The following is a 57,155-nucleotide window of genomic DNA, read 5'->3' as shown; positions in this document are numbered from 1 at the left end:
TCAAAGATGCGGATCTGCCTTCCGCCCAGCAGAAGCTGGACATTTTGCAGGAGACCATCGCCTCGCTGACCGAAACCGGCTATCAGTTTATCGGGATGGATCACTTTGCCCGCCCTGACGACGAACTGGCGATTGCTCAGCGCGAAGGTGTTCTCCATCGTAACTTCCAGGGATACACCACCCAGGGAGATACCGATCTGTTCGGAATGGGTGTCTCCGCTATCAGCATGATTGGCGACTGCTACGCCCAGAACCAAAAAGAGCTGAAGCTGTATTACCAGCAGGTTGATGAAACGGGCAACGCGCTGTGGCGCGGCATTGCGTTAACGCGCGACGACTGCATCCGTCGTGATGTGATTAAGGCGCTTATCTGCAACTTCCGTCTCGAATTCCGCGAGGTGGAGTCGCAATGGGATCTGCAATTCAGCGATTACTTTGCCGAAGACCTGAAGTTTCTTGCGCCGCTGGCGAAAGACGGGCTGGTGGATGTGTCGGAGAGCGCGGTGGTCGTCACGCCGAAGGGGCGTCTGTTGATTCGTAATATCTGCATGTGCTTCGATGCCTATCTGCGCCAGAAAGCGCGTTTACAGCAGTTCTCGCGCGTGATTTAAGTTGCAATGCCGGATGGCGCTTCGCTTACCAGGCCTACAACTCGCAACTATGTAGGCCGGGTAAGGCGAAGCCGCCACCCGGCTTTTCATCGACAGCTCGTTAGCTAAACAGCCCAACCAGTGCCGCACACAATACCGCCGCAACGGCAGTTTGTGGCGTGTGGCTTTCTGCTGCACCGCTCGAAAGCAAGGTCACTAATGATTCCAGCATGATGCTCCCCCCAGTTTCCGGGCACGATCATACAAAACTCATCGGAACAGTAAAGCGCAAAATAACGGCACTTTGCGCTCAATTAGTAACCTTTACACAGCGGAGTAAGATCACTCCATTCCCAGCTCTTTCAGCTTGCGCGTGAGGGTGTTTCGACCCCATCCCAACAGGCGAGCCGCTTCCTGTTTGTGGCCCTGGGTATGACGAAGCGCGGTGGTCAACAGCGTGCGCTCCATTTCAGGCTGTGCTTCAGAGAGCAAGTTTTGATGACCGGAACGCAGCGCGCGATCTGCCCACTGCGCCAGCAGCGTCGCCCAGCTGTCCGGCAACGTATGTCCTGCGGTGCTCTCGGGCACGGTGGCTTCAAACAGTTCTGCCGGTAAATCCTGAATCAGCACTTCCTGGCCGGCGGCCATCACCGTCAGCCAGCGACAGGTGTTTTCCAGCTGACGCACGTTGCCCGGCCACGCCAGACGGGTGAGGGCGGCATCCGTTTCCGGATGAAGCTGCTTGGCTTCCACGCCCAGCTCGCGGGCCGCCACCTGCAGGAAATGGCGCGCCAGACGCGGGATATCTTCCCGACGCTCGCGCAGCGGCGGCAGGTGGACGCGGATCACGTTCAGACGATGGAATAAATCCTCACGGAATTTCCCCTCCTGTACGCGCAGCTCCAGGTTCTGGTGCGTCGCGGCGATAATGCGTACGTCCACCTTCACCGGCGCATACCCGCCCACGCGGTAAAACTGTCCATCTGCCAGCACGCGCAACAGTCGGGTCTGTACATCCAGCGGCATATCGCCGATTTCATCCAGGAAAAGCGTGCCGCCGTCAGCCTGTTCAAAGCGTCCCTGACGAATGGTATTGGCTCCGGTAAATGCCCCTTTTTCGTGGCCGAAGAGTTCAGACTCAATTAAATCCTTAGGGATCGCTGCCATGTTCAGGGCGATAAAGGGGGCTTTCGCCCGCGGGCTGTGGCGATGCAGGGCGTGTGCGACCAACTCTTTACCGGTCCCTGATTCACCGTTAATCAAGACGCTGATAGACGAACGCGACAGACGCCCGATGATGCGAAACACGTCCTGCATGGCCGGCGCTTCACCGATGATGTCCGTCGTTGGTCCAAAGTCGGGGGCATTGCGGGGCTGCTGTTGCTCCTGATAGTGGCTGATAGCGCGCTCAACCAGCGCAACGGCTTCGTCGATATCAAACGGTTTTGGCAGGTAATCAAACGCCCCCTGCTGGTATGCGCTGACGGCGGCATCCAGGTCGGAGTGGGCGGTCATTATGATGACCGGAAGCATGGGGTGGCGCTGTTTGATCTGCTTTAAGAGCGCCAGTCCGTCCATTCCCGGCATGCGAATATCCGAGAGCAGCACGTCCGGCGTTTTGGTGGTAAGCGCATCGAGCACCTCGCTGCCGCTCTCAAACGTCGTGCAGCTTAATCCCGCTCCCGTGAGCGCGCGTTCAAGCACCCAACGGATGGAGCTATCGTCATCGACTACCCAGACTATCCCTCGTTGCATAAACGTCACCTTTATTTTTTAATCGGCAGGAAAACCGAAAACTCGGTATGTCCCGGCCAACTGGTAAATTCAATTTTGCCGGAGTGTTGATCAATCAAATTACGGGCTATGGATAACCCCAGCCCGGTGCCGCCTTCGCGACCGCTGACCATCGGGTAGAACAGGGTGTCCTGGAGATGCGGCGGGATCCCCGGCCCGTTATCTTCCACATCAATACGTGCCGCCAGACGATAACGCACACCGTGCAGCGTCAGCTGGAACGCGGTGCGGGTACGCAGAATAATTTCGCCCCCCTCCGGGCCCAGCGCCTGCAACGCGTTACGCACAATGTTCAACAGCACCTGTTCAATCTGGTCCGGATCGTGCGCCAGCTCCGGCAGGCTTGGGTCGTAATCACGCACCAGCGTGACGTTATCCGGCAGCTCCATAGAGACGAGTTTCACCACTCGCTCCGCAACTTTGTGAATGCTTTCTGAAACGTGCATCCCCGGCTGCTGTGGCCCGAGCAGACGATCGACCAGGTTACGCAGACGGTCCGCCTGCTCAATAATGACGTTGGTATACTCCGCCAGGGCAGGGTCTGGCAGCGCTTTGGTCAGGAGCTGTGCCGCACCGCGTAAGCCGCCCAGCGGGTTTTTAATCTCATGAGCCAGCCCGCGCACCAGGTCGCGCGCCGCAATCTGCTGCGCATGCTGAAGCTGTTCCTGGCTGAGACGACGCTGGTTATCCATCGGCGCCATTTCCAGCAGAATCATGCCATCTGGCAGACGCTGTGCGGTGAGGGACAAAATATGCGAGCGTCCGTCAATCACCAGCGTCACTTCGTTATCGGTGAAGCCCTGACCCGCCTGCAAACTCTCCTGCATCAGGCCAATATTCAGCGAGAAATAGCTCAGCAGTTCTGGCAGCGGCGTGCCAAACAGTTTACGGGCGCTTTGGGCGAGCAGCTGCTGCGCCGCCGGGTTGGCGTAATGCACCGCCAGCTCGTCGTCGACCAGCAAAATACTGTTAATTAAAGAATTGAGGATCTGCCCAGCATCGGGCAGCGTGCCAGTTGCCATTCAGCAGTCTCCTGGAGTCGTTGCACTATTTTAGTGCAGTATAGCGTTTTAGAGGTAAAAAGCGCGTGAGATCAGGTTGTTGGTGGAGAAAAAAGCCCATCCGAAGATGGGCTAAAGTTTCCACGGCAACGACTCCCGACGCGTATGCGCCGGGTAAAACAAATCAATTAAACGCTGTAGTACAGTTCGAACTCAACCGGGTGCGGCGTCATGCGAACGCGGTCGTTTTCTTCGGTACGCAGCGCGATGTAAGCGTCGATAGCTTCATCGGTGAACACGCCGCCAGCGGTCAGGAACTCGCGGTCTGCGTCCAGCGCCTGGAGGGCTTCTTCCAGAGAGCCGGCAACCTGTGGGATCTCTTTCGCTTCTTCTGGCGGCAGGTCGTACAGGTTTTTGTCCATGGCTTCGCCCGGGTGGATCTTGTTCTTGATACCGTCCAGACCGGCCATCAGTAGTGCTGCGAAGCAAAGGTATGGGTTAGCCGCCGGGTCCGGGAAGCGCACTTCGATACGACGCGCTTTCGGAGATGCCACCACCGGGATACGGATAGAAGCAGAACGGTTACGGGCAGAGTACGCCAGCATTACTGGTGCTTCGTAGCCAGGGACCAGACGCTTGTAGGAGTTAGTGGTTGGGTTCGCCAGGGCGTTGATCGCTTTAGCGTGTTTGATAACACCACCGATGTAGTGCAGCGCCTGCTCGGACAGACCCGCGTACTTGTCGCCAGAGAACAGGTTAGTACCGTTCCTGGACAGGGACATGTGGCAGTGCATGCCGGAACCGTTGTCGCCAAACATGGGTTTTGGCATGAAGGTCGCGGTTTTACCGAAACGGTGCGCAACATTGTGCACAACGTATTTGTAGATCTGAATCTCGTCCGCTTTTTTGGTCATGGTGTTGAAGCGGGTGGCGATTTCGTTCTGGCCAGCCGTTGCCACTTCATGGTGGTGCGCTTCAACAACCAGGCCCATCTCTTCCATGATCAGACACATGGTAGAACGGATGTCCTGTGAAGAATCGACCGGAGGAACCGGGAAGTAACCGCCTTTCACGCCCGGACGGTGACCTTTGTTACCACCTTCGTACTTGGTGGAAGAGTTCCATGCGCCTTCGATGTCATCGATAGCGACGTGGGAACCAGAAATGGAAGCACCAAAACGGATGTCGTCGAACAGGAAGAACTCTGGCTCTGGCCCGAACAGAACGGTGTCTGCAATACCGGTAGAACGCAGGTACTCTTCAGCGCGTTTTGCGATGGAGCGTGGGTCACGGTCATAGCCTTGCAGCGTGCCAGGTTCCAGGATATCGCAGCGGATGATCAGCGTAGGTTCTTCGTAGAACGGGTCAATGAGCGCAGTGGTTGCATCTGGCATCAGAACCATGTCGGATTCGTTAATGCCTTTCCAGCCGCCAATGGAGGAGCCGTCAAACATTTTGCCTTCTTCAAAGAATTCGGCGTTCACCTGATGAGCAGGGATCGTGACGTGCTGTTCTTTACCTTTGGTATCGGTGAAGCGCAGATCAACAAACTTCACTTCATGTTCGTTCAGCATCGTCAAAACGTGTTCAGCGGACATACTTAACTCTCCAGATTGGTCATTGTCGTCGTGGTAACGAGGTCTTCAAATCGGCTGGGCTGCCATATTTTTACTGTATTTCTGTAAAGCGAAATCTGTGCCAACTTTTAAAACACCCCAAAAAGGCGTTATCATGCGCACCATAGTGCAGAAGGGCTGCACCACATTGGATTCGTTGCACCATTATAGTGCTTCAGTGTGAACATTGAGCACCATATTGGTGCAATTTACGTTAAAGTGCCCTTTTACCGCTCCGTGAAAGCGATCACAAAGCATCTCTGCAATACTTGTTTGCGGGGGATGTTTGTGATCCTGTTTTGTAGTGCGATTAATCCGTGTACAATAACGCGCTATTTCTAAATGCCTGAGGCAAAGTTGTGATCGAAAAATTGCGTAATATCGCCATCATCGCGCACGTCGACCATGGTAAAACTACCCTGGTTGACAAGCTGCTACAGCAGTCCGGTACGTTTGATGCTCGTGCCGAAACTCAAGAGCGTGTGATGGACTCCAACGATTTGGAGAAAGAGCGTGGGATTACCATCCTCGCCAAAAACACCGCTATCAAATGGAATGACTACCGTATCAACATCGTTGATACCCCAGGGCACGCCGACTTCGGTGGTGAAGTTGAGCGCGTGATGTCCATGGTGGATTCCGTGCTGCTGGTGGTTGACGCATTTGATGGCCCTATGCCGCAAACGCGCTTCGTGACCAAAAAAGCATTTGCCCACGGCCTGAAACCTATCGTTGTGATCAACAAGGTTGACCGTCCTGGCGCGCGTCCTGACTGGGTTGTTGACCAGGTCTTCGACCTGTTCGTTAACCTCGACGCGACCGACGAACAGCTGGACTTCCCTATCGTTTATGCGTCTGCGCTGAACGGTATCGCCGGTCTGGATCACGAAGACATGGCGGAAGACATGACTCCGCTGTACCAGACGATTGTTGACCGCGTTCCTGCGCCAAACGTTGACCTGGAAGGCACCCTGCAAATGCAGATCTCCCAGCTCGACTACAACAACTATGTTGGCGTAATCGGCATTGGTCGTATCAAGCGCGGTAAAGTGAAGCCTAACCAGCAGGTCACTATCATCGATAGCGAAGGCAAAACCCGTAACGGTAAAGTCGGTAAAGTTCTGACTCACCTGGGTCTTGAGCGTATCGAGAGCGACATCGCTGAAGCGGGCGACATCATCGCTATTACCGGTCTGGGTGAACTGAACATCTCCGACACCATCTGCGATCCGCAGAACGTCGAAGCGCTGCCAGCCCTGTCCGTTGATGAACCAACCGTATCCATGTTCTTCAACGTCAACACCTCTCCGTTCTGTGGTAAAGAAGGTAAGTTCGTTACCTCTCGTCAGATCCTTGACCGCCTGAACAAAGAGCTGGTGCATAACGTTGCGCTGCGCGTTGAAGAAACCGAAGACGCTGATGCATTCCGCGTTTCCGGTCGTGGTGAGCTGCACCTGTCTGTTCTGATTGAGAACATGCGTCGTGAAGGTTTCGAGATGGCGGTATCCCGTCCGAAAGTTATCTTCCGCGAAATCGATGGCCGTAAACAAGAGCCATTCGAAAACGTAACGCTGGACGTTGAAGAGCAGCACCAGGGTTCTGTCATGCAGGCACTGGGTGAGCGTAAAGGCGACCTGAAAAACATGAATCCAGATGGCAAAGGCCGCGTACGTCTCGACTACGTGATCCCAAGCCGTGGCCTGATCGGCTTCCGTTCTGAGTTCATGACCATGACCTCCGGTACCGGCCTGCTGTACTCCACCTTCAGCCACTATGACGACATCCGTCCGGGCGAAGTGGGCCAGCGTAACAACGGCGTACTGATCTCCAACGGTCAGGGTAAAGCGGTTGCGTTTGCGCTGTTCGGTCTGCAGGATCGCGGTAAGCTGTTCCTGGGTCACGGTGCTGAAGTTTACGAAGGCCAGATCATCGGTATTCACAGCCGTTCTAACGACCTGACGGTAAACTGCCTGACCGGTAAGAAACTGACCAACATGCGTGCGTCCGGTACTGACGAAGCAACGGTTCTGGTTCCACCGATCAAGATGACGCTGGAGCAGGCTCTGGAATTCATCGATGATGACGAACTGGTAGAAGTGACGCCTCAGTCAATTCGTATCCGTAAACGTCACCTGACCGAGAACGATCGTAAACGTGCTATGCGCGGTGCGAAAGAAGAGTAATTCGGTTATGCCGTAGGCCGGGTAAAGCGCAAGCGCCACCTGGCAACGAAAAGCCGCTGAGCGATCAGCGGCTTTTTTATTAGAACGAATAACGTAACCCTAAACGGATCCGGTACTGCTCGCGGTTGTAATCATTCCATCGGTCCAGCCACTGTAGCTCAAGATACGGCAGCCAGTTTCTGTCGATTTTATAGCTGAACTTGTTGGTAATTTCCCAGTGATGATCTTTGCCATTTTTGCTGTGGTAATCATTCACCCGCTGGAAAAAGTGCGGCTCAAAGGTGTAGAAAAACGCATCCGTCATTTTGAAATTCCAGTAGTTGGCGAATTCGTGCGTGTCGTTTTTATCCATCTGTCCGTTATAGTCCGGCGTATCGTAATTGTTATGGTTATAGCGATAGCGGAACGTCAGATTGAACCAGTCCGTAAATTTATAGTTAGTATCTAAATAGAGTGCTCCACCCGATCCTGCGCTGCTGTCATTGATCAAGCCGCCGGGCTGGAAGGTGAGTTTGTCGGTCGGTTTGAAGAGCGGATACCAACCCTCGATTTCGTTATAGCTGTGCTTCAGTTCGTCCCATTTCCCCACGTTATAAGCGTTGGTGAACATCAGCCCCGCGCCCATATCGAAGTTATAGCCCGCACGCAGGATCACCTCGTGCAGCTCAGAGGCCGTATTGTACGCTTCGCGCGTTTCGACATAGGCCCCGGCAAAAACCGGGCAGGACACAGACGACACGATCAGTACGGTGATGATTCTATTCATAATTTGTCCATGTATCAGGTACAGAAAGGCCTCCCTCCTGATTAACAGGAAGGACATATTGGCCGGATTTATAGTTATAAAGTGACTGCTGACGCTTTATTGTTGGTGGTTATCTCAGGGGTATTTGCTGTCTGTTTTTAATGAGATGGTCACTCCCTCCTTCCCGGTACTATGCTGAGGACAGGCTTTCATTCGGAGAACCATCATGGAAAACATTGCGCTTATTGGTATCGATCTGGGTAAGAACTCTTTCCATATTCATTGTCAGGATCATCGTGGGAAGGCCGTTTACCGTAAAAAATTCACCCGACCAAAGCTAATCGAATTTCTGGCGACATGCCCGGCAACAACCATCGCGATGGAAGCCTGTGGCGGTTCTCACTTTATGGCACGCAAGCTGGCAGAGTTAGGGCATTTTCCAAAGCTGATATCACCGCAATTTGTCCGCCCATTCGTTAAAAGCAACAAAAATGACTTCGTTGATGCTGAAGCTATCTGTGAAGCAGCATCACGTCCATCTATGCGTTTCGTGCAGCCCAGAACCGAATCTCAGCAGGCAATGCGAGCTCTGCATCGTGTCCGTGAATCCCTGGTTCAGGATAAGGTGAAAACAACTAATCAGATGCATGCTTTTCTGCTGGAATTTGGTATCAGCGTTCCGCGAGGTGCTGCCGTTATTAGTCGACTGAGTACCCTTCTTGAGGACAGTAGTTTGCCTCTTTATCTCAGCCAGTTACTGCTGAAATTACAACAGCATTATCACTATCTTGTTGAGCAGATTAAAGATCTGGAATCTCAGTTGAAACGAAAGTTGGACGAAGATGAGGTTGGACAGCGCTTGCTGAGTATTCCCTGCGTTGGAACGCTGACTGCCAGTACTATTTCAACTGAGATTGGCGACGGGAAGCAGTACGCCAGCAGCCGTGACTTTGCGGCGGCAACAGGGCTGGTACCCCGACAGTACAGCACGGGAGGTCGGACGACATTGTTAGGGATTAGCAAGCGGGGCAACAAAAAGATCCGAACTTTGTTGGTTCAGTGTGCCAGGGTATTCATACAAAAACTGGAACACCAGTCTGGCAAGTTGGCCGACTGGGTCAGGGAGTTGTTGTGTCGGAAAAGCAACTTTGTCGTCACCTGTGCTCTGGCAAACAAGCTGGCCAGAATAGCCTGGGCACTGACGGCGCGACAGCAAACTTACGAAGCATAAAGGCAGAAATACACCAGTTTAAACAATCATTCATCTGGTTTTGCGAATACTGATATTGATGATACTAACGGCCCACCGGCCTGTTGAGGAACCTGTAAAACGGAAAGGCTCATTGAAGCCGTATATTTTCTGGAGGTTCATCAGGCGCGGAACTCATCGAGGCGCGGGAATAAAATCCCATTCAGACGCCGGATAGATTCAAGCAAGCCAACTTGTCGTCAAAATCGGTGTTGCAAAAACGGGAGTGACCATAGATTCCGTTTTCCAATCTCCTCGATAATAAAGGCGAAGCGCGCTTCGTTGAGTTTATAAAACAGCCCCATGGTCACGGCAGCAACGATCGCCAGGCCGCACGGCCAGAGGAAAATCAGCTGACGCAAACCCAGCAGCGTTCCCGCGCTCTGCACGGCATGGGGAACGTAGCCAATCTGGGTCAGCATGATGCCGGGCAGAAAACCGGCGAGCGCAGCGGAGATTTTGCGCGAGAAGGTATAGCCGGTATACACCGACCCTTCGGCGCGAATCCCGGTTTTCCACTCGCCGTAATCAACCGTATCCGGCACCAGCGCCCAGTTCAGGCTGTTCACAAACGCCGTGCCGAAGAAGGCCATGCAGGAAAAGAGCACAAACAGCAGGGAGCTGGTCCCCCAGAGGAAATTCAGCACGTCGCCCACCGCCCACAGCGCCAGCCCGCCCAGATAGACCGGTTTCTTGCCAAAGCGCTTTACCGCACCGGGCACCAGAAACACGCCAATCAGAATGCAGCCCATGCTGAAAAAGCCCATCCACGACAGGAGATGCAGATCGTTCAGCACGTACTGGGTGTAGTAGACCTGAATCGCCAGCTTGATGTTAAACGCGGCGAGGGTACAGAGGTTGGCGATGCACAGCACCAGCAGCGGCGGATTGCGGAAAATCGCGCAGAATGATTTCAGAATGCCGGGCTTATGGTGATCGGGCGTAAGCTCGACGTAGCGCTCTTTAACCCCGCTGTAGCACCACCACATGCAGAACAGCCCCCCGGTGACGAACACCAGCGCGGCCACCAGATAGCCGAGTGAGGGCTGGCTGACGAACAGCGCCTGAATCGGCATAAAGCCGACGGTGCAGAGCAACAGTCCTACCGTTGCGCCGCCCTGACGCCACGCCGCAAGCTGCGCGCGCTCGTTCGGGTTTTTGGTGATGGCCGGAACCATTGCACCGTAGGCGCAGTTCATCAGGCTGTAGCAGAGGCCAAACATCATGAAGAGCACGGTGGCGAGGGCCGTTTTCACCGTCAGGCTAAAGTCGTTGGCCATAAACTGCGCCGTGGCCACCAGCGCCACCGGGACGGAGGCGTAGAGAATGAATGGCCGGAATTTCCCCCGCGCGCCGATATTACGCCGGGAGTCCAGCAGCACCCCGGTCAGCATGTCGGTAAACGCGGTAAAGAACTTGGCGACCAGAAAAATGATGCCGCCGTAGAACGCGGGCATGCCCAGCTCGTCCGTGTAAAACTTCAGCAGATACAGCGTGCCAATACACAGCATCAGGTTCGAGCCAAAATCGCCCATCCCGTAGGCGCACTTCTCTCGCAGGCTCAATTTCAGGGTTAACGGATCAGTATTGTGTGTCATGGTCGATCCTCAAAGCGCCCCGCAGGGCGCTCAATCACGTCATTTATGCCGTACGTTTGCGCAGCTCAATTTCTTCCACGATGCGCACATACATCTTCTCGTTGAGGTTGTAGAAGCAGCCCATCGCCACGATGGTGATGACCGCCAGCAGGCTCGGGTAGATAAATATCAGCTGCCGCAGCCCTTCAACCGTGCCGGCGGATTGCACCACGTTGGGCACATAGCCAATCTGCGTAAGCATGATCCCCGGGAAGAAGCCCGCCAGCGCCTGCGATACCTTGCGGAAGAAGGTAAAGCCGGTATAGACCGTCCCCTCGGAGCGTACGCCGGTGCGCCACTCGCCGTACTCCACGGTATCGGAGACCAGCGCCCAGTTCAGGCTGTTCACGAACGCGGAACCGAAAAACGCCAGGCAGGAGAACGCCACAAAGCTCACCGAGCCGCCGCCGAAGAAGTAGTTAAGCAGATCGCCTGCCACCCAAATTGCCAGCCCGCTGATATAGACCTTTTTCTTACCAAAGCGCCGCACCGCGCCAGGCATCATAAAGACGCCGATAAAAATACAGCCCATGCTGAAGAAGCCCATGTACGACAGCAGGATCGGGTCGTTCAGCACGTACTGCGTGTAGTAGACCTGAATGGCGAGTTTGACGTTAAAGGCACCCAGCGTGCACAGGTTAGCGATGCACAGGATAAACAGCGGACGGTTCCCGGCGATGGCGCGAAACGACTGCAACAGCCCCGGTTTCTGCGCCGGGTTAGCAGGCTGCGTCTCGACGTAACGCTCGGTTACGCCCTTATAGCACCACCACATAAAGAACAACCCGAACAGCGAGAAGAGGGTGGCGGCAAAGATGTAGCCAAGCTGGTCATTGCCCTCAATGAGGTTCATCACCGGTACAAAGCCCACCGTACAGAGCAGCAGGCCGAGCGTGGCGCCGCCCTGACGCCAGGCCGCCAGCGAGGCTCGCTCGTCCGGGTTTTTGGTAATGGCGGGCACCATCGCGCCGTAAGAGCAGTTCATCATGCTGAAGAACAGGCCGTACAGCATGAACAGCACCGTTGCCATCACCGTTTTGCCGGTCATCTCAAACGGTGTGCCGACGAAGTTGGCAATCGCCAGCAGCGTCACAGGGAAGGCTGCATACAGCACGAACGGGCGGAATTTCCCTTTCGGGCCAATCTTGCGCCGGGAGTCGAGCATGATCCCGGTGCCCATATCGGTGAAGGCGGTAAAAAACTTCGCAATCAGGAAGATAATCCCCCCGTAGGTACCGGGCAGTCCCAGCACGTCGGTGTAGAACTTCAGCAGATACAGCGTGCCGATATCCAGCAGGATGTTAGAGCCGAGATCGCCCATCCCGTAGGCGAGTTTTTCTTTAAACGGCAGGCGCAGGGTTGCCGGGTCAGAAGTATGTTGACTCATTATTGTTCTCCGTCTGCCCGCAGGTTTCCCCGCGGGCGAGCCTTATCAGATATGACGTAAGGTGCTAAACAGATCTGCCCATTCGCTTTGCTGGCGATAGAAGACCGGCGGTTTGCCGAGCGGGGCATCAACGTTCACGTCACCGCCCTGGCAGGTTTCCCCCGTCCAAGCATTGACCCAGCTGTCCTGCGGCAGATAGAGCGACCAGTCGCGGCGTCCCTCTTCATGAACCGGGGCCACCAGCAGATCGCGGCCAAACAGGTACTGGTATTTCAGCGTGTAGGCGCGCGCGTCGTCCTCGTAGTGCAGGAACAGCGGACGCATCACCGGCAGGCCGCTTTTCGCGTTCTGCGCAACCGCAGCTTTGATGTACGGCTTCAGAGTGGTGAACACGGTGGTCATGCGCGCGAAGTGCGCGATGGTTTCGGCGTCGCCGTCGAACTGCCAGTTGTCGCCAGGGCGATTGCCCTCGTGGGTACGCATCATCGGCGTAAAGGCGCTGAAATCGCACCAGCGCAGCAGCAGCTCTTTGCTGCGCTTCATCTCGAACAGCGTCGTATAGCCGCCAATGTCGCTGTGGTGCAGCCCGTGCCCGGTCATCGCCAGAGACAGCGCCGCCGGTACGACGGACGCCAGACCGTCGTCCAGGCTCCAGTCGACGTTCTGATCCCCCGCCCACATCATCACCGAGTGCTTCTGGCTGCCGGTGTAGCCCGCGCGCATGAAGAACAGGATCTCCCCGAGCTTGCCGGTCTCCTCCAGTGCTTCGTAGTTACATTTCGCCCACAGGGCAGGCCAGGCGTTATGCATGATCTCCGCGCTAACGCCGTTGTGCAGGAAGGTATCGGTCGGCAGATATTCCCCGAAATCGGCCATCCAGCCGCCGCAGCCCAGTTCGATCAGGTTCTTTTTGATGACCTCTTTGTACCAGCCGTAGGCTGCCGGGTTGGTCAGGTCGATAACGCCTGCGTAGAACTCGCCGAACTCAACGTGGTAATCCTCGCCGTTGGCGTTTTTGGTCAGATAGCCGCGTTTCGCCGCCTCTTCGCAGAGATCTTTATCGCTGGCGACGTACGGGTTGATATAGGAGAGGAACTGCACGCCTTCCTGTTTCCACTGCGCAATCCGCTCATCAAGCTGCGGATAGAGCGCGCTGTTCCACTTCCAGTTCCACATCACGCGTTTGCCGAAGGAGGTCATCCGGATGCCGGACCAGTCCTGCGCCCAGATGCCGTTCACCTTCACGCCGCCCTCGCGCATGGCGTCGAGCTTCTGCTGACACACCTCGGTGCCACCCTGAATACCCAGCGTCACGCCGTCGTAAACCCAGTCCGGCAGTTCAGGCTGACGCCCCAGCAGGCCGGTCAGTTTTTCCAGCAGATCGACGTAGGTTTCTGCGCATTCGAAGCGCAGCGTGGCGTTATCTTCCCAGAACGCCAGCTCGTGGAAGTCCGGCGCGCTGAAGTCGAAGTTCATATAACAGCTGTTATCCACGTGGCAGTAGTACTTCTGGGTGCTCACGAAGGTAGGCTGCGGGAAGAAGGTCCAGTAGTAATCGCCGCCCGCGTTCTCTTTGCAGTCGGCCTGCCAGGTGACGTAGGTCTGCTTATTGCGGCCCACGCCCTGCTCGCTGGTCCACAGCGGAAACGGCTTGCCGCGCAGATCGAAATACGAGAACTGCTCTCCGCAGCCGTAGATATGATCGTCAGGCTGAGCTGCCAGCCGCAGCCAGATGCGGTTATGGCTGGCGGCGTCATTTTTCAGCTTCAGCTCCAGACGGCCTTCACCATCCACGCCCACCAATAACGTCGCGCTCACCGCGTCGCCGCGGGTAAAGCGGATTGCCCAGCCCGTGCTTTGCTGCGTAACGGTCGCGTTCGTCAGGGCAATCTTTTCGTTGAGCTTGTCTTTGATGCTGAAGTTGCCGCGAAACATCTCGATATCCGCCTCACCTGCGCCGATCCACAGGCAAGGGGCATCCGCAGAGTGGGATAAAATCAGACGGTCCTGCCAGCGCAGGGTAAAACCACTTTCGTTATTTTTCAGGTCAATATTGTGTAGGGTACGCATAAAAACTCCGTCTTTATTATTTGGCCAGGCTATCCAGTAATCCGGCGGCTACGGCAGGCGCTAAGCCCGGCGCCAGCGGCAGGCGGGGGATCACCAGGCAGTGCAGCAGATGGTAAATATCCTGCTTGCCGTCCCAGACTTTGGTGGTCACTTCGTTATTGGTGTCCAGCTCCTGCCACCATGAACCGTTTTCGTAATCCATCAGGTACTTGATGCAGTAATCCCACCACTTCTGATACCAGGCTTCGTACTGCGCCTCACCGGTGACGGTGTAGAGCGCGTAAGCCGTACCCATCGCTTCGACGATTGGCCAGCGCACGCGTTCGCGGACGATTGGCTTGCCGTCCCAGCCTACGGAGTAGACAAATCCATCGGCCCCGTCGGGTGCCCAGGCGTCGCGGATAGTGGCGTGGAACAGGCCTTTCGCATCTTCCAGCAGCCATTCCGGCGGGGTTTCACAGCGCGCTTCCAGGGCGGCGCGCAGGTGCAGCATCAGGCGACCCCACTCAATCCAGTGCCCCGGCGTGCCGCCGTAGGCGCGGAAGCGGTGGGCGGGGTTATCGATGTTGTAGTCGCGGATCGGGTTCCAGTTGGTGTCGAAATGCTCGTTAACGCGGTACTCCCCTTTGCGCGCCACGTCGTGAATAATCACCGAGGCGATGCGCAGGGCGCGGTCGAGCCATTTGCGGTCGTGGGTCACGTCATAAACGATCAGGAAGGCTTCCACGGCGTGCATGTTGGCGTTACCGCCGCGGTAATCTTCCGTTTTGCTGAAGGCTTCATCCCAGGACTCCAGGCACATCTGCTCCTGTTCGCTCCAGAAGTAGCGCTCAATCACCTCGATGGCGTCGTCCAGCAACTTGCGTGCCTGCGGATGGCCGGTGGTGACGGCGCTCGCCGCGCCCAGCAGGACGAAGAAATGCTGATAGCCCTGCTTGGACGCATCAATCACGCCTTCATCGTTTACGCAGGCGTACCAGCCGCCGTGCTGCTTGTCGCGCAGCGGACCGTTCAGGGCATTAATGCCGTGCTCAACCAGGGCGTACGCACCAGGACGTCCCATGTTCGCCGCCACCGCGTAAACGTGCAGCATGCGGGCGGTGATCCACAGATGGGTGCCCATATCGCTACGCACCTGCCCGTTATTGCCCAGCCAGCCAAAGCCGGTCGGTACGGCGGCGTTTTTACCGAAATCGAGAATGCGGTCGGTCTCTTGTTCGAGCCAGCGGTTATGGCTCAGGGTATTAAACCATTTCATGTTCGGATCCTTTCTTAACGGCGAGCCATCATTTCGTCGACGATCTCACCCAGACGCTGAAGTTTTGGTACGGAAATATCACGCAGCATCAACTCGGTGTCCGGCAGGCCAATCACAGAGGACCAGACGGCGCGACCGGCTAAAAAGCCCAATGCCCCCGCCTGCATCGCCACGCTCACCGCGCGCGGGAATAACTTATCGTCAACGCCGGACGAGAGGATCACCCACGGCATGGCGATGTTCTCGTTCAGCTTCTGCGAGGCCGCCAGCAGCTCCTGCTGCGTGCCCTTACCAAACAGCGGCATTTCCACTTTGTAGAGGTCGGCACCGCAGTCGCCCAGCTCTTTGGCCGCATCGATAATCGCCTGCTCGCGGTCAAACGCGGCGCCGCGGCGCGGTGGACGCACAACCGGCTCGATAATGCTCAACAGACCGTTATCGTGGCACAGCGTATTGAACGCTTTCACCATCTCCAGGCGCTGCTGCGGATCTTCATCGCTGCGCCACAGCACCAGCAGCTTCAGCGCCTTGCCGCCGTCGCGTTTGACCGCCTGCGCGTCAATGCTCTTGTCGATCACCACGCTGTCGACCGGAATACCGTTCCCCGGAATAAACTCGTCGGCTGCCACAATCATCGCGCAGCTTTTGGCCACGGCCCGCTGCTCGACAATCTGGCGATAGCAGAACTGCTGGTCGACGAGAATGGCAGAGGCGTACGGCGACAGAATTTTTGCCGCGTTGACTTTAAAATCCGTCAGGTGCTGGTCGGTTACCGGTACCGGCGCGCCTGCCGCCGCAAACATCAGGCGCATCGCTTCGCGCTGATCCACGGCCAGCATCGCAAAACCGCCGGAAGGTCGGGTGATATCTTTCAGGGTGTACATCGTCATTCCTCAGTCCTTTCGTATCAGTGTGATTTTTTCAGCCCGGCAGATGCGCGAACCTGTTCAAGAATGGCTGTCCAGTCTTCGCGCCCGCGCCCGGCGGCGCGTGCCTGGTTGTAAACTTCGCGGGAAGCCGCGCCCAGCGGCATTGGGACATGCAGCTGGTTGGCCACGTCGAGGGCGATCCCCAGATCCTTATGCGCAAGGTCGATCATGAAGGCGGGTGAAAGATCCCCTTTCAGCACCTTGTTCGGCCATGACGTGGTGAAGTGGCCTTTGCCCGCAGGTGTGCCGCTCATCACCTTGAGCGCCACGTCAAAGGAGAGGCCAAGCGCTTCGCACAGTACGGCGGCCTCGGCGGAAAGGGCGTTCAGGGCGATGCTCATGTAGTTATTGATGAGCTTGACGCGGATGCCCATTCCCGGCCCGCCGGCGTTAATCAGTTCATTACCCATCGCCATTAAGACGGGGGTGGCACGCTCAACCTGCTCTGCCGTGCCGCCTGCCAGCAGGAGTAGCGTACCGGCGATGGCATGATCAGAGGTGCGCCCGACGGGCACGTCCATCAGGCTGAAGCCTTGCTCAGCCATGTCGCGGATCAGCGCGTCGGTTTGCAGCGGGTGAATGGTGGACATATCAATGACCAGCGCGTCGCGGGATAATCCTTCGCACACGCCGTGCTCGCCGAACAGCACGCTGCGCACCTGGTCGCCGTTTGGCAGCATAGTGATCACGAATTCGGCATCCGTTGCTGCCTGTGCGGGCGTTGCCGCCGCCCGGGCGCCGCTCTCTACCAGCGCCTGAACCGCCTGCGGGTTCACATCAAAAACGTTAAGCTGGTGGCCCTGTTTCAACAGATTCTTCGCCATGGGCGCGCCCATCTGTCCTAAGCCGATAAATGCGATTGCTGACATGCCTCTCTCCTGTCACATCGTGTCAATTTTTGCGCGTTTGTGGTGTCTGTTTTTGATCGTATTTGTAATTTATAGTCAAAAAATTGACACGGGTCACTTTTTAAACATTTGGTGAAATTAAAATGAAGGCATCAGAAATCGCAGAAGGAATCACCATGACTCGCATCGTTTGTGTCGGCATTACCGTGCTGGATCGCATCTGGTATCTCGAGGATTTACCAAAAGAAGGTGGGAAATATGTCGCAAAAGACTACACGGAAGTGGGCGGCGGCCCGGCGGCAACGGCTGCAGTGGCAGCCGCGAAACTGGGCGCGGAAGTGGATTTTATTGGTCGGGTGGGGGACGACGATACCGGCAGACGGTTGCTTGCGGAGCTGGAATCCCTGGGGGTGAACACCCGCTATACGCGCGTAGTTAAGGGGGCCCGATCGTCGCAATCGGCGGTGCTGGTGGACGCAGGTGGGGAAAGAGTGATTGCCAACTACCCCAGCCCCGATCTGCCCGCCGAGGCAGGCTGGCTGCATGAAATCGACTTCTCTCAGTGGGACATTGTCTTAGCCGACGTGCGCTGGCATGACGGGGCAAAACAGGCATTTACCCTGGCCCGTCAGCAGGGCGTTCCGACGTTGCTGGATGCGGATGTTACCCCGCAGGATATCGCGGAGCTGATCGCCTTAAGCGATCACGCAGCCTTCTCTGCGCCGGGACTGCGGCGTTTAACGCAGTTGGATGAAACAGAAGACGCATTAAAAAAAGCACAAATGCTCACAAATGGACATGTGTATGTCACGCAGGGGCGAGACGGCTGTTTCTGGCTGGAAAACGGCGCGCTATGTCATCAGCCTGGTTTTGAAGTGAACGTCATTGATACCACCGGCGCGGGCGACGTGTTCCACGGTGCGCTGGCGGTCAGCCTGGGGCAGAAATTGCCCGCCGCAGACGCCGTGCGTTTTGCCAGCGCCGTCGCAGCACTGAAATGCACAAAGCCCGGCGGGCGCGCGGGTATACCCGACTGTGATCAAACCCGCTCTTTTTTGTCACTTTTTGTATAAAATGCGGGGCGTGATGGTTTTCAGAGGACAGCCCATGAGCCTTACCGAACTGACCGGCAACCCGCGTCACGATCAGCTGCTGACGCTGATTGCCGATCGGGGCTATATGAACATTGATGAACTGGCGCAGCTGCTGGATGTGTCGACGCAAACCGTGCGCCGGGATATCCGCAAGCTTAGCGAGCAGGGGCTGATCACCCGTCATCACGGCGGTGCGGGCAGGGCATCCAGCGTGGTCAATACGGCGTTCGAACAGCGTGAAGTTTCGCTTACCGAAGAGAAACGGGCGATTGCCGAAGCGATTGCGGACTATATCCCGGATGGCTCGACCATCTTTATCACTATCGGGACGACCGTGGAGCACGTTGCCCGGGCACTGCTTAACCATAATCATCTGCGCATTATCACCAACAGCCTGCGGGTGGCGCACATTCTTTATAAGAATCCGCGTTTTGAGGTGATGGTACCTGGCGGTACGCTGCGCCCGCATAACGGCGGCATTATCGGGCCTGCGGCAACGGCGTTTGTGTCTGGCTTCCGGGCGGACTACCTCGTGACCAGCGTGGGGGCGATAGAGCACGACGGCGCGATGATGGAATTTGACGTTAACGAAGCCAGCGTGGTGAAAACCATGATTGCCCACTCCCGTCACATTTTACTGGCGGCCGATCATACGAAATACCACGCCTCCGCGGCGGTTGAAATTGGCAACGTGGCGCAGGCGACGGCGCTGTTCACCGATGAGCTGCCCGGCCCGGCGCTGCAAAGTCACCTAAAATCCAGCAAGGTTGAGGTTGTCGAAGTGAATTCCGGAGAAGAGCAGCAGGCTGGCTGATCGTCTTATGGCCCGATATTGCGATTCGGGCCTTTCCTTTCTCTAAGCTGAATCTGGCGCATAGCTAAACTTTCTCTTTCCCGCTACAGTTACTTTTCCACGGCGAAAGGAGATAAACATGCTTTATATCTTTGACTTAGGAAATGTAATCGTCGATATCGATTTTAACCGGGTGCTGGGCGCATGGAGCGATTTTAGCCGTGTTCCGCTGGCGACGTTAAAGCAGAATTTCGCGATGGGTGAGACTTTCCATTTGCACGAGCGCGGTGAGATCAGCGACGAAGCGTTCGCAGAGCGTTTCTGTCAGGAAATGGGTCTCTCGTTAAGCTACGAGCAATTTTCCCACGGCTGGCAGGCCATATTTGTCGCGATCCGCCCCGAAGTGATCGACATCATGCACAAGCTGCGCGAGCAGGGGCATCGCGTTGTCGTGCTGTCTAATACCAACCGCCTGCATACCACCTTCTGGCCGGATGAATACCCGGAAATTCACGCGGCGGCAGATAAAGTGTATCTCTCCCAGGAGATGGGGATGCGTAAACCTGAGGCGCGCATCTATCAGGCGGTATTGCAGGAAGAAGGATTCACGGCAGCGGATGCGGTCTTTTTTGACGACAACGCCGATAATATAGAAGGGGCTAATCAGTTAGGTATCACCTCCATTCTGGTGACCGGAAAAGAGACGATACCGAACTACTTTGCGAAGCAGTTATGCTAAAAACCGTTCATCAAAAAGCCAATCACCACACGCGCCCGCTGAGGGCGTGGCTGAAACTCCTCTGGCATCGCATTGATGAGGACAACATGACCACGCTGGCGGGCAATCTCGCTTACGTGTCCTTGCTCTCGCTGGTTCCGCTGGTGGCGGTAATTTTTGCGCTTTTTTCGGCGTTTCCGATGTTTGCCGATGTGAGCATGCAGCTTCGCCATTTTGTTTTCGCAAACTTTATTCCTGCCACCGGCGATGTGATCCAGAACTACATTGAACAGTTTGTCGCTAACTCCAGCAAGATGACGGCGGTGGGGGCGTGTGGGCTTATTGTTACCGCGCTGCTGCTGATGTACTCCATCGACAGTGCGCTCAACACTATCTGGCGGAGCAAAAAAGTCCGCCCAAAGGTCTATTCCTTTGCCGTCTACTGGATGATTTTAACCCTCGGCCCCTTGCTGGCGGGGGCGAGCCTGGCGATCAGCTCCTACCTTCTTTCGCTGCGCTGGGCGAGCGATTTAAACAGCGTGATCGATAACGTGCTGCGCATCTTCCCGCTGATTTTATCGTGGCTTTCGTTCTGGCTGCTTTATAGCGTGGTGCCAACTACGCGCGTACCCAACCGTGATGCCGTGGTGGGTGCGCTGGTCGCGGCGTTGCTCTTTGAGTTGGGCAAGAAAGGATTCGCGCTTTATATCACCATGTTCCCCTCTTATCAGCTGATTTACGGCGTACTGGCGGTGATCCCCATTTTGTTTGTCTGGGTCTACTGGACGTGGTGCATCGTCTTGCTTGGCGCCGAAATAACTGTCACTCTCGGGGTCTACCGCGAACTTAAAAAAGCAGCAGAAGCTGAAAAACAACAAGAAGCAGACCAACCATGATTGCATTGATTCAGCGCGTAACCCGTGCCAGCGTCACCGTGGCGGATGAGGTGACGGGTGAAATCGGCCCAGGACTTTTGGTGCTCCTGGGTGTCGAAAAGGATGACGACGAACAAAAAGCCAACCGCTTGTGTGAGCGCGTGCTGGGCTACCGCATTTTCAGCGATGCGGAAGGCAAGATGAACCTGAACGTTCAGCAGGCGGGCGGCAGCGTGCTGGTGGTGTCCCAGTTTACGCTGGCTGCGGATACCGAACGCGGCATGCGGCCGAGTTTTTCGAAGGGCGCGGCACCGGATCGCGCAGAAGCCCTTTACGAGTACTTTGTTGAGCGCTGTCGCCAACAGGACATGAATACACAAACCGGACGATTCGCTGCGGATATGCAGGTTTCGCTGGTGAACGATGGCCCCGTCACATTCTGGCTCCAGGTATGAGCCAACTGGCGGCCTGGCCGCGGGTAACAAGAGAGAGTACAGCTATGTATCACCTTCGAGTACCGCAAACGGAAGAAGAGTTAGAGGTTTATTACCATTTCCGCTGGGAAATGCTGCGCAAGCCACTGCATCAACCGAAAGGGTCTGAACGCGACGCCTGGGACGCGATGGCGCACCACCAGATGGTGGTTGATGAAGAGGGCAACCTCGTTGCCGTGGGGCGTCTGTATATCAATGCCGACAACGAAGCTTCAATCCGCTTTATGGCCGTTCACCCCTCCGTGCAGGACAAAGGCCTTGGAACGCTGATGGCCATGACGCTGGAATCCGTCGCCCGTCAGGAAGGGGTCAAGCGCGTCACCTGTAGCGCCCGTGAAGATGCCGTTGAGTTCTTTGCCAAGCTTGGTTTCGTGAATCAGGGGGAAATCACCGCCCCGCAAACTACGCCGATTCGTCACTTTTTGATGATCAAACCCATCGCCACCCTGGACGATATTCTCCATCGTGCCGACTGGTGCGGGCAGCTCCAGCAGGCGTGGTATCAGCACATTCCGCTCAGTGAAAAAATGGGCGTGCGTATTCAGCAATATACCGGGCAAAAATTTATTACCACCATGCCGGAAACCGGAAACCAGAACCCACACCATACCCTGTTTGCCGGTAGCCTGTTTTCACTCGCCACGCTCACCGGCTGGGGACTGATCTGGCTGATGCTGCGCGAACGTCATCTCGGCGGCACCATTATTCTGGCCGATGCCCATATCCGCTACAGCGCGCCGATCAGCGGCAAGCCGAGCGCGGTAGCTGACCTGGGCGCACTGGGCGGCGATCTCGACCGTCTGGCGCGTGGGCGTAAAGCACGCGTACAAATGCAGGTTGAGCTGTTCGGCGATGAAACGCCGGGCGCGGTGTTTGAAGGCACCTATATCGTTCTGCCTGCGAAGCCGTATGGCGCGTATGAAGAGGGCGGGAACGAGGAGGAGTAGTATCCTTCTCACTCTCGCCCTGCATGGTTAATGCGCCAGGCAATATCTCGCATAACGTCTCGCGCTGACTGGCTAATTCCACCCAACTGGAAGAAGCCGTGAATTACACCCCGCCATCGTTGAGCGGTACACTTCACGCCTTGCTCCGTGAGGCGCTGATAAAGCGCCTCGCCTTCGTCTCGTAACGGATCATACTCAGCGGTAACAATATGGACCTTCGGCAGACCGCTAAAGTCGTTGCGCCACAGTGGTCTGACTTCAGGATGCTGACGCAAGATACATTTCATAGCCGCTCAAAAGGGTATCGCGAGTAATTACGTAGTCCATGCCATTGAGGGTATAGCTTTCAAAACTGGCCGTAGCGTCGAGCATGGGGTAGATAAGAATGAGCTGTGCGGGATCCCAGAGACCTTTGGCCTTAAGCCGCAATGACGTTACCAGCGCAAGATGCCCTCCCGCACTGTCTCCACAAAGTGTAATCCGGTTTTTATCCACACCTAATTGTTCTGCATTTTGCCAGACAAGATCTGCCGCTCTCTCTGCATCGTCATGCGCAGCGGGGAAGGTATGCTCGGGTGCGAGTCTGTACTGAACCGCAATGACCCGACAGTTACCGTAAAACGCCAGTTGGCGAAGCTGATTATCATGGGTTTCAAACCCACCGCTGACAAAACAACCGCCATGATAGTAGAGGGCACAAGGTAACGTTTCAGGGGCATTGACAGGCGAAAATAGCCGAAAGGTCATCTCCTCAAGAACAAGCGTTTCAACCTGGACACGAGTTTCTGTCTCCCCGGCCAGAGCTGTGCTGGCAACATACCCGGCTCTCCGTTCATCTATATTCTGCTTTCGCGAGGAAGGCCGCCCTGCTGCAATAAAATCTTGTACAAGCTTATCAATTCCCTTTTCCAGCGCCATGGTTACGTCCTCAAGCTGTATTTATATACAGTTTTATAGCCTGGTTTACTAAAGATGAAAACAGAGGAATTTGAAGATATAAATGTCCTGGAAAGCGGCTCGCAAAATTAGTGACTGCCTTAACAATGTTCTTTAACCATGTCTTAATTATGGATATATTGCCTGAAAATTAACCGTAGATGATATACTAAGGTGATATATGAGTCTTTTGGCGGACCTTACTATGGGCAGAATACTGATCGATTTGTCTGATGACGTGATTCAACGACTGGATAACCTGAAGCAGTTGCGCAACCGGCCGCGCGCCGAACTGCTGCGGGAAGCCATAGAACTGTATCTCGACCAGCAGAATTCATCGGTTATCCGCGAAGCGCTTGGCCTGTGGGGAAATCAGCAGGAAGATGGGCTTGAGTACGAACGCAAGCTGCGTGAGGAGTGGTAATGATGGAGCACATGGCTGTGTTTGACACCAATATCCTCATCGATCTTTTTAATAACCACGTTGAGGCTGCGGATGCGATCGATCGCACAGCTTCGCATCGTGCCATTAGCCTCATCACATGGATGGAAGTAATGGTGGGCGCTCGCAGGCACGGTCAAGAAGCAAAAACGGCAGCCGTGATGGGGGCCTTTGAAAGTATTGATATAACAAGGGAAATTGCTGAAAGAAGCGTATTACTTCGCGAACAGCACGGGATGAAGCTTCCTGACGCCATTATTCTGGCTACTGCTCAGAGCAGAAGCTGTCCGTTAATTTCGCGCAATACGAAAGACTTTTCGGGTATTGCTGGGGTCGTTTCACCTTACCACCTGTAGGCCGGGCAAGCGTGCGCCGCCCGGCATTCTCACAGGAGATTACTCCCCTTCCCCCGGGAACAGGAACGGGTTGATCGAGCTACGGGCAAAGCCCTCCTGCTCCATCTTCGCGTCCAGGATCAGCGAGGCGAGATCGTCGGCTACCGCTTCGACTTTCGGGTCTTTTTCCTGATACAGAATCTTCAGGTAGGTCCCGCAGTCGCCGCAGCTTTCGGCTTTCACCGCCGCGTCTTCGTTTTCCAGCGACCAATAGTTCAGATCGCGGGTCTGTTCGCAGTTGCTGCACTTGATGCGCACCACGTGCCACTCGGTTTCACACAGGTTGCAGTGCAAGTAGCGCAGCCCCTGCGTCGTACCAATCTGTACCATGCTGGAGACCGGCATTGAGCCGCACACCGGGCAAAACTGGCGCGCTTCGCCATATTCAGCGCGGGCTTTACCCGGGATCAGGCTCGCCATTTGCGCCCAGTAGAGCGACAGCGCAGCCCAGATGAACGGCGCTTTATCGCTGCTCACCAGCGAGAAGTCGGAGGCAAACAGCGCGCTCGCCATCTCTTCCAGCTCTTGCTCTGAGGCTTTTTCCAGGTTCTCAATGACCGCCAGCGCCGTGCCGCTCATTTCGGGCTTCAGCTCGGCAATCAGCGAATGCAGCAGCTTATGCCAGTGCTTGTCGCGCGGCAGAACGTGAATGTCCAGCGGCGGCTTGCCCTGCGCATTGGCTTCTTTGATGCGTGCGGTCAGATCCATTTGCAGCGGGTGGTCGTATAGCACCACTTCCTGCGCATGGGCGACCAGCGCGGCAAAACGCAGAAAATCGCCCAGCGGGTTGTTCTCTGCCAGCTCGCGCAGACGCTCTGCGCGGCGGTTGTAGAGGTTCTTGAGTCTGGGGAACAACAACGGCGGAATATAATCCGCCGTGCGTTTCTCGCTCGACCCCAGCTCATCTTGCGGGATTATGCGAATACTCATTCAGATGACTTTTCCTGTTTCTGGCGGACTTCACGGTACCAGCGCGGGTGATGTTTCTTCGCCCATGTACTGGTTACCCATCCTTCCACCATCGCGGTAATGGTGCCTTTCACCCAAAGGGCGGCGTAGATATGCACCATGATAACCACAATTAACGCCACTGCGGCAAATGAATGCAGCATCAGCGCAAATCGGATCACCGGGATTGAGAAAGCAGGCGCAAAGTACGGACGCCAGATGATCACGCCGCTCACCAGCAACAGGACCAGGAAGATAATCGCCGCCCAGAATACGCATTTCTGGCCGAAGTTATAACGCCCGGTATCACCCACTTCCTCGTTGACGACGATCTTACGAATATTCTTCGCCCAAAAGATATCATCCCGATTGATTAGGTTATGGTGCCAGTAGCGGAAAAACATGATGATAAACGAGGCAAACATCACCACACCCACGAACGGGTGCAGGATGCGCGCCAGCTGCGGCGTGCCCAGTATCTGCATCAGCCAGTTGAAGGAGGGGAAGAAGAACCCCAGCCCGCTTATCGCCGCCAGCATGAAGCAGAAGGCGGTGACCCAGTGGTTGATGCGTTCCGGCGCGGTGTAGCGCACGATGGTGTCACGTTTTCTCATTTGCGCACCTCGTCTTTCTCTTCATGCAGGTTATCGTCTTCCTCTTCCGCGCGGTTCGGACCAACGCCGACGTAGTGGAAGATGCTCGCTGCAAAGGTGGCCGCAAAACCGACCGCGGCCAGCGGTTTCCAGATACCTTTCCAGAACTTCACGGTGGCGCTGATTTCCGGGTTCTCCGGCAGGCCATGGTACAGATTCGGCTTGTCGGCGTGGTGCAGCACGTACATCACGTGCGTACCGCCAACCCCGGCCGGATCGTACAGGCCCGCGTTATCGTAACCACGGGTTTTCAGCTCGCCCACGCGCTCTGCCGCCAGCGTTTTCATATCCTCTTTAGAGCCAAAGTGGATAGCGCCGGTTGGGCAGGTCTTCACGCAGGCTGGCTCCTGACCGACATTTACGCGGTCAACGCACAGCGTACATTTGTAGACGCGGTTGTCTTCCGGGTTCATGCGCGGCACGTCGAACGGACAGCCCGCGATGCAGTAGCCGCAGCCAATACACTGCTCAGACTGGAAGTCGACGATGCCGTTGGCATACTGAATGATAGCCCCTTCTGACGGACACGCCTTCAGGCAGCCCGGATCCGCACAGTGCATACAGCCGTCTTTGCGGATAAGCCATTCCAGTTTGTCGTTCTGTTCCACTTCCGAGAAACGCATTACCGTCCAGGACTTGGCGGTCAGGTCCGCCGGGTTGTCGTACACCCCGACGTTGTGACCCACTTCGTCACGGATGTCGTTCCACTCTGAACAAGCCACCTGACAGGCTTTACAGCCGATACAGGTGGTCACGTCGATAAGCTTCGCCACTTCCTGCTGGTGGTCCCGCGCCTGAGGCGCGGGCGTGAAACCGTTAGTCGCGGAACGACGGATAATGTCTTGAGATTGATAAGCCATAAGTCGTCTCCGTTACACCTTTTCCACGTTCACGAGGAAGGCCTTAAACTCCGGCGTCTGTGTGTTCGCATCCCCGACGAACGGCGTCAGGGTATTCGCAATGAACCCTTTCTTCGCCACGCCCTCATAACCCCAGTGAATTGGGATGCCGATGGTATCCACCTGCTGACCATGAACGTTCAGCGTGCGAATACGCTTGGTCACCACCGCCTTGGCTTTGATGTAGCCGCGGTTAGAGGAGACCTTCACGGTATCGCCATGGGCGATGCCGAGCTTGCCCGCCAGCTTCTCGCCGATCTCCACAAACTGTTCCGGCTGCGCGATGGCATTCAGCAGCGCGTGCTTGGTCCAGTAGTGGAAGTGCTCAGTCAGACGGTAAGTGGTGCCGACATACGGGAACTTGTCCTTTTTACCCAGCGCTTCAAAATCGCCCTTGAAGATACGGGCTGCCGGGTTAGAGACCACGTTCGGGTGCAGCGGGTTAGTACCCAGCGGCGTCTCAAACGGCTCATAGTGTTCCGGGAACGGACCTTCCGCCATCTTATCGATAGCAAACAGGCGCCCCATCCCTTCAGGCTGCATGATAAACGGCCCGACATCGCTGCCTGGTGCGGCAGTGCTGTAGTCCGGAATATCCACGCCGCCCCATTTCGCGCCGTCCCACTTGAGTAGCTGACGCTTCGGATCCCACGGGTTGCCCTGCGGGTCAGCAGAGGCACGGTTATAGAGGATGCGGCGGTTAAGCGGCCATGCCCATGCCCAGCCCAGCGTATTACCGAGGCCCGACGGGTCGGCGTTATCGCGGTTGGCCATCTGGTTGCCTTTCGGCGTCCAGCTACCGGCAAAGATCCAGCAGCCGCTTGACGTCGTACCGTCGTCACGCAGGTGTGCGAAGGTGCTGAGCTGATCGCCTTTCTTCGCCAGCACGGTGCCGGTCGCCGGGTCGATAACGTCCGCCAGCGCCTTACCGTTGCTCTCCATGGCCACTTCTTCCGGCGCAGGGTTTTCCGGAGTCGAATAGTTCCAGGTCATGTTCAGCACCGGCTCAGGCGTTGCGCCGCCTTCAGCCGCGTACATTTTACGCAGGCGTAAGAAGATACCGGCCAGGATCTCGCCGTCGTTCAGGGCGATGCCCGGGGCGTCCGCGCCTTTCCAGTGCCACTGCAACCAGCGGCCAGAGTTGACGATAGAGCCGTTCTCTTCCGCGAAGCAGGTGGACGGCAGACGGAACACTTCGGTCTGAATCTTCGACGGGTCGACATCGTTCGACTCACCGTGGTTCTGCCAGAACGTCGAGGTTTCGGTATTGAGCGGGTCAATCGTCACCAGGTACTTCAGTTTCGACAGAGACTCGACAACCTTGTTCTTGTTCGGGAACGACGCCACCGGGTTAAAGCCCTGGCAGATATAGCCGTTGACCTGGCCCTGGTGCATCATTTCGAAGTACTGGAGGACGTCGTACCCTTTGTCCCACTTCGGCAGCCAGTCAAAGCCCCAGCTGTTTTCCGCCGTCGCCTTGTCGCCGTAGAAGGCTTTCATCAGCGAGACGAAGAACTTCGGATAGTTGCCCCAGTAGTTTACCTGGCCTTCGAGCAGCGGTTTTGGCGTGCTGGCCGTCAGATAGGTTTGCAGGTCGGTCTGTTTCTCGCTCGGCAGGTTCATGTAACCCGTCAGGCTCTGAGACAGCAGGCCAAGGTCGGTCAGACCCTGAATGTTGGAGTGACCGCGCAGGGCGTTAACGCCGCCGCCTGCCATCCCCATGTTGCCGAGCAGCAACTGAACCATCGCCATGGTGCGGATGTTCTGCGCGCCGATGGAGTGCTGCGTCCAGCCGAGTGCATACAGGAACGACGCGGTCTTATCTTTGGCGCTGGTTTCGGCGATAAGCTCGCACACCTTCAGGAAGTCCGCCTTCGGCGTCCCACAGATGTTTTCGACAACCTCTGGCGTATAGCGGGACACGTGCTCTTTCAGCAGGTTCCACACGCAGCGCGGGTGTTGCAGGGTGGTGTCGCGCTTCGCAAAGCCGTTTTCGTCCAGCTCGTAGTTCCAGCTGGTTTTGTCGTACCTGCGTTTTTCGGCGTCATAACCGCTGAACAGGCCATCTTCGAAGTGGTAATCCTCACGCACGATCAGGCTGGCGTTGGTATAGGCTTCGGTGTACTCGCGGTTATATTTTTCGTTGGTCATCAGGTACAGCAATACGCCTGACAGGAAAGTGATGTCAGTACCTGAACGAATAGGGGTGTAGAAATCCGCCACTGACGCTGTACGCGTAAAGCGGGGATCGATCACAATCAGCTTCGCGCCGTTGTGGATTTTGGCTTCCATCGCCCAGCGGAACCCGACAGGGTGCGCTTCAGCGGCGTTACCGCCCATCACCACAATAAGGTTGGCGTTCTTGATGTCGACCCAGTGGTTGGTCATCGCACCGCGACCAAATGTTGGAGCAAGACTTGCTACCGTTGGTCCGTGTCAGACACGCGCCTGGTTGTCGACCGCGAGCATACCGAGTGCGCGCGTAAATTTCTGGGTTAAATAGCCGGTTTCGTTACTGGACGCTGAAGCACACAGCATGCCGGTGGAGAGCCAGCGGTTAACGGTGGTGCCTTCGGCATTCTTCGCAATAAAGTTGGCATCGCGGTCTTCTTTCATCAGCTTAGCGATGCGATCGAACGCCTCTTCCCAGCTGATTTGTTGCCATTTGTCAGAGCCGGGAGCACGGTACTCAGGAAACTTCAGGCGGCTTTCAGAGTGGATAAAATCTACCAGACCGGCCCCTTTCGGACACAGCGCACCACGGTTGACCGGATGATCCGGATCGCCTTCGATGTGGAAAATAGATGCTTTGGCGTTTTTCGCACCGTCGCCGAGGCTATACATTAACAGCCCACAGCCGACGGAGCAGTACGTACAGGTGTTACGGGTTTCGCGGGTGCGCAGCAGTTTATACTGCCGAGTTTCCGCCAGCGCTACACCGGGAGCAAAGCCCAGTGCCGCCGCCGTGGTGCCTGCCATACCGCCAGCGCAGATCTTAAAGAACTGCCTTCTGCTGACCTGCATGGGTCACTCCTTGGTTCATTACGACATTGCTATGTAGTTTTACTTTGCGGTTGAGAATTAACCGCAAAGGAGAAAAATTTGCGTTAATCCCTCATTTCTCCGAGGGATAAGCCCAGAATACCACAATGTCGGTACGCCTGTTCCAACGGCGTTAAAACAAAGTGAACGTATTATCACGGCATTGATTATAAAGTGTGATATCAATCACATTTCTCTCTGCGGATGTTAAGGGTGTGTAGCAGATGACCGGTTGCACCCCTCCGAATTGAGTAGGAGAATGGATGCTGAAAAGTTGATCCATACTATGCGTAAGGTCCGCTGTTTGTGGTGCAATAGCAGGCTCACTTCCGTGGTTGTTCAGGAATACCGTCGTGTTTAAACAAAACCGTGCTACCCACGCGTCGCCACTGCCTGCGGGCATTGTGGAACTGTCGGTACACAGACCGCCTCACATTTCACATGCCACGCCGGATTTTCTGGCGGAAGAGGTCCCCGTTGCCCTGGTTTACAACGGGATTTCGCATGTGGTGATGATGGCCTCGCCGAAAGATCTCGAGCTGTTCGCCATCGGTTTCTCCCTCTCGGAAGGCATCATTGCGCATCCGCAGGAGATCTACGGCATGGACGTCGTACCGGCCTGTAACGGTCTCGAAGTGCAAATCGAACTCTCCAGCCGCCGCTTTATGGGGCTGAAAGAGCGCCGCCGGGCGCTGGCCGGACGTACCGGCTGCGGCGTGTGCGGTGTTGAACAGCTTAACGATATCGGCAAACCCATTATCCCGCTGCCGTTCACCCAGACGTTCAATCTGGCGCATCTTGATCGGGCGCTTGTGCACCTGAATGACGTTCAGCCCATCGGCCAGCTCAGCGGTTGTACGCATGCGGCGGCGTGGGTATTGCCGTCGGGGAGCATTGCAGGCGGGCATGAAGATGTTGGCCGCCACGTCGCGCTGGATAAGCTGCTGGGCCGTCGCGCTCGGGAAAACAACGTCTGGCAGCAAGGGGCCGCGCTCGTTTCCAGCCGCGCCAGCTACGAGATGGTGCAAAAATCCGCCATGTGCGGCGTGGAAATTTTGTTTGCGGTGTCAGCGGCAACCACGCTGGCGGTTGAAGTGGCGGAGCGCTGCAACCTGACGCTGGTGGGGTTCTGCAAGCCAGGCAGGGCGACAATTTACACCCATCCGCAGCGATTAATTGTTAATCAGTAATTTTGAATGAGTATAGCAAATCCTTCCGCTTTCAGTTGTTCATGATGAGGTCTAGTATTTATCTCATCAAGGCACGGTGCCTTATCTAAACAACTTAACGAAAGGGTTTATCTCATGAAAAGCATCAAAACTTTTGTCGCAGTAATCGCTCTGGCTACATCTTTCGGTTCTTTCGCTGCGCAGACTGTGACCGCATCCGCCTCTACGCTGGACGGTGCAGAAGCTAAAATCGCCGCACAGGCTCAGGAAGCGGGCGCGTCATCCTACAAAATTACTCAGGCATTCACCGGTAACCGCGTACACATGACCGCTGAACTGAACAAATAATTTCGCAGTACCGTCGAAAGAGCGCCCCTGGGGCGCTTTTTTAGTTTATGCCCGCCAGACGCAGTAGCGCCGTCACCACCGCCGCCGCGACGATCACCACAATTAACGGCATTTTGCGCCAGGCCAGAAACACCGCGAACCCCACCCCCAGCACGCACGCCATCCCGGCAAAATGGTCCCCTTCATAAAACGTTGTCGCCAGCGCGACGGAGAACAACAAAACGGTAGCCGCATCTGAAAGCAGCGCCTGCGACCGTTCAGAAAGCGCCAGCCGGCTGCCGAGTTTTGCCCCGCCGAGACGCATCAGATAGGTTCCGGCAGAAAGAATGGCGATGCCGAGAATAAAGACCGTCATGTTTTCCATTATTTTTTCCTCGCGGCAAGGCCGAGCAAAGAGAGCAGCACCGGCAGGCCAACCGGCGCAAACGGTACGGCGGCCAGCGACAACACCGCGCCGCTACAGGCGCGGATCAGCGTGGTACGGTTTTTAAATGCCGGCACCACTAACGCCAGCAGGATCGCCGGGAACACCGCGTCCAGCCCGATGGTTTCCGGGTCTGGCAGTAGCTTGCCGACCATCGCCCCCAGCACCGCGCCCAGCGGCCAGATGATTGCCACGCCTAACCCGCACAGCCAGTAGGCCGCTTTACGCTGCTCGGCGGTTTTTTGCGACAGGCCAAACACCACGCTTTCATCGTTCATGATATGACAGCCCAGAAAGCTCAGGCCGCGCTTGCCCACCAGGTCACGCACCGTCACGCCGAACGGCACATGGCGCGCGTTTACCAGTAAACCGGCTGCGGCCGCCGCCAGCGGATTGCCGCCGCTCGCCACGATGCCGATAAACATAAACTCGGATGCGCCTGCCAGCACCGTGAGGGAGAGGACAAACGGCACCCACAGCGGGAAGCCGTAGGCCATCGCCAGCGAGCCGTAGGACATGCCGACCACGCCCACCGCGAGGCAGACCAAGACGATCGCTTTTATCGTGTCGCCTTTCAGGCAAGAGAGGTGATTCTTCATACCATTTTAGCCATATCGAACGTATTTCCATTATAATGAACGCATCAAAAACGTTTTACAAGGCGAACGATTCGTTCGTTATAGAGAGAATGAGGCCGTTATTATGACGCAGCCAATCAGCGTAATCGCCAGAAGCCTGGTGCGAGAACGCCTGCGAACCGGACTTTCGCTGGCGGAGATCGCCCGCCGTGCCGGGATCGCTAAATCCACGCTTTCTCAACTGGAGTCTGGCAACGGCAACCCTAGCCTGGAAACGCTCTGGTCGCTTTGCGTGGCGCTGGATATTCCGTTTGCCCGGTTACTGGAGCCGCAACAACCCGTCACGCAGGTGCTCCGCCGCGGCGAGGGCACAAAAGTTGTCGCCGGGCAGGCGAACTACGAGGCGATTTTGCTCGCGGCGTGTCCGCCGGGGGCGCGTCGTGATATCTACCTGCTGCTGACTCAGCCGGGGGCAGACCGTATTTCCCAGCCGCATCCGCCAGGGTCGGTTGAGCATATTATCGTGACCCAGGGGCGGGCGATGGTCGGCCTGATCGACGCGGCAGAAGAGCTCGGCCCGGGAGATTACATTTGCTATCCCGCTGACCAGCCGCATATCTTTAAGGCGCTGGAGCCAGATACGCACGCGCTGCTGGTGGCGGAACAAAGCTAAACAGCGGCAAACCCGCTGCCGGTAAGACGACAGCGGGGCGATAAAATGAGACTAAGATCATAAAACAAAATATCCATATTAAATATATTCGACCATTAAATCATTTATGGCGTGAATTGTTCTTTGTACTTTAATTTAAGTTTAATACAGTTTTTAGAATATTTAATCATTTGGATTATAAATGAATATGAAAGACTAATTGTTCGTTTATGCGAGAATTCATTGGGTTAGGTGGGAGACGTCACGTTTAATGGCGATACTTTATCCTGTTAACCTATTTTTGTTATTCATAGAATTTATGTGTGATTACCTTGTTTTTTCGCAGGGTTGCTTATTTTTATGATTTGTTAACCTCTGAAATATATTTACACATAATTTTTATAGGGGTATGTTTGTTCTAAGAAATAATCATTATTCGCGCATTGGCTCTTATAACGATAAGGGCATGTAAAGGAGACAATAAAAATGAAAAAAAGAGTGCTGGTTGCATTTATTGTATCTGTCGGAGTAAGTGGCGCTGTCTATGCAAATAATACCGTACGTTTTTTAGGAGAAGTTACCGATCAAACCTGTACCATAAAAATTAATGGCACCGATTCTTATCCGGTTGTCCTGTTGCCTGCCGTTAGTAAAAGCGAGCTGACGGCCGCGGGGTCCAGCGCAGGGCAAACGCCTTTCACTGTGACGTTGAGCGGCTGCGATGTTACTGCGACGTCGTCATCTTCGGCAGGCGTACGTTTTGTCAGTAATTATCTGGACGGTAACAACCTAAAAAATATCGCGGCGGCAAGCCCGGCGACGAACGTTGCTATTCAGCTACTTGAAGGCACGACCGAGCTGGACTTCACCAGCGGCATAGCAAAAACGTCTATGCAGACGGTAGGTGGAACGAGCGGTCCAGACTCTGTCTCCTTTGATATGGCTGCACGTTACTACTCTTCTGCTGGCGGGGCTACGGCCGGAGCAGTAGAAGCGCAAGCACAGTTCGCAATTACCTATTTGTAACTCTTTTAGGCGCTACTTAACGTAGCGCCATTTATTCCCTATTAATTAGGGAGGTGTATATGCTGTACACTAATAAATGCTGTTTTATTGCTGTAATGGCATTTTTGTCTTCTGTTTTTATATCGAACATAGCATCTTCCAGTGTTATTCTTAAAGGTAATAGAATAATTTATTCTGCTGATGCAAAAGATAAGGTTGTAGAATTTTCTAACAATGGTGATACACCGATGCTGGTGCAGGTGTGGCTGGATAAAAATAACCCAGACTCAACGCCAGACACAGCGGATGCACCTTTTATCGTCACGCCACAAATATTTCGGATTAATGCGCTGAATGGTCATGCGCTGCGGCTAAAATTTACAGGGCAGACCCAACAGCTCCCACAGGATCGCGAGTCCGTGTTCTGGTTTAATTATTTGCAATATCCCGCCATTAAATCGTCCGATCTTGCACAGAATCGCCTGGCATTGATTGTAAAAAGCCGGCTCAAAGTATTTTATCGCCCGCCCGGTCTGCGCGGCGACGCCAGTCAGGCTCTGACGCAACTTCAGGTGCAGCGTAAAGGAAATATGCTGACGTTACAAAACCCTACGCCATGGCATATTTCACTGCGCAACGCGCTGTTAACCCGAGGTGAGAAATCTACGGCGGTTGGCCAATCGGTGATGATTCCACCATTTGGCGACACACGCTGGGTTTTAACCGATCCGGTGGCCACATCTGTCACGGTTTACGCCATGAATGATTATGGCACGGCGGTGAGCCACACCTTCACGCTGCCTCGCTAGAAGTCGACATGGAAAGAGTGGGCAGGGAGGGTTTTATGCTCCGACATCGCGCGTATCCCCGGTGTTGTCTGTTTGTCTCGACGCTGACGTTAATCAGCGCCTCTTTCGTGCAAGCGCAAGAAGCGTATGTCTTTGACGCGTCGCTACTTCGCGGGTCTGGCCTGAATAAGGTTGATATTGAACAGTTAAACCAGGATTCAATGATCAAGCCCGGCAGTTATACACTGGATCTATATGTTAACGGTACGCTGGCCGCGAGGGATGACATCGTATTTACAGCCGTGGAACATCGCGTAATGCCGTGTTTTAGCTGGGGTACCTTAAAAAAGATTGGGCTGAAATCGTTGCCGGAAGAGCCTGGAGAAGGCTGCTATCGTCCGGACAATGCGCTTTTTTCCGGCATCACGGTGAGCAGCGTGATGTCGCAAATGCGTGTTGATTTTTCGGTACCACAAACCCTGCTGGATAAACTGCCGCGAGGAGGGATACGTGAAGAGAGCCTGGAGTCCGGAGAAAGTATGCTCTTTCTCAACTACATGGCTAACCAGTACCACGTCACGCAAAAGCAGGATGGCGGTGGCACGACAGACTCCACTTACCTGAACCTGAATGGCGGGTTAAATCTGGGACTGTGGCGCTATCGTCAGCAGTCTGCGCTCAACTATGACAGCGATCTGGGCAGCCATTGGACAACAACGCGGCGCTATGTCCAGCGAGCGATTGTGCCGCTGCGCAGTGAAATGATGATTGGCGAAGGCTACACCGACGGCAGATTTTTTTCCGGGATCAGCTTTCGCGGCGTGCAGCTCACCTCCGATACCCGAATGCGTCCGGAATCTCAGCGCGGCTACGCGCCAGTGGTGCGTGGGATTGCGCGAACCAACGCCAAAGTAACCATTCGCCAGGGCAACAACACGCTCTATGAAACCACGGTCGCGCCCGGTGCGTTTGCGATTGACGATCTTTATCCCACTAATTACGCAGGCGATCTGAACGTCATTGTCACGGAAGCGGATGGGAATGAAAGTACGTTTAACGTACCCTTTTCCGCGCTGGCGGAATCCATGCGCGCGGGGTTTTCGGAATACAGTGCGACAGTGGGGCGCGTGCGGGACGTGGGCAACAATGACGAATTCAGTGAAATTGTCTGGCAGCACGGGGTAACGAATGCGCTCACTATCAATGCGGGCAATCAACTGGCAAACGGCTATCAGGCGTTTATGCTCGGCGGCGTTTACAGTTCCACGCTGGGCGCATGGGGGATGGACAGCACTTTCTCGCGCGCACGGCTGAACAGCGACGATTACCAAACCGGCTGGATGTCCAGGCTCAACTACAGTAAACATTTTCCACAGACGGGGACGTCGGTTGCGTTGGCGGGCTACCGCTACTCTACAGGCGGCTATGCTGAGCTGTACGATGTGCTCGGTTCACGCGCTGCGCATAATGAGGAGTGGCAATCCTCCACCTGGCGGCAGCGCTCCAGGGTTGAGCTTTCGGCCAGCCAGGCGCTGGACTGGTTGGGTAATATTAATCTTTCCTTCTCTTCACAGGACTATCGCGACCAGAAAAGCCGCGATAAGCAGCTTCAGGCCAGCTGGAGTAAGGCATTTGCCTACGGCATATCGGTGAACCTTACGGCGGCGCGCACCCGACGAATCACCCCATCTTCACAAAACGGCATGGGGAACGCCGTCGACTGGAGCGACGCCTGGCAGGCAAAAACGCAAACGCTGTGGTCATTATCGTTTTCTATTCCGCTTGGGCAGAGTCGCTACTCGCCAATGCTTTCGATTAGCGCTAACCATAGTGATGATGACGGCGGAGATTATCAGTCGACGCTTAGCGGGGTGATGGGTGAGCGCGATCCGCTGAGCTACAGCCTCAACTACGCCACAAACGATCGCGGGGAGCAGTCTGTCTGGGGAGCAAATTTTCAGAAGAATTTCCCTTGGGCCAGCGGCGGCGCGTCGTGGTCTTCCTCCAGCGATTACTGGCAGGCGTCGGCATCGTTACAGGGGGCACTGGTATTGCATCGTGGAGGTATCACGCCGGGACCGTATCTTGGTGACACCTTCGCATTGATTGAAGCACCCGGTGCGGATGGCGCACGGATATCCGGCGGGCAAGGGGCACAGGTGAACGCGTTTGGCTATGCGCTTGCACCATCGTTGGTGCCTTATCAGTTCAATACTGTCAGCCTGGACCCGCAAGACATGGCCGACGATGTGGAACTCCAGACATCGGTTCAGCGTGTTGCGCCATTCGCCGGGGCGATGGTTCGCCTGCGCTACACCACGCTTCAGGGACAGGCCATGTTGATCACTGCGCAGAGGCTGAAAGGTGAGCTTATCCCGATGGGGGCCGCCGTTTACGATGAGTATGACAACAGCATTGGCATGATGGGGCAGGCGAGTCAGCTCTATTTTCGCGCCAGCGACGAGAAAGGCATATTGCGGATTAAGTGGGGGGAGGCCCAGCAGGAAAGCTGTCGAATAGCCTGGCAAAATACGCAGCCGTCGGAACCGTTACGGGTATTAACGTTGCCTTGCCGTTAAGCCCACCAGGGAGGAAATCATGAACAGACTACGTTTTGTCGTCGCGGCATTTTGCCTGATGAGCGTGGCGGCGTTTGCCCAGTGCGAAAAAGGGCCAAAATTCGAGCACACCGAAGAGGACGCAATGGGGACAGGGCTTGCGCTGGGGCGTATCAATGTCAGCAGCATTGACGTTCAGCCGGAAGGTACAGTTTTGGCTAGTAGCGTGGTGCGCTTCTCTGATAATCCGCTCTATAGCAGCCCCGATAATATTTTGTGGGTCTGCGATATTAGCGATAAAAATAACATCTTCGAAATCATTGCCACTAACGGAGATGACCGTTACGGCGGCTACTGGGATATGGGGCAGGCAAGCGGTAATCCGAATGTTTACGGCACCTTATTTAAAAAAGTCGGGGTGCGTTTAACGCACCTTAACTCAGGCACTGTGTTTACCCGAAATTATCAACGGATACCGATGACCCGTTACGCGGTCTCAGACGATGGCAAAAAAATTTATATTCGGGTCAAGGATTTTAGCCCCATTCGCGCCGAGGCGATTCGTCTCAGCGCAGATGTTCCCACCAACACGGGAGCTGGAACCTGGTGTGGCGCTCCGGTGAGTAGCGGCAGCTATAGCTGTAATCAGCCCAATGGCTACGTCAGTTTTTGTTCGCCGGGCAGTAAAAATAACGATGCTTACTGTGATTCCGGAGACTCGGCAACCAGTTACACCGGGTGGGGTTACGATAACTGGATGGCGTTAAACATGGGAACGGCACCTGTCTCAACGCTGACCACCATCGCTACGTGCGTGGCGAAAAACGTCACGCCTGTGGTCGTGTTCCCTTCTATTTCGCGAACTGAGCTGGAAAGCGGCAAAGCGGCGCAAGCCAATTTCAGCGTGACGGTTCGTTGTGAAAATACAGCCGTCGGCGGTGTGGCGCAAAACCAGACGGCGCTGGGGTTACAGGTGCCTTACGAAAGCTTTCTCGCCGCGCAAACTCTTGGGCTGGTAAACAGCAGCGGCGGGGTGAGCCATCTCCTTTCCGAGAATTACGGACAAACCGGTATGGCAAGGGGAGTGGGGATACAGATTGCTAATGCCAGCGACGGTATAGTTCGCCAGTTCCTCGGTTGGGATCGCTGTACGACCACCAGTTGCGCAACGGGCAATAGCGGTGGCTGGTATCCCGTCAATGTAGGGGCAACCCGAATTGCAGGATCAGGGAATACCCAGGACTACCTGATTAACTTTAATGCTTCACTGGTGCGTTTACCTGACGAGGCGATCGCTGCCGGTAAGGTAGATGCCAGGGCGTATGTTTGGGTGAAAGTGCAATGATGCGTATTTCTCTGTTATTGCTATGGATGCTTGTGTCCTGGCCCTGCGCAGCGGGCATTATTGCCTCCGCAACGCGTGTGATTTTTCATGAAGGCGAAGCGCAACAGAGTCTGATGCTGGTGAATACCAATCCGTGGCCGGTAGTCGTGCAAACCTGGGTGGATGATGGCGATATCAATCGCGAACCGGGAAGTGTTAAAACGCCGTTTGTTGCGGTGCCGCCGTTGTTTCGTCTGGAGCCTAAGGGCGTACAAGGGCTACGTATCATGCACAACAAAGCGCGTATGCCCACTGACCGGGAATCGGCATTCTGGCTGAACATCTATGAAATCCCGCCTACCGGAAGTGTTGCCACACAACAACAAAGCATGGTGCTGACGATGAATACACAGATGAAAATATTCTGGCGTCCGGCGTCGCTCAACAATCCAGAAAGCGCGTGGGCGCGATTAACCTTTCATCGCGAGGGTTCTGTGCTGGTTTGTCATAATGATTCGCCTTACTTTGTCTCTTTTGCGGGCATTAACTTTAAGGCAGGCGAAAAGCTGTATCCGGTGACACAACTACCCGACATGATGGTTGCCCCCTTCGGGGAGAAGCGCTACGCCTTTGCCGCCAATGCCCCCTTCTCCGGGCAGGTGCAGGGGGAGTTAATCGACGACAACGGTAATAGCGCTGTTTATAACTGGCCGGTTAAATAACGCGACCCGACACAATATGCCGGGCCATGGCTCAGTCCAGGTAAAACACCTCGTTCAGCTCCGCACTCACCGGGCTGTTGTCCGGGTTAGACGGCATAACGTCAGCCATATGTTTCCACCAGCGCTGGCAGACGTCGGTGTTTGCCACCGCGTTCCAGCGCTCCTCCGATTCAATCTCCACTGTCGCAAACAGCAGGTTGCGGGCTTTGTCGAGGTAAATGGCGTAGTGGTGCGCGCCGTGGGCTTTCAGTACCGCTTCCAGCTCAGGCCAGATCGGGTTGTGGCGGCGCGCATACTCCTCGTGCGCATCCGGGTTTACCTGCATCACAAACGCTTTGCGGATCATAATGCCTCCAGGTACAGCTCGCGGACCTCATCGCGGCTGGCGGTACGTGGGTTGCACGGCGCGCACGGGTCAGCGAGCGCTTTATCCAGCCAGCCTTCAATATCGGCTTTGGTCACGCCAAGCTGGCTAAATCCGGACGGAATGCCGACCCGGGCGCTCAGATCGCGAATCGCCTGAATGGCGGACATGCTGGCCGCTTCGTCGCTCATGCCGCGCGTGTCAACGCCCATCGCCTGCGCCACACGGGCGAATCGGGCGACCGCGTTCGGGCGGTTAAAGTTTTCGATGATCGGCAGCAGGATGGCGTTGCAGACGCCGTGCGGCAGGTTGTGCGTCGCGCCCGGCTGGTGCGCCAGAGCATGCACCAACCCCAGCCCGGCGCTGTTAAACGCCATGCCCGCCAGATACTGCCCAAAGGCCATCTGCTCGCGCGCTTCCAGGTTGTGACCGTCTTCGACCGCTTTCGGCAGCCAGAGGTTGATCAGGCGAATGGCTTCCAGCGCGTTGGCATCGGTCAGCGGGTGTGCGCCCACGGAGACGTAAGCTTCAATGGCGTGGGTTAGCGCGTCCATGCCGGTTGCGGCGGTCACGGAGGCCGGAATATCGAGCATCACGCTGGCATCGTCCACGGCGATATCCGGGATGATGTTCGGGTCGATAATCACCTCTTTAACCTGACGCGCGGCGTCGATGATCACCGCGTTGCTGGTCATCTCCGCTGCCGTGCCTGCGGTGGTGTTGATCGCCACCAGCGGCACGCCCGCGTTTTTCACCTTGCCGACGCCGGAATAATCGGTTGACGGACCGGGGTTGGCGGTGAGGATTTTGATTGCCTTGGCGGTATCAATCGGGCTGCCGCCGCCGAAGGCAATCACGTAATCACACTCCGCGTCCTGATATGCCGCATAGCCTTTCTGCACCAGCGCTTCCGTTGGGTTTGGGAAGACCTCATCGAACAGGTGATACGACATCTGATGGGCGTCGAGCGCGGAAAACAAACTGTCGAGCAGGCCCAGCTTCACCAACTGGCCGTCGGTGACAATCAGCGCTTTTCCCCACTGTTTGTTTGCCACCAGATTGACCATATCGCCGATCGCGCCCGCGCCGTGCAGGCTGATTTTGGGGAGTGCCAACATAAAGCTCATGATAATTCTCCTTAATATGCTTTTGAGGTAATCCGTTCCCCTCACCCTAACCCTCTCCCCGGAGGGGAGAGGGGACTGCTCGGTGCGGCTTTTCACCCTCTCCCCTCAGGGGAGAGGGCAGGGGTGAGGGGCAATTTAATTCCGTCTTCGCTGCATCATCCGGCGGGTAATAATCGGCAGCGAAATCACCACGATCAGCATCGCGCCGATAATCACCGACATCACAATGCCGGGCACGTTGAGCAGGCTCAGGCCGAAGGTCACCAGCCCCATCAGGAAGGCGGCGATAATCACGCCCACCATGCTGCCGGACCCACCGAGAATATTGACGCCGCCGAGCACCGCCATCGTCACCACCGCCAGCTCCCAGCCCATCGCAATCGTCGGGCGAGTGCTGCCCAGACGCGAGGTAAGCAGCACTGACGCCAGGCCGGACATTAGTCCCACCAGCGCGAACAGCATCAGATTGTGGCGCTTCACGTTGATGCCGGAGTACCACGCGCCGGTCGGGTTGTTGCCGATGGCGTAGGTGCGGCGGCCAAAGTTGGTGCGGTGCAGCACAAAGGCAAACAGAGCGGCCAGCACGATAAACAGCGCAAACTCAAACGACAGCGCGCCCCAGACGTAGCCCTGGCCGAACCAGGCGAAGCTCTCCGGGTAGCTGTTCAGCGCCTGATCCCCGAGCAGGATGTAGGTGATCCCGCGGTACAGGCTCATGGTGCCGATGGTGATGACGATGGACGACAGGTTAAAGCGCGTCACCAGAATGCCGTTGAACAGCCCGCACAGTAGCCCGACGCCTAATCCGACGCAGACCAGCAGCGGCGTATCGACGCCCGCCGCCGCGCAAAAGCCCATCACCGTGGAGCTGAGCGCGATGGTGGAGGCTACCGACAGGTCAATTTCCCTGGCGATAATCAGCATCGCCATCGGCAACACGATGATCGCTTTTTCGGTGAAGTTGAACGTCGCGTCGGAGAGGTTCCAGATATTGAGGAAGTAGGGTGAGGCGAGCGCGTTCACCACAAACACCGCCAGCGTCACCGCCAGCAGGAACCCCTCCCAGCACAGCAGACGCTGGAAGATGCCCGGCGCAGAAGTGGGTTTGATTGCTTCAGATGTCATCATTTTGCTCATGATTTCACCGCCAGTTTCTGACGTGCCAGCGCCGCATCGCGTAGTATCAATCGGCCTTTACGTTTATTGCCGCGCTCGTTCAGCAGCACTGCTATCACAATTACCGTGCCGGAAATCGCCATCTGCCAGAACGGGGAGACGCCGATCACCGGCAGGGCGTTGTTAATCACCCCGAGGAACAGTGCGCCAAACAGACAGCCGAGCACGCGCCCGGTACCGCCCATGGTGCTGATCCCCCCAATCACACAGGCTGCCACCACCTGCAATTCAAAACCGTTAGCGACGTCAACATACGCAACGGCAAAGCGCGATATCCACAGGTAGCCGCAGAACCCGGCCAGCAGACCGGAAAGGCAGAAGCTAATGAACTGCATTTTTCCGGCGTTGATCCCGGTGTAGTACGCTGCCGTGGCATTACCGCCTGCGGTGTAGAGCGCTCGTCCGGTGCGGCTGTAGCGCAGGAAGTAGCCCACCAGCAGCAGCGCGGCGATGGCGCACCAGCTCAGCACCGGCAAGCCCAGCACTGACGCACGTGGCAGGCCGAGGAAATCTGTACCCATCTGGTTTGAGTTCACCCAGCCGCCGCCGGAGAGCAAAAAGATCATTCCGCGGTAGATGCTCATGGTGCCGAGCGTTACCACAATCGCCGGAATGCCCAGCTTCCACACCAGCAGGCCGTTTATCGCGCCCATCAGCAGCCCAAGCACGCTGGCAAGGATCAGCAGCGCCCAGACGGGCACGTCCGGGTAATGGAAATTAATCAGGGCGACAATCATCCCGGTCAGGGCCAGATTGGCCGCCATCGACAGGTCGATGCCTTTCGTGAGAAGCACCATCATCTGCCCGAGCGCGAGGACGATCAGAATGGCGGTGTCGTTAAACATCTCCACCAGGTTGCCCGGCGCGATAAACGATGGCACGCGGCTGCCAATGGCGACGATCATCAGGATAATCACCGCGCCCAGCAGGGCTTCGCGGTGTTTTAAGAGTGAGCTAAGCATTATGCCGCCTCCTGTTTTGCACCGCTGGCGGCGCTGACGATGGTTTCCGCCGTCGCGTCTCCCGCCTGGTACTCGGCCACCATCAGCCCCTCGTGCATGACGATAATGCGATCCGCCATGCCCATCACTTCCGGCAGTTCGGACGAGACCATAATTACCGCCAGCCCCTGACTGACCAGCTCGGACATAAACTGATGCACGGCTGCTTTTGAGCCGATATCGATGCCTTTTGTCGGCTCATCGAGGATAATCACGTCAGGGTGCGTCGCCAGCCATTTGCCGATCACGACCTTTTGCTGGTTGCCGCCAGAGAGGGTCTCCACCGCCTGCTTCCAGCTGAAGGCTTTCACTTGCAGGCGTTTGGCGTACTCGTCCGCCAGCTTCCATTCACGATCGTCATGCAGCACACCGTTCGGATTGAGCTTGCTGAGCTGAGGCAGGCTGATGTTCTGGGCAATCGGCAGGGCGATAATCGCCCCCTGTTTCTGTCTTTCTTCCGGCACGCAGACGATACCGGCTTTGATCGCATCCGCAGGCTGGCGGAAGCGCCGGGGCTGTCCGTTGAGGATAATTTCCCCGGACGATGGCCGCGTGACGCCGGAAAGCGCCTGCATCAGCTCGGTACGCCCGGCCCCCACCAGCCCGTAAAAGCCGAGGATTTCTCCTTTACGCAGGGAGAACGAGATATGCGCAAACTCGGTCGGATGGCAGAGGTTTTTCACCTCCAGCACCGTCTCGCCTTTTTCGCAGTCGATTTTAGGGAAAGTTTGGGTAATGGCGCGCCCGACCATCATCGACACCATGCGCTCCTCGGTGATCTCATTTATTGCACCTGCGCCGACGAACGCGCCGTCGCGCAAAATGGTGTAATGGTCCGCCAGCTCAAAAATCTCGTCGAACTTGTGGGAGATAAACAGGATGGCTTTGCCCTCCTGCTTTAAGCGCTCCACAATCTGGTAAAACTCGAGGATTTCATGCTGCGACAGCGCCGCCGTCGGTTCATCGAGGATCACCACCTGCGCCTCAAACGACAGCGCGCGGGCAATCGCCACCATGTGACGCTGGGCGATGCTCAGGGTTTTCAGCGTCGCGCGCGGGTCGATTTGCACTTCCAGCCGCATGAGGATCGCCTGCGCCCGGCGGTGCATTTCCGGCCAGTCGAGCTTTTTCAGGAAGCCTTTGTGAAGGTACTGACCGACAAAAATATTCTCGGTGACCGAGAGTTCATCAAACAGCACGGTTTCCTGGTGAATGGCGGTGATGCCCATTTTATGCGCCGACTCCGGCGTCGGGAGATGAACGGGGATCGCTTTATAGAGAATTTCGCCCTCGTCGGGCTGGTAAATGCCGGTCATCACTTTGACCAGCGTCGACTTGCCCGCGCCGTTTTCGCCGATAAGCGCCGTCACTTTGCCGGGCCACAGCGCAAGCTGCACGTTCTCAAGGGCACGCACGCCGGGGAACACCTTGGTGATGCCAGAAAGCTGTAGCAATGGGGTCATGATAGTTCTCCTGGACAGAGGAATTTGTAGGGCGGGTAAGCGGCAGCGCCACCCGCCTTTTGCCGGATGGCGCTACGCTTATCCGGCCTACAAATTGCATCAAAAGATTTTCGAGAACTTATCAATATTGCTGGCATCGTAGACGAACGGCTCGGCCATCGCGCCGTTGCCGTCAGCATCCAGCTTCACTTTGCCCAGTCTGCCCATGCTGGCCTCACCTTTCGTGGCCGTGCCTTTCACCAGGTCATCCGCCAGGTAGGTTGCCGCATAGCCGAGGTCGATCGGGTTCCAGATGGCAAAGCTCTTGCTCGCGCCGGACTTCACCGCGCCCGCCATCTCGGACGGCAGGCCTAAACCGGTGACGTACACTTTGCCAATCTTGCCCTGGTCCTTCACCGCCTGCGCAGCGGCCACAATGCCCACGGACGATGGCGAAACAATCACTTTCAGTTCGGGGTAGGTTTTCAGCAAGCCGACCGCTTCGCGGTAGCTTTTGTCAGAGAGATCGTCTCCGTAGGCCACGGTCACCAGATTGACGGACGGGTACTTCGGCAGCACCTTTTTCATCTCCGCAATCCATGTATTCTGGTTGGTGGAGGTTGGCGTGGCACTCAGCACCGCCACGTCGCCTTTCTCGACATTCAGCGCTTTCAGCGCGTCGGCGGCGAGCTTCACGTTGGTTTCGCCAATCAGGGCATTATTGGACGGGTTGAGGTGGATCTGGCGTCCGGCTTTCGCCACCCCGGAGTCCCACGACACAACCTTAATGCCGCGCTGCATCGCTTTTTTCAGCACCGGCACGACGGCGTCCGGATCGTTCGCGGAAATCGCGATCGCATCCACGCCCTGGGCGATCAACCCGTTCAGCACCTCGATCTGCGCTTCCGCCGTGGTGGTGGTCGGGCCGGTATAAATCACTTTCACATCGCCTAACTCTTTGGCCGCCTCCTGCGCGCCGACGTTCGCTGCCTCGAAGAATCCATTTCCTAAGGACTTCGCCACCAGGGCGATTTTCACTTCTGCTAAAGCGGAACCGGACAACGCCAGAGCGGCAACGGTGAGGATCAAGCTTGCTTTTATTTTCATTGCTTTTACTCCACTGACTTGAGTTAGTTGTAGGGATTGCAGGTGGTTTTCGCCCCGTCTCAATGAGCGGGGCGCGATGTTGTTATTGGTACAGATCTAACGCCGACTGCATGGGGGTGACGCCAAAGCGTTTGCCCAGGGCGATCAGCTCTTCCCGGGTGATGGTCTGCTTCATGCCGCCCATGGAATAGACCTTCACCAGCACTTCCGCGGATTTCTCAGCGGTGTCGATCAGGCCGAAGGTTTCATCCAGCGTCGGGCCGCTGCCGAAGACGCCGTGGAACGGCCACAGCACCAGTGAGTGCTTCTGCATGTCCGTTGCGGTTGCCTGACCGATTTCGTCGGTGCCCGGCACCATCCACGGCAGAATGCCGACGCCGTCCGGGAACACCACCAGACACTCGGTACTGCCTTCCCACAGTTTGCGGGTGAAGAAATCAGAATTATTTTCCAGCACGTAGGTCAGGGCGATCAGGTTGGTGGCGTGGCAGTGCATGATCACGCGGTCCTTGCCATTGGTCGCCTTGATGCGCTCGCAGTGGGAGAGGAAGTGCGCCGGCAGTTCAGAGGTAGGCACCGCGTCGTCCGTCAGACCCCAGAGAATGTGGTAGCCCGCACCGTCGCTGTCCACCTTCACCACGCCGAGGTTGGCCTGCGGGTCGAGCTGGACGTTGCGGAAGAACTTCCCGGAACCGGTGACGATAAACGGCGTGTTGGCGAGCAGCGGCATCGGCTGGCTCAGGGCGATATAGCGCGGATTCTGGTGGAAATCGGCGGCAAATGGCTCGATATCCGCGTCGTCCAGGCGTAGCGTCAGGTTGCCGCCGTTGCGCTCATCCCAGCCTTTGAGCCAGGCGTCAGAGGTGGCTTTGATCATGCCCTGGACGAACCAGGAAGTGGTGATGGTCTGCATAGTTTTCATTTCCAGTTATCGCGGTGAGGTTGAACCCCTCACCCTAACCCTCTCCCCAAAGGGGAGAGGGGATGGTTTGCTCCCTCTCCCCTTTGGGGAGAGGGCAGGGGTGAGGGGGCTGTTACCCGCGCTGACTCAACACGTCTTCCTCATATGCCCGCACGTTGTCCAGCCACTGGCTGCCCGCAGGCGCATCGTGACGCTGGCAGTACATCTCCCACACCGCCTGCCACGGCAGGGATTTCTGCTCTTCCAGCAGCGCCAGGCGCGCGGTGTAGTCGCCGTTTTCTTCCAGCTGTTTCAGGGCGGCGACAGGCTCCAGCAGCGCGCGCAGCAGGGCTTTCTTCATGTTGCGGGTGCCGATAACCCACGCCGCGATGCGGTTGATGGAGGCGTCGAAGAAGTCGAGGCCAATGTGTACGCGGTCAAAGAGGTCGTGGCGGATGATTTCGCTGGCAATGGCCTGGGTTTCGTCATCCAGCAGCACCACATGGTCGCTGTCCCAGCGCACCGGGCGGCTGACGTGCAGCAGCAGGCGCGGCACGTAGAGCATGGCGGCGGAGATTTTGTCGGAGATCACCTCGGTTGGGTGGAAGTGGCCGGCATCCAGGCACAGCGCGGTCTGGCGGCTGGTGGCGTAACCCATGTAGAACTCGTTTGAGCCCACGGTGTAGCTCTCTGCGCCAATGCCGAACAGCTTGCTCTCGACGGCGTCGATGTGGTGCGCCGGGTCCAGTTTTTCGCTGATAGCTTCATCCAGCGCGGCCAGCAGACGCTGACGCGGGGCCAGTCGGTCTACGGTGATGTCCTTCATGCCGTCCGGGATCCAGATATTCATTACCGATGGCGTGCCAAGCTGCTCGCCGAAATACGCCGAGACGCGGCGGCTGGCTTTGACATGGTCGATCCAGAACTGGCGTATTTCGTCGTTGGCGTGCGCAAGGGTAAACCCGTCCGCGCTCAGCGGGTGCGAGAAGCAGGACGGGTTAAAATCCAGACCCAGCCGGTTGGCCTTCGCCCACTCCACCCAGTTCTTAAAGTGTTCCGGTTTGATTTCGTTACGCGCGACCGGCTCGTCGGATTCGAGATAAATGGCGTGCAGGTTCAGGCGCTTTGGCCCGGGGATCAGGCTCAGCGCCAGCTCCAGATCCGCACGCAGTTCGGTGGCGTTGCGCGCTTTGCCCGGGTAGTTACCCGTGGCCTGAATACCCCCCGTCAGGGAACCGCCCGGGTTCTCGAAACCGGCGACGTCATCACCCTGCCAGCAGTGCATGGAGACGGGCAGACGGTCGAGCTGGCGCAGCGCCTCTTCGACATCCACGCCGACGGCGGCGAAACGCTGTTTAGCCAGGTCCCAGGCTTGTTCAAGTTGAGTGGTCATGCGCAAAGCTCCTTAGTCAGTCGTTTTTGCTGAAACTGCGCCCGGTAGCGGGCAATTTCATGGCAGGGATGGGGGGTGAAGGTGGTCAGGCTGTTATTCGCCGTCACCACCGAACGGAAATCGTCGACGTTTGAAAGTTCGTCCAGGGTCATCAGCTGAATGCCGATATTGCCGAGCGTGGAGGCTTCAATCGGACCTGCCACCACGGTAATGCCGCAGGCATCCGCGCAGAGCTGGTTCAGCAGCTGGTTCTGGCAGCCGCCGCCCACGATATGCAGTTGTGTGAACGGTTTGCCGCGAAGGTCAGCCAGCTCGCTCAGGATGTCGGCATACAGCAGGGCGAGGCTGTCAAAAATGCAGCGTGCCAGCTCGGCGGGGCGGGAAGGTACCGGCTGCCCCGCTTCAAAACAGGCGGCCTGGATTTCGGCGCTCATGTGCACCGGGTTGATAAAGCGATCGTCGTTCGGGTTGATCAGAAAGGTGCAGGCCTTCAGCGTTTCGGTTTCCGCGATAAGCGCGGGCAGGTCGGTGATGGCCTGCTCTTTCAGCACCCGCTGGAGCAGCCACAGCCCCATGATGTTCTTCAGCACCCGGTAGCGGCCTTCGGCACCGCCTTCGTTGGTGATGTTCGCCGCCATCGCGGCATCGCTGGTGTACGGGGTTTTGCTCTCGAAGCCCATCAGCGACCAGGTGCCGGAAGAGAGATAGGCCGCATCTTTGTCGGCGAGCGGCGAGGCAATGACCGCGCTCGCGGTGTCGTGACTGGCGACGGCGACAACAGGGATTTCATTCCCCTGCGGGCAAAGCCAGTGGCCGATCACATTGCCCGGATGGGTTGGCGCGCCGAACCAGGACGGCGAGGCGCCCGTCCAGGCCAGCAGATGTTCATCCCAGTTATCGGTGTTGATGTTGACCAGCTGCGTGGTGGTGGCGTTGGTGTATTCCCAGTTCATATTGCCGGTCAGACGGTAGCTTAAGTAGTCCGGGATCAGCAGCGCATGCGCCACCTTTTCGACCAGCTCAGGCTGTTGCTCAACCAGCGCACGTAGCTGATACAGCGTGTTAAACGGCAGGAACTGGATGCCACTGCGACCATAGATGTTCTCCTTGCCAAGCTGCGCGATGGCATGCGCCATCAGCCCATCGGTGCGGCTGTCGCGGTAGGAGACCGGCAGGCCGACGCGTTCGCCGTGACTGTCCAGCAGCACGTAATCCACACCCCAGGTATCAATGCCGATACTGTCGATGCGAATACCGTCTTCGCAGACGTTGTGAAGTCCGGTGCCGATCTCTGCTTCCAGGGCGTCGATATCCCAGGTAACAAAACCGTCCTGTTTTTGCAGACAATTGGCGAAACGGTGCATTTCGCGAAGCGTAAGGGTGTGCAGGTCGCAGTCCCAGGTGGCGAGCATTACACGGCCGCTGGATGCGCCTAAATCGACAGCCACACAATGGCGAAAAGTCATGGTCGGGTCCTTTCTTAAGTCATTACCGAGGAGTGTAAGAAAGGGAAGAAATAGCCACCTTCTCGCCACTGACAGCCCAAATCTCGCGCTGGCAAGAAAGCAAAGATGAACGTGAGGGAGTTCACAGTTTCCAGTAATCGCGGGGTTTGCAGGCAGTGTGACGCTGACCGCATTTCCCGATCTTTCCGCCTGTTTCTTGAAAAACCGGCAGCTTTTGCGCGGTTTGCTGTCAAAAATTTAAGGTGAGCGGGGAAGGCCTTAATTACTATTTTGAGAACTTTTCTCATTGGTAGAGGCCGTTATGACCGTACTGCACAGCGTCGATTTTTTTCCTTCGGGGGCTTCGCCGGTTGCGATTGAGCCACGGCTGCCTCAGGCTGCGTTCCCGGAACATCATCATGATTTTCATGAAATTGTGATTGTTGAGCACGGAACGGGCATCCACGTGTTTAATGGTCAGCCGTATACCATCAGCGGCGGTACGGTGTGCTTCGTGCGCGATCACGACAGGCACCTGTATGAACATACCGATAACCTGTGCCTGACCAATGTGCTCTATCGTTCTCCGGATGCGTTTCAGTTTCTCTCCGGGCTGAATCAGCTGTTGCCGCAGGAGAAGGACGGCCACTACCCGTCGCACTGGCGGGTGAATCAGTCCACGTTGCAGCAGGTGCGTCAGCTGGTAAGCCAGATGGAGCAGAGCGAGGATGGACAGGAGACGCACGCCATTGCTACCCGCGAGATGCTGTTTATGCAGCTGCTGGTGCTGCTGCGGCGCAGCAGCCTGGTGGAAGGGCTGGAAAATAACGACGCGCGCCTGAATCAGCTGATGGCCTGGCTGGAAGATCATTTTGCCGAAGATGTCTGCTGGGAAACGCTGGCGGATGACTTTTCGCTCTCGCTGCGCACGCTGCATCGTCAGCTCAAGCAGCATACCGGGCTGACGCCGCAGCGCTACCTCAACCGTCTGCGCCTGATCAAAGCGCGTCACCTTTTAAGGCACACGGATGAAAGCGTCACGGATATCGCCTATCGCTGCGGTTTCGGCGACAGTAACCACTTTTCAACGCTGTTTCGTCGGGAATTTAGCTGGTCGCCGCGCGATATCCGTCAGGGGAAAGACGCGTTGCTTCAGTAACGCGAGGGCAGTCACCGTTTTTTTACCGCAGAAAGGCTAATAATGTCCGGTTATTCGCCGTCGAGGTTGTGGTGTGGCTGCTCAGTTAATTCTTCGTAAAGATGATTTTTTTGCCTCCGCGAGTCAGGCCGTCGCGGTGGCGGACCGCTATCCGCAAAACGTCTTTGCCGAGCATACCCACGAGTTCTGCGAGCTGGTGCTGGTGTGGCGGGGCAACGGCCTGCACGTCCTCAACGACCGTCCCTACCGCATCACGCGCGGAGACCTGTTCTACATCCGCGCCGAAGATAAACACTCTTACGCCTCGGTTAACGATCTGGTGTTGCAGAACGTCATCTACTGCCCTGACAGGCTTAAACTGAATGTCGACTGGGCGGGCAATATCCCCGGTTTACATGATGCCAGAGGCGAACCGCACTGGCGCTTAAGCAGCAACGGCATGGCTCAGGTGCGCCAGACGATTTCCCAGCTGGAGCAGGAGAGCCAGAAGAGCGATCCGGTGGCAAACCAGATGTCGGAGCTGCTTTTTGCCCAGCTGGTGATAACCCTGAAGCGCCATCGTTACGCTACGGATAATCCCTCTGCCACCACGCAGGAAGCGCTGCTGGATAAGCTCATCACCCGGCTTGCGGGCAGTCTTAACAAGAGTTTCGTGCTGGAAAAATTCTGCGAGCAGGAGCAGTGCAGCGAGCGCGCGCTGCGCCAGCAGTTCCGCACCCAGACGGGGATGACGGTAAACCACTATCTGCGCCAGCTGCGCATCTGCCACGCTCAGTATCTGTTACAGCATACGGAGCTGATGGTGAGTGAAGTGGCGATGCGCTGCGGCTTTGAGGACAGTAACTACTTTTCGGTGGTGTTTAACCGTGAGGTGGGGATGACGCCGGTTCAGTGGCGTCATCGCAGTCGAAAGGCAGCGTAATCAGTTCGCCATGCCGAGGCCGACGATATTGGCCGCAATGATAATCACCACGCAGCCCAGGCTCAGCACGCCAACCGGACGACGCCCGGCGTTGTTCCACTCTTTCAGCACCAGCCCAACCAGCCCGCCGCACAGCACGTAGAAGCTCATGTGCAGCATCCAGCTCATGTAGTCATACTGCGCCGGAATACTGGCGTGACCCCAGGCGTAAAAGAAGAATTGCAGATACCACATCAGACCGCCGAGGGCGGAAAGCAGGACGTTGGTGACGATCAGCGGTTTTGCCAGCGAGAAGTCGGCTTTTACCGACAGATTCTTCACTTTTGCCAGACGAATGAAGCAAAAGCCGAGGTTTACCAGTGCGCCGCCGCCCATGATCACCACGTAGCTTGGCAGGGCAACGTACAGCGGGTCGACGCCCAGCGCCGCAGCGGCGTCGTGCATCGGTTTGGCGGCGTTCATCGCGAACGACATGCCCGCCGAGAAGACGCCGCACATCACCGCCAGTAGCAGCCCTTTCTTCAGGTTGAACTCTTCGGCTTTGATGCCCATCTTGCGTTCTTTCAACTGGCCCGCGCGGGTGACAATTCCCACGCCGATCACCGCTACCAGCACGCCCAGCAGCGTCATTCGCCCACCCTGGGTGTTGATCAGCACATCGAAGTTGCCGTTGAGGATTGGCGTCATCAGGGTGCCAACAATCAGCGTAATGCCGATCGCGATGCCAATCCCCATCGACATTCCGAGGTAGCGCATGGTGAGGCCGTAGTTGATATTACCGATACCCCACATCGCGCCGAACAGGAATACCGGCAGCAGGGTGGAGGCGTTGAAGGAGGAGAAGTAGCCCCAGAAATCGGGCAGCAGCATGGCGCTGATTGTCCACGGCAAAATCAGCCAGGACACGGTACCGCCAACGGACCACATGGTTTCCCATGACCAGCCTTTCACCTTTTTAAACGGGGCATAGAAACAGGCTGCACTGGCCGCGCCTATCAAATGCCAGAAGATACCCATCGTAATCGCATGATTCATTTTTACATCCTCATCGTTTTTATAGCCGGAGGCTTCCCGCCGACTTGATGAGTGTAAAAATTAGGCGGTTTGGGAACCTTCAGAAGGTTGCCGCACTTTTGTTTTGAATGGCAATCAGCACGTTAACCGCGTGAGCAGACTCACAATTCCTTCATTTCTCAAAAACCGAATAACCTTATAAAAACTACGGCATTGATAATCATTTTCAATATCATTTAATTAACTATAATGAACCAACTGCTTACGCGGCATTAACAGCTGTGCCGCCCGACAATAATGGAGAGGATTATGAGTTATACACTGCCATCCCTGCCGTATGCCTACGACGCACTGGAACCGCATTTCGACAAGCAGACGATGGAAATCCATCACACTAAACATCACCAGACCTACGTGAATAACGCGAATGCTGCGCTGGAAAGCCTGCCAGAGTTCGCTAATCTGCCTGTTGAAGAGCTGATCACCAAACTGGACCAGCTGCCAGCAGACAAGAAAACCGTGCTGCGCAACAACGCGGGCGGTCACGCTAACCACAGCCTGTTCTGGAAAGGCCTGAAAACCGGCACCACCCTTCAGGGCGACCTGAAAGCGGCTATCGAGCGTGACTTCGGTTCCGTTGACAACTTCAAAGCGGAATTCGAAAAAGCCGCTGCAACCCGTTTCGGCTCTGGCTGGGCGTGGCTGGTCCTGAAAGGTGACAAACTGGCGGTCGTTTCAACCGCAAACCAGGACTCCCCGCTGATGGGTGAAGCTATCTCTGGCGCATCCGGCTTCCCAATTCTGGGTCTGGACGTGTGGGAACACGCTTACTACCTGAAGTTCCAGAACCGTCGCCCTGACTACATCAAAGCCTTCTGGGATGTAGTGAACTGGGACGAAGCAGCAGCGCGTTTCGCCGCTAAAAAATAAGGTTGCATTGACGCCTGTGAGAAGCGAGTCTGATGACTCGCTTTTTTTGTATCTGAAGGAGTGGAGATGCATTACCCGGTGAATGTGTTTACAGGCAAGGTAAGGGAGTACGAAGGCAGTCGCCCGAGCGCTATCGCCAAAGTGCAGGTCGACGGTGAGCTGACGCTTACCGAGCTTGGTCTGGCGGGTGACCAGCAGGCCGAAAAGAAAATCCACGGCGGGCCCGATCGCGCGCTGTGCCACTATCCGCGCGAGCACTATCAGCACTGGAAAACCGAATTTCCTGAACAGGCGGACCTTTTCGTCGCCCCCGCGTTTGGCGAAAATCTCTCAACGGAAGGGTTGACGGAGAAGAACGTCTTTATTGGCGATATTTATCGCTGGGGCGATGCTCTGATTCAGGTCACCCAGCCGCGCTCGCCGTGCTTCAAACTTAACTACCATTTTGGCATTCAGGATATGTCGGCCCAGCTGCAAAACGCGGGTAAAACCGGCTGGCTGTATCGCGTTGTGCAGGCGGGACAGGTTTCGGCGGATGCGCCGATTGAGCTGGCTTCGCGCCTGAGTGAGGTGTCGGTATTCGAGGCCTGTGCCATTGCCTGGCATATGCCGTTCGACGATGAACAGTTTCACCGCCTGCTGTCAGCGGCAGGATTATCCACCAGCTGGACCAGAACGATGCAGAAGCGGCGGATAAGCGGCAAGATCGAGAGCAGTTCGCGGAGATTGTGGGGGAAATAATTGCCCCTCACCCCGGCCCTCTCCCCAAAGGGGCGAGGGTGAAAAGACCGCACCGAGCCGTCCCCTCTCCCCTATGGGGAGAGGGTTAGGGTGAGGGGATTACGAACGCTTATACAGCGGCAGCCACAGCGTTAGCCGCAGCCCGCCCAGCGGGCTGTCATCGGCTTTCACCCAGCCACGGTGCTGCTGCATGGCTGTTTCAACAATCGCCAGACCCAGCCCCGTACCGCCAGATTCACGGTCGCGCGCCTCGTCGGTACGGTAGAACGGACGGAAAATCTGCTCGCGATCTTCCGGGCTGACGCCTGGACCGTCGTCGTCCACGATGATAGTGATCCCGTCTTTATCCACCGAAAACGCCACTTCAATCTTCGTGTGCGAGTAGCGCAGGGCGTTACGCACGATATTCTCCAGCGCGCTTTCCAGCGTGTTGGGGTTACCGTACAGCGGCCACGGGCCCGGCGGGAAATTGACGGTGAAGGATTTGCCCATCTGTTCCGCTTCGAAGGCCGCGTTGTCCAGCACCTCATGCCAGAGGTGATTGGCTTTCACCGTTTCGCTCACCAGCGCGTTTTTCTGCTGATTGCGCGACATCACCAGCAGATCGTTGATCATGCTGTCCAGGCGATGCGCTTCCGTCTCAATACGCTCCAGCTCTTTGCTCTCACCGCTGCGACGGCGCAGCAGGGCGGTACCCAGCTGTAAACGCGTGAGCGGCGTCCGCAGCTCGTGGGAGATATCCGACAGCAGACGTTGCTGGGCCGTCATCATTCGATCAAGCGCGCTCACCATCTGGTTAAAACTGGTTCCGGCGGCCAGGAACTCCTGCGGCCCGGATTCCAGCTCCGGATGCTGCCTCAGGTTGCCCTGCGCCACTTCGTCCGCCGCGTTTTTCAGCTTACGCGCCGGTTTCGCCAGGCTCCACGCCAGCCATAACAGCAGTGGGGAACTAACCAGCATGGTGACAATCAACAGCAACAGCGGACGGTCAAACAGCAGGTTGATGAAGTCGGACTGGGAACTGCTCGCGGGGCGAATCAGGTAGAGCTGGTAGTTATCTTCCCCATCCCGCACCGAGAAAGGGCCCACCATTTCTACCCGACCATATTTCTTTTTCTGCGGGTGATCGGCGTTATCCGCCTGGCCAATAAAGTTGCGGATAATCTGCATTTCATTGCGATCGGCCCCAATCACGCGGCCTTCACTAGTGACCAGTAAAAGACGTTGTCCGGGGGGCGCCCACTTGTCGATAGCGCGAAACAGCCTGCGCCACCACATTAAATCGTTCGGCGGATCGTTTGCCAGCTCCGCTTCCACGTGCTGCTCGATCATCACGCCCTGACGTTGCTCGCTGTCGAGCAGCTCCGTCATCTGGCGTGAGTCGAGTTTTGGCAACATCAAAACGAGCATTAAAACCAGTGCCAGCGTCAGCCAGAAGATGGCGAAGATGCGGGCGGTTAAGCTCCCTATCATGAAGCGGAAACCATCAGATAACCGCGACCACGCAGGGTTTTAAACCAGGGGTGACCGTCTTTACGCTCCGGCAGCTTACGGCGCAGGTTCGAGATATGCATATCGATGGCGCGGTCAAACGGGGTGAGGCGTTTGCCCAGCACTTCCTGGCTCAAGTGTTCACGCGACACCACCTGGCCGAGATGCTGCGCCAGCAGATACAGCAGGGTGAACTCGGTGCCGGTTAGCTCCAGCGTTTCACCGTCGAAGCTCGCTTCCTGGCGGCCCGGGTTCAGGCTCAGGGAGTCCACTTCCAGCGTAGGTGAGCTGTTGTCGGTATTCTGCTGCTGCTCGCTCCAGTGAGAGCGGCGCAGGATCGCGCGAATACGGGCCACCAGTTCACGGTCGTTGAACGGCTTAGGTAAATAGTCATCCGCACCCAGCTCAAGGCCGAGTACGCGGTCAAGCTCGCTGCCGCGCGCGGTCAGCATAATGACGGGGGTCTGGTGTGTCTGGCGAAGCTCTTTCAACGTATCAATGCCGTTTTTCTTCGGCATCATGACGTCGAGCAAAAGTAAATCGATGCTGTCGTCAAGGAGACTCAGCGCCTGTTCCCCATCGTGGGCAACCAGGACGTTGAAACCTTCCATGTCGAGCAACTCCTTTAAAAGAGATGTGAGCTCTCGGTCATCATCAACTAACAGGATTTTATTCATTGTTTAAATACCTCCGAGGCAGAAATTACGACATCAAGGCTATCTAATCCATGACTTTACGTTGTTTTACACCCCCTGACGCATGTTTGCAGCCTGAATCGTAGACTGTCTCTCGTTGAATCGCGACACGAAAGATTTTGGGAGCAAGTGATGCGCAAAGTTACCGCTGCCGTCATGGCCTCAACGCTGGCCTTCTGTGCGTTTAGCCAGGCTGCTGTAGCTATCAACAGCGATAACGGTTCCTCAGCAGAGGGCGCAACGCAGCACAGCAGCCAAAGCCATATGTTTGACGGCATAAGTTTAACCGAACATCAGCGTCAACAGATGCGAGATCTGATGCAGAGGGCACGACACGACCAGCCCCCTGTTAATGTTAGCGAAATGGAGACAATGCATCGCCTTGTCACCGCAGAAAATTTTGACGAAAGCGCTGTACGCGCTCAGGCAGAAAAAATGGCGCAGGAACAGGTTGCCCGCCAGGTAGAAATGGCGAAGGTACGCAACCAGATGTTCCACCTGCTAACGCCCGAGCAGCAAGCGGTTTTGAATACCAAACATCAGCAACGTATGAACCAGTTGCGTGAGGTTGCACGGATGCAGCGAAGCTCAGATATGACGCTTTTCAGTAGCAATAGCAGTACCCGTAGTAACCAGTAAACCCTGTTTTCCTTGCCATAGACACCATCCCTGTCTTCCCCCACATGATGTGGGGGTTTTTTTTGCCCATCGTTCAGTGTTGTTAACCGTTTATTCATCCTTTGACTCCTCAACCATCCGTTATACTAGCGCCATGGCATGACAGGAGTGTTTATGAATCAATCCTATGGACGGCTGGTAAGCCGGGCCGCAATCGCCGCGACGGTGACGGCGTCGTGTTTGCTGATCATTAAAATTTTCGCGTGGTGGTACACCGGGTCGGTTAGTATTCTGGCGGCGCTGGTGGATTCACTTGTGGATATTGCCGCCTCGCTGACCAACCTGCTGGTGGTGCGCTATTCGCTGCAACCGGCGGATGAAGAGCATACGTTTGGCCACGGCAAAGCGGAATCGCTGGCCGCGCTGGCACAAAGTATGTTTATTTCTGGCTCCGCGCTTTTCCTGTTTTTGACCGGCATTCAGCATCTTATTTCGCCTTCTCCGATGAACGATCCGGG

Annotated in this window: 54 protein-coding genes and 1 pseudogene (2 of these 55 only partly in view); 25 read left to right on the top strand and 30 right to left on the bottom strand. The window is 56.3% G+C overall.

Going from position 1 to position 57,155, the window contains the following annotated elements; all coding sequences use genetic code 11:
- Positions 1–611: the 3' portion of an oxygen-independent coproporphyrinogen III oxidase gene (hemN, locus tag ACQG1K_RS22315; protein WP_367076182.1), read on the top strand. 763 nt of this gene lie to the left of the window's left edge; 611 of the gene's 1,374 nt are visible here — the last part of the coding sequence; its start codon lies beyond the left edge, outside the window; it ends in the stop codon at positions 609–611.
- A 100-nt stretch (positions 612–711) separates the two neighbouring features.
- On the opposite strand, the gene ACQG1K_RS22310 is transcribed toward hemN, so the two are convergent.
- The 4 genes from ACQG1K_RS22310 to glnA form a co-directional block, all read right to left on the bottom strand.
- A complete protein-coding gene (locus ACQG1K_RS22310; RefSeq protein WP_017382667.1) occupies positions 712–822 on the bottom strand; it encodes a YshB family small membrane protein in 111 nt (36 codons plus the stop codon).
- A 110-nt stretch (positions 823–932) separates the two neighbouring features.
- Positions 933–2,345, bottom strand: a complete 1,413-nt coding sequence (glnG, locus tag ACQG1K_RS22305; RefSeq protein ID WP_022649852.1) for a nitrogen regulation protein NR(I) — start codon at positions 2,343–2,345, stop codon at positions 933–935.
- Positions 2,346–2,356: 11 nt separating this feature from the next.
- Complete coding sequence (gene glnL, locus ACQG1K_RS22300) at positions 2,357–3,406, bottom strand: nitrogen regulation protein NR(II) (RefSeq protein ID WP_003861923.1); 1,050 nt, start codon at positions 3,404–3,406, stop codon at positions 2,357–2,359.
- Between the two features lie 167 nt (positions 3,407–3,573).
- Positions 3,574–4,983: a glutamate--ammonia ligase gene (gene glnA / locus ACQG1K_RS22295; RefSeq protein WP_023298930.1), complete on the bottom strand. Its 1,410-nt coding sequence runs from the start codon at positions 4,981–4,983 to the stop codon at positions 3,574–3,576.
- Between the two features lie 377 nt (positions 4,984–5,360).
- Here glnA and typA point away from each other — a divergent pair, with 377 nt between their 5' ends.
- Complete coding sequence (gene typA / locus ACQG1K_RS22290) at positions 5,361–7,184, top strand: ribosome-dependent GTPase TypA (protein ID WP_022649851.1); 1,824 nt, start codon at positions 5,361–5,363, stop codon at positions 7,182–7,184.
- Positions 7,185–7,263: 79 nt separating this feature from the next.
- Here typA and ompL read toward each other — a convergent pair whose 3' ends face one another.
- The gene (gene ompL / locus ACQG1K_RS22285) at positions 7,264–7,950 is read right to left on the bottom strand and encodes a porin OmpL (protein WP_048966005.1); all 687 of its coding nucleotides are present in this window, start codon (positions 7,948–7,950) and stop codon (positions 7,264–7,266) included.
- A gap of 205 nt (positions 7,951–8,155) precedes the next feature.
- Here ompL and ACQG1K_RS22280 point away from each other — a divergent pair, with 205 nt between their 5' ends.
- A complete protein-coding gene (locus ACQG1K_RS22280) occupies positions 8,156–9,160 on the top strand; it encodes an IS110-like element IS5075 family transposase (RefSeq protein WP_000427614.1) in 1,005 nt (334 codons plus the stop codon).
- Between the two features lie 218 nt (positions 9,161–9,378).
- Here the strand turns inward: ACQG1K_RS22280 and ACQG1K_RS22275 are convergent, their stop codons facing one another.
- The 6 genes from ACQG1K_RS22275 to yihU are packed head-to-tail and all read right to left on the bottom strand — an operon-like array spanning position 9,379 to position 17,328.
- A complete protein-coding gene (locus ACQG1K_RS22275; RefSeq protein WP_426720979.1) occupies positions 9,379–10,776 on the bottom strand; it encodes an MFS transporter in 1,398 nt (465 codons plus the stop codon).
- 43 nt (positions 10,777–10,819) lie between these two features.
- Positions 10,820–12,202 (bottom strand): MFS transporter, encoded by a 1,383-nt coding sequence (locus ACQG1K_RS22270; RefSeq protein WP_022649848.1) that lies wholly within the window; start codon positions 12,200–12,202, stop codon positions 10,820–10,822.
- Between the two features lie 45 nt (positions 12,203–12,247).
- The gene (locus ACQG1K_RS22265; protein WP_367076179.1) at positions 12,248–14,272 is read right to left on the bottom strand and encodes an alpha-glucosidase; all 2,025 of its coding nucleotides are present in this window, start codon (positions 14,270–14,272) and stop codon (positions 12,248–12,250) included.
- 16 nt (positions 14,273–14,288) lie between these two features.
- Positions 14,289–15,530 (bottom strand): sulfoquinovose isomerase, encoded by a 1,242-nt coding sequence (yihS, locus tag ACQG1K_RS22260; RefSeq protein WP_063148340.1) that lies wholly within the window; start codon positions 15,528–15,530, stop codon positions 14,289–14,291.
- Positions 15,531–15,544: 14 nt separating this feature from the next.
- Positions 15,545–16,420 carry a sulfofructosephosphate aldolase gene (gene yihT / locus ACQG1K_RS22255; protein ID WP_367076177.1) on the bottom strand — a complete coding sequence of 292 codons (876 nt, stop codon included), beginning with the start codon at positions 16,418–16,420 and terminating at the stop codon, positions 15,545–15,547.
- A gap of 17 nt (positions 16,421–16,437) precedes the next feature.
- A complete protein-coding gene (gene yihU, locus ACQG1K_RS22250; protein WP_367076175.1) occupies positions 16,438–17,328 on the bottom strand; it encodes a sulfolactaldehyde 3-reductase in 891 nt (296 codons plus the stop codon).
- A gap of 155 nt (positions 17,329–17,483) precedes the next feature.
- On the opposite strand from yihU, the gene ACQG1K_RS22245 reads away from it, so the two are divergent.
- The 6 genes from ACQG1K_RS22245 to fabY all read left to right on the top strand — a co-directional run bounded on the left by ACQG1K_RS22245 (position 17,484) and on the right by fabY (position 22,228).
- Complete coding sequence (locus ACQG1K_RS22245; protein WP_063201042.1) at positions 17,484–18,380, top strand: sugar kinase; 897 nt, start codon at positions 17,484–17,486, stop codon at positions 18,378–18,380.
- Between the two features lie 34 nt (positions 18,381–18,414).
- A complete protein-coding gene (locus tag ACQG1K_RS22240) occupies positions 18,415–19,215 on the top strand; it encodes a DeoR/GlpR family DNA-binding transcription regulator (RefSeq protein WP_023298924.1) in 801 nt (266 codons plus the stop codon).
- A 118-nt stretch (positions 19,216–19,333) separates the two neighbouring features.
- The gene (yihX, locus tag ACQG1K_RS22235; protein ID WP_003861947.1) at positions 19,334–19,933 is read left to right on the top strand and encodes a glucose-1-phosphatase; all 600 of its coding nucleotides are present in this window, start codon (positions 19,334–19,336) and stop codon (positions 19,931–19,933) included.
- The gene (locus ACQG1K_RS22230; RefSeq protein ID WP_023298923.1) at positions 19,927–20,808 is read left to right on the top strand and encodes a virulence factor BrkB family protein; all 882 of its coding nucleotides are present in this window, start codon (positions 19,927–19,929) and stop codon (positions 20,806–20,808) included. Before yihX ends, ACQG1K_RS22230 begins: the two co-directional genes overlap by 7 nt.
- The gene (gene dtd, locus ACQG1K_RS22225; protein WP_015569909.1) at positions 20,805–21,242 is read left to right on the top strand and encodes a D-aminoacyl-tRNA deacylase; all 438 of its coding nucleotides are present in this window, start codon (positions 20,805–20,807) and stop codon (positions 21,240–21,242) included. The genes ACQG1K_RS22230 and dtd overlap by 4 nt, the downstream gene beginning before the upstream one ends.
- Before the next feature lie 44 nt (positions 21,243–21,286).
- A complete protein-coding gene (gene fabY, locus ACQG1K_RS22220; protein ID WP_022649838.1) occupies positions 21,287–22,228 on the top strand; it encodes a fatty acid biosynthesis protein FabY in 942 nt (313 codons plus the stop codon).
- Between the two features lie 8 nt (positions 22,229–22,236).
- Here the strand turns inward: fabY and ACQG1K_RS22215 are convergent.
- Positions 22,237–23,146 (bottom strand): annotated as a pseudogene (locus ACQG1K_RS22215) (alpha/beta hydrolase).
- Positions 23,147–23,345: 199 nt separating this feature from the next.
- Here ACQG1K_RS22215 and ACQG1K_RS22210 point away from each other — a divergent pair.
- Entirely contained in the window at positions 23,346–23,588 is a 243-nt protein-coding gene (locus tag ACQG1K_RS22210; RefSeq protein ID WP_023298920.1) for a ribbon-helix-helix protein, CopG family, read from the top strand.
- A 2-nt stretch (positions 23,589–23,590) separates the two neighbouring features.
- A complete protein-coding gene (locus tag ACQG1K_RS22205; RefSeq protein ID WP_367076185.1) occupies positions 23,591–23,962 on the top strand; it encodes a type II toxin-antitoxin system VapC family toxin in 372 nt (123 codons plus the stop codon).
- Positions 23,963–24,001: 39 nt separating this feature from the next.
- Here ACQG1K_RS22205 and fdhE read toward each other — a convergent pair whose 3' ends face one another.
- The 4 genes from fdhE to fdnG are packed head-to-tail and all read right to left on the bottom strand — an operon-like array spanning position 24,002 to position 29,525.
- Positions 24,002–24,931, bottom strand: coding sequence for a formate dehydrogenase accessory protein FdhE (fdhE, locus tag ACQG1K_RS22200; protein WP_022649835.1), 930 nt, complete (start codon positions 24,929–24,931; stop codon positions 24,002–24,004).
- Positions 24,928–25,563: a formate dehydrogenase cytochrome b556 subunit gene (fdoI, locus tag ACQG1K_RS22195; protein WP_006808711.1), complete on the bottom strand. Its 636-nt coding sequence runs from the start codon at positions 25,561–25,563 to the stop codon at positions 24,928–24,930. The genes fdhE and fdoI overlap by 4 nt, the downstream gene beginning before the upstream one ends.
- Positions 25,560–26,462 carry a formate dehydrogenase subunit beta gene (gene fdxH, locus ACQG1K_RS22190; RefSeq protein ID WP_003861960.1) on the bottom strand — a complete coding sequence of 301 codons (903 nt, stop codon included), beginning with the start codon at positions 26,460–26,462 and terminating at the stop codon, positions 25,560–25,562. Before fdxH ends, fdoI begins: the two co-directional genes overlap by 4 nt.
- Before the next feature lie 12 nt (positions 26,463–26,474).
- Positions 26,475–29,525, bottom strand: a complete 3,051-nt coding sequence (gene fdnG, locus ACQG1K_RS22185) for a formate dehydrogenase-N subunit alpha (protein ID WP_087878250.1) — start codon at positions 29,523–29,525, stop codon at positions 26,475–26,477.
- Between the two features lie 371 nt (positions 29,526–29,896).
- Here fdnG and fdhD point away from each other — a divergent pair, with 371 nt between their 5' ends.
- Complete coding sequence (gene fdhD, locus ACQG1K_RS22180; RefSeq protein ID WP_045308722.1) at positions 29,897–30,733, top strand: formate dehydrogenase accessory sulfurtransferase FdhD; 837 nt, start codon at positions 29,897–29,899, stop codon at positions 30,731–30,733.
- A 114-nt stretch (positions 30,734–30,847) separates the two neighbouring features.
- Positions 30,848–31,060, top strand: coding sequence for a DUF1471 domain-containing protein (locus ACQG1K_RS22175; RefSeq protein WP_003861966.1), 213 nt, complete (start codon positions 30,848–30,850; stop codon positions 31,058–31,060).
- 40 nt (positions 31,061–31,100) lie between these two features.
- Here the strand turns inward: ACQG1K_RS22175 and ACQG1K_RS22170 are convergent, their stop codons facing one another.
- Both ACQG1K_RS22170 and ACQG1K_RS22165 read right to left on the bottom strand, forming a co-directional pair.
- Positions 31,101–31,424: an AzlD domain-containing protein gene (locus ACQG1K_RS22170; RefSeq protein WP_426720980.1), complete on the bottom strand. Its 324-nt coding sequence runs from the start codon at positions 31,422–31,424 to the stop codon at positions 31,101–31,103.
- Complete coding sequence (locus ACQG1K_RS22165) at positions 31,424–32,083, bottom strand: AzlC family ABC transporter permease (RefSeq protein ID WP_003861971.1); 660 nt, start codon at positions 32,081–32,083, stop codon at positions 31,424–31,426. Before ACQG1K_RS22165 ends, ACQG1K_RS22170 begins: the two co-directional genes overlap by 1 nt.
- A 103-nt stretch (positions 32,084–32,186) precedes the next feature.
- Here ACQG1K_RS22165 and ACQG1K_RS22160 point away from each other — a divergent pair, with 103 nt between their 5' ends.
- The 6 genes from ACQG1K_RS22160 (at position 32,187) to ACQG1K_RS22135 (ending at position 39,111) form a co-directional block, all read left to right on the top strand.
- The gene (locus ACQG1K_RS22160) at positions 32,187–32,735 is read left to right on the top strand and encodes a helix-turn-helix domain-containing protein (protein ID WP_367076170.1); all 549 of its coding nucleotides are present in this window, start codon (positions 32,187–32,189) and stop codon (positions 32,733–32,735) included.
- A gap of 465 nt (positions 32,736–33,200) precedes the next feature.
- Complete coding sequence (locus ACQG1K_RS22155) at positions 33,201–33,740, top strand: fimbrial protein (RefSeq protein ID WP_022649829.1); 540 nt, start codon at positions 33,201–33,203, stop codon at positions 33,738–33,740.
- 59 nt (positions 33,741–33,799) lie between these two features.
- Positions 33,800–34,528: a fimbrial biogenesis chaperone gene (locus ACQG1K_RS22150; protein WP_367076168.1), complete on the top strand. Its 729-nt coding sequence runs from the start codon at positions 33,800–33,802 to the stop codon at positions 34,526–34,528.
- A gap of 35 nt (positions 34,529–34,563) precedes the next feature.
- Entirely contained in the window at positions 34,564–37,086 is a 2,523-nt protein-coding gene (locus ACQG1K_RS22145; RefSeq protein ID WP_126490451.1) for a fimbria/pilus outer membrane usher protein, read from the top strand.
- Between the two features lie 19 nt (positions 37,087–37,105).
- Positions 37,106–38,410 carry a fimbrial protein gene (locus ACQG1K_RS22140; RefSeq protein ID WP_022649826.1) on the top strand — a complete coding sequence of 435 codons (1,305 nt, stop codon included), beginning with the start codon at positions 37,106–37,108 and terminating at the stop codon, positions 38,408–38,410.
- Positions 38,407–39,111, top strand: coding sequence for a fimbrial biogenesis chaperone (locus ACQG1K_RS22135; RefSeq protein WP_022649825.1), 705 nt, complete (start codon positions 38,407–38,409; stop codon positions 39,109–39,111). The genes ACQG1K_RS22140 and ACQG1K_RS22135 overlap by 4 nt, the downstream gene beginning before the upstream one ends.
- 31 nt (positions 39,112–39,142) lie before the next feature.
- Here ACQG1K_RS22135 and rhaM read toward each other — a convergent pair whose 3' ends face one another.
- From rhaM to rhaB, 9 genes are all read right to left on the bottom strand, one after another.
- A complete protein-coding gene (rhaM, locus tag ACQG1K_RS22130) occupies positions 39,143–39,457 on the bottom strand; it encodes an L-rhamnose mutarotase (protein ID WP_022649824.1) in 315 nt (104 codons plus the stop codon).
- Entirely contained in the window at positions 39,454–40,602 is a 1,149-nt protein-coding gene (fucO, locus tag ACQG1K_RS22125; RefSeq protein ID WP_199159599.1) for a lactaldehyde reductase, read from the bottom strand. Before fucO ends, rhaM begins: the two co-directional genes overlap by 4 nt.
- A gap of 135 nt (positions 40,603–40,737) precedes the next feature.
- Positions 40,738–41,739: an ABC transporter permease gene (locus ACQG1K_RS22120; protein ID WP_063152739.1), complete on the bottom strand. Its 1,002-nt coding sequence runs from the start codon at positions 41,737–41,739 to the stop codon at positions 40,738–40,740.
- Positions 41,736–42,740 carry an ABC transporter permease gene (locus ACQG1K_RS22115; protein WP_023305096.1) on the bottom strand — a complete coding sequence of 335 codons (1,005 nt, stop codon included), beginning with the start codon at positions 42,738–42,740 and terminating at the stop codon, positions 41,736–41,738. Before ACQG1K_RS22115 ends, ACQG1K_RS22120 begins: the two co-directional genes overlap by 4 nt.
- The gene (locus ACQG1K_RS22110) at positions 42,740–44,242 is read right to left on the bottom strand and encodes a sugar ABC transporter ATP-binding protein (protein WP_063138139.1); all 1,503 of its coding nucleotides are present in this window, start codon (positions 44,240–44,242) and stop codon (positions 42,740–42,742) included. The genes ACQG1K_RS22115 and ACQG1K_RS22110 overlap by 1 nt, the downstream gene beginning before the upstream one ends.
- A gap of 99 nt (positions 44,243–44,341) precedes the next feature.
- Positions 44,342–45,328: a rhamnose ABC transporter substrate-binding protein gene (gene rhaS / locus ACQG1K_RS22105; RefSeq protein WP_023298909.1), complete on the bottom strand. Its 987-nt coding sequence runs from the start codon at positions 45,326–45,328 to the stop codon at positions 44,342–44,344.
- Positions 45,329–45,410: 82 nt separating this feature from the next.
- The gene (rhaD, locus tag ACQG1K_RS22100) at positions 45,411–46,241 is read right to left on the bottom strand and encodes a rhamnulose-1-phosphate aldolase (RefSeq protein WP_367076184.1); all 831 of its coding nucleotides are present in this window, start codon (positions 46,239–46,241) and stop codon (positions 45,411–45,413) included.
- Positions 46,242–46,362: 121 nt separating this feature from the next.
- Positions 46,363–47,622 (bottom strand): L-rhamnose isomerase, encoded by a 1,260-nt coding sequence (rhaA, locus tag ACQG1K_RS22095; RefSeq protein WP_022649817.1) that lies wholly within the window; start codon positions 47,620–47,622, stop codon positions 46,363–46,365.
- On the bottom strand, positions 47,619–49,088 hold the full coding sequence (rhaB, locus tag ACQG1K_RS22090) for a rhamnulokinase (protein ID WP_367076164.1): 1,470 nt from the start codon (positions 49,086–49,088) through the stop codon (positions 47,619–47,621). Before rhaB ends, rhaA begins: the two co-directional genes overlap by 4 nt.
- 301 nt (positions 49,089–49,389) lie before the next feature.
- On the opposite strand from rhaB, the gene rhaS (ACQG1K_RS22085) reads away from it, so the two are divergent.
- Both rhaS (ACQG1K_RS22085) and rhaR read left to right on the top strand, forming a co-directional pair.
- Positions 49,390–50,226, top strand: coding sequence for an HTH-type transcriptional activator RhaS (gene rhaS / locus ACQG1K_RS22085; RefSeq protein WP_022649815.1), 837 nt, complete (start codon positions 49,390–49,392; stop codon positions 50,224–50,226).
- Between the two features lie 73 nt (positions 50,227–50,299).
- The gene (gene rhaR, locus ACQG1K_RS22080) at positions 50,300–51,148 is read left to right on the top strand and encodes an HTH-type transcriptional activator RhaR (RefSeq protein ID WP_126291875.1); all 849 of its coding nucleotides are present in this window, start codon (positions 50,300–50,302) and stop codon (positions 51,146–51,148) included.
- Here rhaR and rhaT read toward each other — a convergent pair whose 3' ends face one another.
- Positions 51,149–52,183, bottom strand: a complete 1,035-nt coding sequence (gene rhaT, locus ACQG1K_RS22075) for an L-rhamnose/proton symporter RhaT (protein WP_022649813.1) — start codon at positions 52,181–52,183, stop codon at positions 51,149–51,151. It abuts the gene before it with no gap.
- Positions 52,184–52,471: 288 nt separating this feature from the next.
- Here rhaT and sodA point away from each other — a divergent pair, with 288 nt between their 5' ends.
- Both sodA and yiiM read left to right on the top strand, forming a co-directional pair.
- Positions 52,472–53,092 (top strand): superoxide dismutase [Mn], encoded by a 621-nt coding sequence (gene sodA / locus ACQG1K_RS22070; protein ID WP_003861999.1) that lies wholly within the window; start codon positions 52,472–52,474, stop codon positions 53,090–53,092.
- A 66-nt stretch (positions 53,093–53,158) separates the two neighbouring features.
- The gene (gene yiiM / locus ACQG1K_RS22065; RefSeq protein WP_038416933.1) at positions 53,159–53,833 is read left to right on the top strand and encodes a 6-hydroxyaminopurine reductase; all 675 of its coding nucleotides are present in this window, start codon (positions 53,159–53,161) and stop codon (positions 53,831–53,833) included.
- Between the two features lie 99 nt (positions 53,834–53,932).
- On the opposite strand, the gene cpxA is transcribed toward yiiM, so the two are convergent.
- Both cpxA and cpxR read right to left on the bottom strand, forming a co-directional pair.
- A complete protein-coding gene (gene cpxA / locus ACQG1K_RS22060; protein WP_022649811.1) occupies positions 53,933–55,306 on the bottom strand; it encodes an envelope stress sensor histidine kinase CpxA in 1,374 nt (457 codons plus the stop codon).
- The gene (cpxR, locus tag ACQG1K_RS22055; protein WP_003862004.1) at positions 55,303–56,001 is read right to left on the bottom strand and encodes an envelope stress response regulator transcription factor CpxR; all 699 of its coding nucleotides are present in this window, start codon (positions 55,999–56,001) and stop codon (positions 55,303–55,305) included. The genes cpxA and cpxR overlap by 4 nt, the downstream gene beginning before the upstream one ends.
- Positions 56,002–56,151: 150 nt before the next feature.
- On the opposite strand from cpxR, the gene cpxP reads away from it, so the two are divergent.
- Positions 56,152–56,658, top strand: a complete 507-nt coding sequence (cpxP, locus tag ACQG1K_RS22050; protein WP_023305089.1) for a cell-envelope stress modulator CpxP — start codon at positions 56,152–56,154, stop codon at positions 56,656–56,658.
- A gap of 153 nt (positions 56,659–56,811) precedes the next feature.
- Positions 56,812–57,155 carry the 5' end (the start) of a CDF family cation-efflux transporter FieF gene (gene fieF / locus ACQG1K_RS22045; RefSeq protein ID WP_063146857.1) on the top strand. 541 nt of this gene lie beyond the right edge of the window, so 344 of the gene's 885 nt are visible here — the first part of the coding sequence; it begins with the start codon at positions 56,812–56,814; the stop codon falls past the right edge of the window.

The sequence above is a fragment of the Enterobacter cloacae complex sp. 402C9 genome (assembly GCF_050030745.1).
In the GTDB taxonomy this organism is placed as follows: Bacteria; Pseudomonadota; Gammaproteobacteria; order Enterobacterales; family Enterobacteriaceae; genus Enterobacter; species Enterobacter intestinihominis.
The sequence above is the reverse complement of the archived record's forward strand: the minus strand, read 5'-3'. Positions and strand labels throughout refer to the sequence as shown.

Coding starts and splice junctions, on each gene's coding strand:
- ACQG1K_RS22310 (WP_017382667.1), bottom strand. CDS start 822: ATGCTGGAATCATTAGTGACCTTGCTTTCGAGCGGTGCAGCAGAAAGC.
- glnG (WP_022649852.1), bottom strand. CDS start 2,345: ATGCAACGAGGGATAGTCTGGGTAGTCGATGACGATAGCTCCATCCGT.
- glnL (WP_003861923.1), bottom strand. CDS start 3,406: ATGGCAACTGGCACGCTGCCCGATGCTGGGCAGATCCTCAATTCTTTA.
- glnA (WP_023298930.1), bottom strand. CDS start 4,983: ATGTCCGCTGAACACGTTTTGACGATGCTGAACGAACATGAAGTGAAG.
- ompL (WP_048966005.1), bottom strand. CDS start 7,950: ATGAATAGAATCATCACCGTACTGATCGTGTCGTCTGTGTCCTGCCCG.
- ACQG1K_RS22280 (WP_000427614.1), top strand. CDS start 8,156: ATGGAAAACATTGCGCTTATTGGTATCGATCTGGGTAAGAACTCTTTC.
- ACQG1K_RS22275 (WP_426720979.1), bottom strand. CDS start 10,776: ATGACACACAATACTGATCCGTTAACCCTGAAATTGAGCCTGCGAGAG.
- ACQG1K_RS22270 (WP_022649848.1), bottom strand. CDS start 12,202: ATGAGTCAACATACTTCTGACCCGGCAACCCTGCGCCTGCCGTTTAAA.
- ACQG1K_RS22265 (WP_367076179.1), bottom strand. CDS start 14,272: ATGCGTACCCTACACAATATTGACCTGAAAAATAACGAAAGTGGTTTT.
- yihS (WP_063148340.1), bottom strand. CDS start 15,530: ATGAAATGGTTTAATACCCTGAGCCATAACCGCTGGCTCGAACAAGAG.
- yihT (WP_367076177.1), bottom strand. CDS start 16,420: ATGACGATGTACACCCTGAAAGATATCACCCGACCTTCCGGCGGTTTT.
- yihU (WP_367076175.1), bottom strand. CDS start 17,328: ATGTCAGCAATCGCATTTATCGGCTTAGGACAGATGGGCGCGCCCATG.
- ACQG1K_RS22245 (WP_063201042.1), top strand. CDS start 17,484: ATGACTCGCATCGTTTGTGTCGGCATTACCGTGCTGGATCGCATCTGG.
- ACQG1K_RS22240 (WP_023298924.1), top strand. CDS start 18,415: ATGAGCCTTACCGAACTGACCGGCAACCCGCGTCACGATCAGCTGCTG.
- yihX (WP_003861947.1), top strand. CDS start 19,334: ATGCTTTATATCTTTGACTTAGGAAATGTAATCGTCGATATCGATTTT.
- ACQG1K_RS22230 (WP_023298923.1), top strand. CDS start 19,927: ATGCTAAAAACCGTTCATCAAAAAGCCAATCACCACACGCGCCCGCTG.
- dtd (WP_015569909.1), top strand. CDS start 20,805: ATGATTGCATTGATTCAGCGCGTAACCCGTGCCAGCGTCACCGTGGCG.
- fabY (WP_022649838.1), top strand. CDS start 21,287: ATGTATCACCTTCGAGTACCGCAAACGGAAGAAGAGTTAGAGGTTTAT.
- ACQG1K_RS22210 (WP_023298920.1), top strand. CDS start 23,346: ATGAGTCTTTTGGCGGACCTTACTATGGGCAGAATACTGATCGATTTG.
- ACQG1K_RS22205 (WP_367076185.1), top strand. CDS start 23,591: ATGGAGCACATGGCTGTGTTTGACACCAATATCCTCATCGATCTTTTT.
- fdhE (WP_022649835.1), bottom strand. CDS start 24,931: ATGAGTATTCGCATAATCCCGCAAGATGAGCTGGGGTCGAGCGAGAAA.
- fdoI (WP_006808711.1), bottom strand. CDS start 25,563: ATGAGAAAACGTGACACCATCGTGCGCTACACCGCGCCGGAACGCATC.
- fdxH (WP_003861960.1), bottom strand. CDS start 26,462: ATGGCTTATCAATCTCAAGACATTATCCGTCGTTCCGCGACTAACGGT.
- ACQG1K_RS22175 (WP_003861966.1), top strand. CDS start 30,848: ATGAAAAGCATCAAAACTTTTGTCGCAGTAATCGCTCTGGCTACATCT.
- ACQG1K_RS22170 (WP_426720980.1), bottom strand. CDS start 31,424: ATGGAAAACATGACGGTCTTTATTCTCGGCATCGCCATTCTTTCTGCC.
- ACQG1K_RS22165 (WP_003861971.1), bottom strand. CDS start 32,083: ATGAAGAATCACCTCTCTTGCCTGAAAGGCGACACGATAAAAGCGATC.
- ACQG1K_RS22160 (WP_367076170.1), top strand. CDS start 32,187: ATGACGCAGCCAATCAGCGTAATCGCCAGAAGCCTGGTGCGAGAACGC.
- ACQG1K_RS22155 (WP_022649829.1), top strand. CDS start 33,201: ATGAAAAAAAGAGTGCTGGTTGCATTTATTGTATCTGTCGGAGTAAGT.
- ACQG1K_RS22150 (WP_367076168.1), top strand. CDS start 33,800: ATGCTGTACACTAATAAATGCTGTTTTATTGCTGTAATGGCATTTTTG.
- ACQG1K_RS22145 (WP_126490451.1), top strand. CDS start 34,564: ATGCTCCGACATCGCGCGTATCCCCGGTGTTGTCTGTTTGTCTCGACG.
- ACQG1K_RS22140 (WP_022649826.1), top strand. CDS start 37,106: ATGAACAGACTACGTTTTGTCGTCGCGGCATTTTGCCTGATGAGCGTG.
- ACQG1K_RS22135 (WP_022649825.1), top strand. CDS start 38,407: ATGATGCGTATTTCTCTGTTATTGCTATGGATGCTTGTGTCCTGGCCC.
- rhaM (WP_022649824.1), bottom strand. CDS start 39,457: ATGATCCGCAAAGCGTTTGTGATGCAGGTAAACCCGGATGCGCACGAG.
- fucO (WP_199159599.1), bottom strand. CDS start 40,602: ATGAGCTTTATGTTGGCACTCCCCAAAATCAGCCTGCACGGCGCGGGC.
- ACQG1K_RS22120 (WP_063152739.1), bottom strand. CDS start 41,739: ATGAGCAAAATGATGACATCTGAAGCAATCAAACCCACTTCTGCGCCG.
- ACQG1K_RS22115 (WP_023305096.1), bottom strand. CDS start 42,740: ATGCTTAGCTCACTCTTAAAACACCGCGAAGCCCTGCTGGGCGCGGTG.
- ACQG1K_RS22110 (WP_063138139.1), bottom strand. CDS start 44,242: ATGACCCCATTGCTACAGCTTTCTGGCATCACCAAGGTGTTCCCCGGC.
- rhaS (WP_023298909.1), bottom strand. CDS start 45,328: ATGAAAATAAAAGCAAGCTTGATCCTCACCGTTGCCGCTCTGGCGTTG.
- rhaD (WP_367076184.1), bottom strand. CDS start 46,241: ATGCAGACCATCACCACTTCCTGGTTCGTCCAGGGCATGATCAAAGCC.
- rhaA (WP_022649817.1), bottom strand. CDS start 47,622: ATGACCACTCAACTTGAACAAGCCTGGGACCTGGCTAAACAGCGTTTC.
- rhaB (WP_367076164.1), bottom strand. CDS start 49,088: ATGACTTTTCGCCATTGTGTGGCTGTCGATTTAGGCGCATCCAGCGGC.
- rhaS (WP_022649815.1), top strand. CDS start 49,390: ATGACCGTACTGCACAGCGTCGATTTTTTTCCTTCGGGGGCTTCGCCG.
- rhaT (WP_022649813.1), bottom strand. CDS start 52,183: ATGAATCATGCGATTACGATGGGTATCTTCTGGCATTTGATAGGCGCG.
- sodA (WP_003861999.1), top strand. CDS start 52,472: ATGAGTTATACACTGCCATCCCTGCCGTATGCCTACGACGCACTGGAA.
- yiiM (WP_038416933.1), top strand. CDS start 53,159: ATGCATTACCCGGTGAATGTGTTTACAGGCAAGGTAAGGGAGTACGAA.
- cpxA (WP_022649811.1), bottom strand. CDS start 55,306: ATGATAGGGAGCTTAACCGCCCGCATCTTCGCCATCTTCTGGCTGACG.
- cpxR (WP_003862004.1), bottom strand. CDS start 56,001: ATGAATAAAATCCTGTTAGTTGATGATGACCGAGAGCTCACATCTCTT.
- cpxP (WP_023305089.1), top strand. CDS start 56,152: ATGCGCAAAGTTACCGCTGCCGTCATGGCCTCAACGCTGGCCTTCTGT.